Here is a 56,899-nt window from a genome sequence, read left to right as displayed (position 1 = left end):
ATGCACAGCCTTCAGCGGAACATTCAGACTATCGGCGAGGATGCCGTAGATCTGATTCCAGGTCACCGTCTCGTCCGAGGTAATGCCCACCGCTTCTCCGATCGCGTGCAGGTTGCCCATCAGACCGACAAAGCCTTGGGCAAAATCGCGGCTGTGCGTCATCGTCCACAGCGAGGTTCCGTCGCCGTGAATCAGCACGGGCTTGTGCTCCAGCATCCGCTTGGCGACCTGCCAGCTCCCCCGGTTGCCGTGCACGCCCATCGGAATGAAGCGTTCGTCGTAGGTGTGGCTCGGCCGGACAATGGTAACCGGGAAGCCTTCTTCGCGGTAGAGACGCATGAGGTAGTCTTCGCAGGCGATTTTGTTGCGGGAGTATTCCCAGTAGGGGTTGCTGAGCGGCGTTCCCTCGTTCACCCGGTAATCGGACAGCGGCGTCTGATACGCCGAGGCCGAGCTGATGAAGATGAACTGCCGCGTCTTTCCTTTGAACAGCCGGTAATCTCGCTCCAGCTGCGCCGGTTCAAAGGCGATAAAGTCGGCTACGACATCGAAGCTGTGTACGGCAAGCAGCCGGGCGACCGTCTCTTCGTCGTTGATATCCGCCTGAATCGTCTGCACCCGCTCCGGCAGTTCTTCGTTCCGCGAACCCCGGTTGAGCAGATACAGCTCCCAGTCTTCGCTGCCGGCCAGCAGCCGCGTAATCGCTGTACTGATAATGCCTGTTCCCCCAATAAAAAGCGCTTTCATATGTAACGCCCCCCTGCTGAGATTGGAATGTCTTCATCATAACGAAGAACAGACCCGAAAAGCAAAAGCCTCCGGGTCCCGCCTCTCCTTGCGGCGCCTCAGGCGCGAAACAAGCTAGTCCATCTCCATAACCCCGATTTCCAGGAAGCTCTCGGCATCATAAAGCGTGTTGCAGTAAATATGAATCTGCTTGCCTATGACGTCCGCCAAGGAAGACCAGTTGTTGGCGATGGTGAATGACATCCGGTACTTGTAGTCCTGGCTCATCTCGGCCTGAACATACGTGGTCTGCTTCTGCAGCTTCAACCGGACCGCCTCAATCCGGATATAGTCGCTGGCCGAGGTGCGGACCTGAACGGCGTAATAGAGCGTGCCGTTGTCATACAGGATATGCTTGATAGTCCCGTTCTCGGCGACCTGAATCCGCAACGTATTGGGCTTCCCGTCCTGGCCGTAGGTAGGGCGTCCCTCGCTGTCATAGACGTCGATCCGGTCCTGGGCCGCCTTAAGGAGGAATCCGCTTGCTGGATCGAAGCTCCATAATTCCCCGCCGGTCAGCGGGCGGTTGATCGCAACCGGCTTCGCGGGATCGTCGAACCGGTACAGCAGCGTCCGCGCCTCCTGCTGATAGATAACGCCCCGGCCGCCGTCCGCCCAGTACAGCGGTCTCACCGATTCCGCGGAGCCGGACGTCTTGCCTGCGGGCGTCTTGTCCAGATAGTAGTCGCGGCCGACCGAGCCGTCGGGCAGCAGCTCCAGGCAGCGCAGGCCGGCAGCATCCCGGACCAGGTAGCGGTTGCCCTGTACCCACTCCGTCCGGACGCTGAGCTCCTCTGCCTTAGGAAGGAGCGCCACCTTCCGGTCCCGGACCGTCCAGTTCTTCCCTTGCGCAACCGACACATAGAGCTGGTCCTTTTGCCCGCTGCGCTCTTTGTAGTACACATACAAATTGCCGGCGGCGTCCTCCCCGATATAATCGGCAATATGGGTTCCGTCGGTATAGGCTTTTGGAGAGGAACTGCCCTCCTCGTTCCAGTAAGGGCGGATATAGCTGAGGTTGCGGATATAGATCACATTCCCCACGCGCATCACGCTCTTGCCGGTTGCTTCCGCTACGAAGCGAAGCGGAATCCAGGCACTGCCGTCCTTGAGAATCGGCGCCGCGAGCAGCGGCTTCTGTTCGCCGTTGATCAGCGCGGTGCCGCTGCCGATCTGGAGCGTCAAATTCAGATCGCCGCGAGAGCCGAGAATGGCAGAATCCTCCGGCCGGTACTCCACCTTAAAGCCCAGCGCCTCGAATAAGGCCCGGAACGGCACGAGCGTAACGCCCTTCACCACCATCGGGTCGCCCGGCAGCGATACCGGATGTTCATTGACCAGCACCGTTACTTGCTGCCCTGCGGCGGCTTCAGCCGGTCTCCCTGCCGCCATTCCTCCCCAAATCACCGCGATCAATACCCATACGGCCACTCCCCAACGCTTGCCGTGTTTCATTCCCTTCCCCCCCAGAACGGTTGACTTCTTCACGTCTTGCACAGACGCACTATGCCTGAGAGAGTACCATTAATGGCCTGGCAGGGACAAGGGGAAAATGCACAGCCGCCTTCCGCAGGAGGGAAGCGGAGGTTATTCCTCCGGCTCGCCGGCCGCTTCCCAGCGCGCGATCTCTTCCCGCACGCGCGGCGCCACTTCGGTGCCGAGCAGCTCAATGCCCCGCATAACGTCCGCGTGCGGCATGGTGCCAAGCGGCATGTGCAGGAAGAAGCGCGTGATGCCGACCTGCTTGCGCAGATGAATGATCTTGTCGGCGACCGTCTTCGGGTCGCCGACATAGAGCGCGCCCTCGGGACTGCGGGCGGCATCGTAGCTGGCCCGGGTATACGGCGGCCAGCCGCGCTCCCGGCCGATGACGTTCATGCTGGCCTGCGTGGACGGGAAGAAGCGTTCCGCCGCCTCCTCGGCCGATTCGCCGACAAACCCGTGCGAATGCGAGGCAACCGGCAGCTTCGAGACGTCGTGCCCGGCCTGGGCGGCAGCCCGCTTGTACAGCTTCACCAGCGGGGCGAACTGCAGCGGCCGCCCGCCGATGATCGCCAGCACGAGCGGAAGCCCGAGCAGACCCGCACGGATGACCGACTCGCGGTTCCCGCCGCTGCCGATCCATACGGGAAGCGGCTGCTGCACAGGACGCGGGTAGACGCCCAGATCGCGAATGGCGGGGCGATGCTTGCCCTCCCAGCTCACCCGCTCCGAATCCCGCAGCTTCAAGAGCAGCTCCAGCTTCTCCTCGAACAGTTCTTCGTAGTCGTCCAGGTCGTAGCCGAACAGCGGGAACGATTCAATGAACGAGCCGCGTCCGGCCATAATCTCCGCCCGGCCGCCGGAGAGCCCGTCCAGCGTCGCGAAATCCTGGAACACGCGCACCGGATCGTCCGACGAGAGCACCGTCACGGCGCTCGTCAGGCGAATGCGCTTCGTCTGGGCCGCGGCCGCCGCCAGCACCACGGCCGGCGAGGACGCCGCATAGTCCTCCCGGTGATGCTCGCCGACACCGTATACGTCCAGACCGACTTCGTCGGCCCGGACAATCTCCTCTACAATCTCCCGCAGCCGCTCGGCGTGGCTGATCGTCCGGCCGGTCGCCGGATCGGGCGTTGTCTCTACAAAAGTGCTGAGGCCAATCTCCATAAATGCTCCTCCTTCGCTGTTCTTCCTCTGCGCTAACGCTTTAACCTTATACCGCTATAATATAGTTGCGAACCGGCACCCGATGGAGTACGATGCGATATATCACCCGAAAGGAACCTAAAGCTGTGAAATGGAAAGCTAGAACGTTTGACTTTTCCCTTTTTGCCGCCGGCCTGCTTCTGGCGCTGGTTCCCGGGCGGCTCGTCGCGCCGGTGGATGTCTCGCTTCGGGCGCTTGTGGTCTTCTGGTTGTTCTCCATTATATACTACCGGTTCCGGATCACAACGGCCAGCGGGACGACGGCCATCGACTACGGCATCAACTATACCTGGGCGTTTGCCATCTATACCGGACCGGTTGGAGCATTCGCTTTTGAATTTCTATACGCCTTCTCCATCTACGCCTACAAGAAGCTTCGGGGCAAAGCCGACCCCGATGAAGGCCTCGATATGTTCTACAACATCGGCTCCTACACGGTGATCGGTTCGCTGTGCTACTACCTGTACACAGGCCTGTATTCGCTGTTCGATTACGCGCCTTACGGCGATTGGGTCCTGCTGGTTCTGCTCGTCGCCCTGTCCACCTTGTTCACCCATGTGAACCTGTTCATTACGTTCACGCTGTCGCGCGATCTGGATCTGCGGGACAAGGCCGCCAATCTGATCCGGAGTCCCAACTGGGCCGATCTCGCCAAGGTCTCCATCACCAATGCGATGCTGGCCGTTCTGCTGCGGGAGGAGCGTTGGGACATGATGATTCTCCTGTTCCTCCTGAACTATATTGTCAGCCTGTCGTTCTATTCCAAGTCGCAGAACATCCAGAACAAGTTCGAGCGCGACAAATTCGAGCAGATGGCGTACCGCGATTTTCTCACCGGCGTGCACAACCGAGCCTATATGGATCAGCGAATGAAGGAGCTCGACCGTTCCGGCGAGAGCATCGGCATTCTGGTCACCGATATCGACAAATTCAAGAAGATCAACGATACCTACAATCACGCCGTCGGCGACCGGGTGATCCGGCATCTGGCCGAATCGCTCCAGACCCGCCTGCGCACCGGCGATTACCTGTTCCGCAGCGGCGGGGAGGAATTCACCATCTTTCTGCGCGGCCGCAGCTACGACGAATGCCGGGAATGGACCCGGCGGCGGCTAGAGGAGATCGGCAGCAGCTCCGTGGAAGCGGAGTACGGTGACCAGACCACGACAATCCACTATACGGTCTCCTTCGGGCTGTATTACTTCACGGTGGGACGCAGCGTTATGATGGAGAGAGGGTATGTCTATGCCGACCAGCTCCTGCTGGAGTCCAAAAGACAAGGCCGCAACCGGCTGTCTGCGGCCTCCGACACTTCAGGGCCGGAGTCTTCGCCTCCGGCATGACTCTGCCCGGGAACAGCGGCTGGACCGCCGTCCGGGCTTTTTGCAAGCATTTTCATTTGAGCCGGGAATATGACATAATGAAGATGACGCCGCTTACAGGCGGCTATCCTTGCGCGAGGAGGCATTATCTCTTGAGAACGATTCAACTGGGAACAAGCACCCTGGAGGTGCCGGTAGTGGCGGTCGGCTGCATGCGGATCAATTCGCTGGACAAGACGCAGGCCGAGCGGTTCGTACAGACCGCGCTCGACGAGGGCGCGAACTTTTTTGACCATGCCGATATTTACGGAGCCGGGGAATGCGAGACGATCTTCGCCGAAGCGGTACATATGACGGACGCGGTCCGCGAGAAGCTGATTCTTCAATCCAAGTGCGGCATTCGCCAAGGCCAGTTCGATTTCTCAAAAGAGCATATTCTGAATTCGGTGGACGGCATTCTCCAGCGTCTGCACACCGATTATCTGGACATTCTGCTGCTGCACCGGCCGGATGCGCTGGTCGAGCCCGAGGAAGTGGCCGAAGCGTTCGACCGGCTGGAGTCGTCCGGCAAAGTGCGCCATTTCGGGGTGTCTAACCAGAAGCCGATGCAGATCGAGCTGCTGAAGAAGCATGTCAAGCAGCCGCTGGTTGCCAACCAGCTTCAGCTCAGCATCACCAACGCCACCATGATCTCGAACGGCATCAACGTCAACATGGAGAATGACGCCGCCGTCGACCGGGACGGAAGCATTCTCGACTACTGCCGTCTGCACGACATCACCATCCAGCCGTGGTCGCCGTTCCAGTACGGCTTCTTCGAGGGCGTGTTCCTCGGCAGCGGCAAGTTCCCGGAACTGAACGCGGCCATCGACCGGATTGCCGCCCGTTATAACGTCAGCGCGACGACCATCGCCATCGCCTGGCTGCTGCGCCATCCGGCCAAGATGCAGCCGGTCATCGGCACGATGAACCTGGAGCGTCTGATCGACTGCTGCCGCGCCGCCGACGTTCACCTGTCCCGCGAGGAATGGTACGAGATCTACCGCGCCGCGGGCAATGTACTGCCGTAAGCAAACGCACTGCCGTAAACAAACGCACTGCCGCAAGCAAGAGCGTCGGCCCTCTTCATGCCGGGAGAAGACGAAGACACGAAGGATAGCTCCTTCGTGTCTTTTCTTTGTCCAAATCCCCCGCTTGGCGAACAGCGGAGGGCCTGGACCGTCGTGCTGACCCGGTCTTGCGGGATCTTACCGGCTCTTCGGTCCGGACGTCCGGCCGTCAGGCCCGGCAGCGCGCTCCAGCAGCCAGACCAGACCGCCGGCGGCAAGGGTAACGGCAACCGCGAGCACAGCAGATCCGCCGGCATGCAGCAGGAGCACCGGAACCCAGAGGAGCGCAAGCGAGCGGTGCACACTGCGCGTCCATTTATTGCGCACCTTACGGATTATCACTCCGTAGGCAGCCAGAGCCGCGAGCAGCACCAAGGCGGCCAGACCGGAATAGATGTGGCTGTCTCCCGGCTTATTCAGCAGAAAGTAGGTCCCGTGTACGGCAATCAGCGCCAGCGCGGCCCAGCCCAGGAAGGGATGGAGCTTGCTTAGAAGCCTGGCCCCTTGGCGCACCGGAGCCGAAGGCGATTTCCGCTTGCGTCTGACCCAGAACCAGGAGAATGAGGCCGCGCCGAGGAACGGGACCGCCGTTCCCATTCTTTTAAACCACTCTTCGCCCCCTTCTCCCCCGCGCGGATGAGGCAAGCGTACGCCGCCGGCCGGTCCGGCGCCTTGGTGAAGAACTCCGACTGTCAGCAGGACGGCAGCAATCAACCCGGCGATCATCCCCGGTATCCATATTCTTCGGCTTGAACTCATTTCCATCCACCCCTTCTCCCCAGATTGGTCTCAGCTTAACACGGCTCTATTAAAATTTTATGAACTCTTCATAAAGGATTCCGTTAGAGGGTAATGGGAGATAGCAGCAATGCGGCATTACGGCTACCCCATCATGTCAGGAGGCCATACCTTATGAAATCAGCCCTACTCATCATCAATCCTTCGTCCGGGCGCGAAGAAGCGCTCGGCTATGCGCATCAGGCGGAACGGGTGCTGCGGGACGCCGGATACGAGACGGAAATCAAGCAGACCGGCGGGGCGGGCGATGCCACCCGTTACTGCCTGTCCGCCTGTGAAGCCGGAGCCGACCTCGTCGTGTCGATCGGCGGCGACGGGACCCTGCATGAGACGATCAACGGCCTGCGGGGCCGGAGCCGGCTGCCCCGGCTGGGAATCGTTCCGCTCGGAACGGTCAATGATTTTGCCCGGGCGCTTCATCTTCCGCTCGATCCGTCCGAGGCGATCCGCACGCTGGCCTCGCCGCACACCCGGCCGGTGGATGTCGGGGTAATGAACGGCCAGCTCTTCATCAACGTGGTCGCGGCGGGCACGCTCGCGGAATCGCTGTCGGCCGTTACGCCCGGCGACAAGTCCCGGATGGGCGCTTTTGCCTATGTCAAGGAAGGCGTGAAGGAACTGGCTTCCCCGACCAGCCATCCGCTGATCATCCGGACCGGAGGCAGGGAGTGGACGGCGGATTCGCCGCTCTTCCTTGCGGCCCTGACCAATTCGGTCGGAGGCTTTGAACGTCTGGCTCCCGATGCCGAAGTCGACGACGGTCTGCTGCACTGCTTCCTGGTGCGCGACCTGTCGCTGCTGCGCACCCTGACGGCAGGCCTGTCGCTTCTGTTCGGCAACCTGAAGAACCACCCGGATGTGACCTATTTTACCGCCAAGGAAGTCTCGGTCACTTCCTCCGCCCCCGTCCGGACGAATGTGGACGGCGAGGACGGCCCGCCGCTGCCGATCTCGCTCAGCCTTCTGCCCCGGCGGATCTCTGTGGTCGTTCCGGCCTCCGATTGAAGACCGCTCCGTTTCTCGTATATGATGGAGGTATCCATCTGGATACAGGGAGGCTTACAGAACGTGGCTGTACTCATCAATGAACAGATCCGGGCCGCCGAGGTGGATCTCACCGGCCTGGACGGAGAGGCGCTCGGCGTCGTGTCCCGGGAAGAAGCGCTGGCCCTCGCCAGAGCCGCCAAGGCCGACCTCGTCTGCACCTCGCTCCTGAGCAGTCCTCCGCCCTGCCGTCTCGCCGCCAAGGGCACCGGCAAAGCCCGGACGCCCAAGCCTACAGCGCCGGGCGCGGCGGCAGCCAAGGCGAAGGAGCTTCGCCTTACGCCCGGCATCGAGGAGCATGACTACAGGGCGAAGCTCCGCCAGGCGGACAAGCTGCTGCGCGGCGGAACACCATTGCAGCTCGTCGTCCGGACTGCCGGCGCCAAGGAGGCCGGCGCTGCCAAGGCGGTGCTGGAGCGGCTGCTGGCCGACCTCAAGGAGGCCGGCGTTCGCGAGAGCGGCATTCAGACCAGCGGCAAAGGCGCGCAGGTGAAGGTGAACCCGCGTTAGCGGGACGCCCGCCAGGCGCTGCGTTCGGGTCCGGACGCCGGACTCGGGACGCGGGGAGCGCGGCTCGGAACTCCGGGAGCGCCCCTGCTCTACCGCCTGCGGGATGCTCTCCGCCCTGCGGCGTCCTGCGGCGGGTCTGATCCGCCGCTTGGCCTATAGCACAACATCCCCGTTCCACGATGGAACGGGGATGTCCTTTTTTTACTTCATCTCATCCTTCAGCGTCCGGACCCAAGTCTCTCCGCCGCTCTTGCGGTCGGCTTCATGTGATTGCGTCGCTTCCTGAATGTCGCCGAACGCCCAGTAGGACGCCGGTACATCCGGGAACTGCGGGGCAAGACCGGCCAGCGGTCCGCGGTACAGCATCCGGTTAATCATCGTCACGGCTTCAGCGCGCGTGATCTTCAGATTCGGCTTGAATGTGGCATCGGGATAGCCCGACACGAACTTGCCGCCGTACAGACTCTCGATTGCATTCGCCGCCCAATGGCCGCTTAGATCGGCAAAATGCGGCGTGACGGCAGGCTTCACGTCAAGCTTCAGGAACTTCGCCATGACCGCCGCGATTTCACCGCGCGTCACCGGCTCCTCCGGCCGGAAGGTTCCGTCCGCATAGCCGCTGAAATAAGCGTTCCCGGCCGCGATGCGGATGTAGTTCGCCGCCCAGTGGCCGCTTGGCACATCCTTGAAGACCGGCGCTGCGCTCGGCTGCGCGTTCTCGGTCAGACGGGCGACAATTGCCGCGAGCTCCGCGCGCGTCAGGCTCTTCGCCGTCTTGAACTGTCCGTCCGGGTAGCCCAGAATGTAGCGCTGGTGCTTCAGTTCGCCGTAGCGGTTGGAGTACACCTTCAGCTTCGCCGAAGATGCCGCCTTTGCCGGCTGCGCCTGGCTGCCGCCCGTCAGGGCCGCCTTGACTTCGTAAGCCTGCTCGGCCCCGCCGAGCTGCGGCCATTGTACAGTCAGTTCACGGTGGCCGGTTTGTCCCGGCGCCAGCCGGTCCACCGGCCAGGTTACCGTGCTGCCGGCCACAATGCCGCCGTCCGCACGGACAACGACGACGCCTTCCGGCAGCGTAACTTCAAGCGTTCCACCGACCAGCGTACCGATACCGTTCTGAGCGTAATCGACGGATACGGTGGAGGTCCCGCCCTCTTCCACCAGATTGCGGTCAAGGCTGACCGACACGGACGGGGCCAGGATCGGGCCATCCGGCTCCGAAGCCGGGAGAGCCGTCCGTTCGGTTACCGGAGCCAGGGAAATGTCGTGGCGCACCAGTTCGGTCTCCACGGGAATGGTCTGGCTGGTATACGTCTCATAGCCCGGCTTGCTGACGACCAGATAGTAGTCGGTATGCGGATAGACCATATAGGCGTACAGCCCCTGCGCGTTGCTGGTCTGTTCCGGGCTCGCATTGTCATTCGGGGCAAAGCCCGGAATCGCCGGGAGCGTTACGGGCGAGCCGGCCTTGCTGCCGTTGCGCGCCGTCTGCGCATAATAGAGCGTTACGGTTGCGCCTTCCACCGGCTTGCCGGTTACGCGGTCTGTAATGGCGCCGTACGGGTCAACCAGTTCTTCCGAAATGTTCATTTCCCCGTCCGCCGTTACCTTGACTTCGCTCTTCTGAATCGTAATTTCCTGACCCGGCCCCACTTCATACCGAATCTCCATTACATAGGTTCCCAGAGCCAGACCGTCGGCGCTGAATACGCCGCTTGTCTCGGTCGAGAAGGCTTTGGGCGAACCGTTCTCCAGAATATATTGTCCGGTTGCCGCATCCTTGAGATAAACCTTCGTTTTGCGGATCAATTCTTCGGATACGGCGCGGGTTCCGCCTTCCGGTTCTTTCATCAGAATGATGCCGGTTGCGGTCTTGGCGGAATCGTAATTCTCCTGACCGGTGCCGCTCACCGAGCCGACTTCGGCTGTCTGCTTGTATGTGACCGGCGTCGGAACGCCGCCGACCATAACGTTCTGGGTTACTTCCACGGTATAGACCGCGCTGCCTTTGGGCACCGCAACCGAGTAGGAACCGTCCGCGCCCGTTACCGCCGTCTCGTCAAAATCAACGCCAGGCGTAATGACATTGTCGCCGTTCAGATCCAGCGTCACACGGACGGTCGCGCCGGCGACCTTCTCATTGGCGTTGCCGCGGGTAATGAAGCCGCTGACGACAGCCGGCTGGAAGGTAACCAGAATCTCGTCCTTCGCATGGAGGCCCTTCGTCAGATCGAGCGCTTCGGCTTCCACCTGCACCTTTTGTTCCTGATTGGAAGAGAGGTCCGCCGACCGGTAGGTCGTCGCCGCCCGTCCCAGCGCGTCGGTCCGCACACGGTCGGAGCCGACAAAGGTGCCGAGGCCCGAAGGCACGGAGAAGACCACTTCCGTGTCCGGCACCGGCATGCCGCTGCTGTCGGTCAGCACAGCGCTCAGTTCGGTCGTCGAGCGCCCGTCGCCGACGATGCGGTCCGGCGCCGCCTGGAGCGAGAGTGAATACGCCAATACCCGGAAGCCGTTGTCGGCCAGATTTGTCTCGGCCGGAAGCAGGGTACCGTCTGCTTTGTAGGCTTGGAAGGTTGCCGTATAGGTGCCTGCCGCCAGCGGCGCTGTCAGCAGATAGCTGGTGTTCTCCCACTGCTTGTAGCCGTCTTGCAGATAAGTGGACGGATTGCCCAGCACAAGAGTGACCGTGCCGCCTTCAATCTGTGCCTTCACCGTCTGGGCCTGCAGCGAACTGACGGCCGAGAGCTTCAGGCCATAGCCGGGAACGGCTGCTGCAAGCGTGCTGTCGCCTTCCGGCTTGTTGCCGGTCCACCCGTTCAGGGCTTTATTCATCTGAATCGTCACCTGCATCGGCGCGCTGGTCTGCCCGTCCGCATCGGTCACCGTGAAGCTGAAGCTGTCGGTGCCTGAGGTGAATGCCGGGTCCGGCGCATACAGGTAGGAGCTGCCGCTCTGGAGCGTCAGCACCCCGCGGGTCGGCGGGCTCGTAATCTGGTAGACCAGACCGGTGACCGTCTCGCGGTCGCTGCCCTGAAGCTCGATTATCGCCGTTCCGGCACCTTCGTTGAGGTCGACCTGCTGCGGCGAAGCGACCGGGACGCCGTTATAGGCGATCGTGACTTGACCTGCTTCCGCAGCATCCTGTCTGCCGTCATGTGCCTTCCAGGGGAAGGTCACAACGGAACCGGCTGGGAGCTCGGCATCCGGCGTGAACGTCAGACTGCCAAGATTGGAGAGCGAAACGGTATTGACGCCCGGCGTCAAATACACAGCCTCCGACACGCTGGTGTACCACAGCTTGCCGCTGCCGGCGAAGTCGGCAGGCAGTTCAATCGTTATATGATCCAGCGCATCGCCCTCGACGTCGCTGTAGGCGGGGGCGACGGTGAAATCAGCGGCGGTGAAAGCGACGCTGTCCCCGCTGAGTCCCGTCTTCTGAACCGTTCCCGATACCGGGGGCGAATTCAGGAAGAGCGTCACGTTCTGCGGCGCAGCGGCGTATTCCTTGCCGTCCGAGGCAGTCCATTGCCAGACGGCTGTTCCGGTGAAATCCGGGGCCGGCACAAAGACAAGCTGTCCGACCTGCGCCGCGGGAATGATCTGTCCGGCCGTAACCGGCGTTCCGTTCAGCTTAAGCGTTCCGGAAGCGGCGTCCGGCAGCGTGACCGCCTTGATGGCCGACAGCGGCTCGCTGTTGGAATCCGAATAGGAGGCGGTTGTAAAATCCGTCAGGGCAAAGCTCAGATTGGAGCCCTTGACGCCATCTTTGGTAACCGGCCCGATCACCGGAGCCGTATTTGCCGTCAGCGTCACCGCCGCGGCTGACGCGGCATACTGCGAAGCGTCCTTGCCGTTCCATTGGAAGCTGACCGTTCCACTGAATCCGCCGGCAGCGGCGGTCGGAACGAAGCGCAGATTGCCGATATCGGCAACCGGAATTTCCTGGTTGACGGCTACGTCCGTTCCGTTCAGCACCAGCTTGCCGGCCGAGGCCGCCGGCAGCGACTCGAACCGGATCCGAGTCAGGGCTGGGCCGTTGGAGGCGCCGCTCAATTTGGTGAAGACGGCTTTGAAATCGGCAGACGAGAAGCCCAACGGCTCATACTGGAAGGCTGCCTTGTTCACCGGTCCGGTCGCCGGATCATTCAGAGACGTGTAGGTGACCGCTTGGGAAGCCTGGGACCAGTCCGAAGACTGATAGCCGGTTCCGTTGCCGACCGCCTGCACCTTCACCGTGTAGTTGCCGGTAGCCAATTCGCGGTCGGCCAGTTCAATCGACAGGGAGCTGCCGTTGTCGATGTCGCCGCCGATCTGAAGGTTGTTCGAATCAAAAATCTGCACCTTATACTTCACCGCATTTGGTACAGCCGCCCAGCTTACGACCGTGCCGCTGACCGACGGGACCGGCGCAGGCAGCTTCGCCGTGATAACGGACGAATCGGTGGCAGGCACCGATGGATTGCCCGCCTGGTTCACTACACTTGCCGAAAGGCTGATGTTCCCTGCCGGCCAGGCGGACACATCCATATCCACGGCATAGCCGCCGGACTGAACGGTTGCGGTGTAGGCATGGGTCGTTCCCGCGCTGTCCGTCACCACAATATTGACGGTCTGTCCCGCTTCCGCACTTGTAGTGCCGCTGACCCGGACTTGGGTCAAGTCTTCGTCGCCTGCGGTCAGCTTGCCGTCTGCGCCGTCGCTGATTGAAGCGGTAATGGTAGGCGAAGAAGCGTTGTTGTATTCCTGCGGGTTGCTGAACACCCCGCCAGCAGCGCCAAAGTTGACCGAGAACAAACGGTCGCTAAGCGCCCCTTCATTCCCCATCGTCACGTATACCGTGCTGACCGGCGCCGTGTACGACGCAATGGCTGATGCGGAGTTATCAAAGCTCCGGTCTGGCAGACCGGAGGAGATCCCCAAGAACCGGGTTTTATTGCCTACCGTACTGATGGTCAGTCCGCAGGACCGGTCTTTTGTATACTTGGTGAACCCGGCCAGTTCAACAAATTCCTTGCGTGTGCTGCTGCTTCCGTCGATATCAATAACCGTTGTATAGAAATTATACAAGGATACCGGATTCGACGATCCGCCGAGCACAAAGTCGATTTTGTAATCGACCGATCCCGTACTGCCCGTCGTTGTAAGCATCGGGTTCAGACGCTTGTTGATGCTGGCGTTGCCGTCGGTCTGATCGACATCCCCGACCGTCATCGTATTGGTCACGCCCGTAAGGGTGAGCAGCGCGTCTACGGTCACTCCGTCTTTGGTCAGCACATTGCTGTACCGGTAGACGGCGTTCTGTTGATTGGCCGTTCCGCTTACCAAAGTCGGTACGCCGAAATTCATCTGGTTGTATTCGACATTCACGAGCGTCGCCGGAGCGGCGCTGGCCCTTTCCGCAGGAATGACTCCCGCCCAGATGGATATAAGCAGCAGCACGCAGAGCGCCGCGTGTTGACTTTTGGCAAGCCAGCCTGAAGTTCTGGTCATTCGACTTATCCTCTCCCTTGTTGAGTAATAGATTTCGGCTGAAAGTTACGGGACAGGAAGGCCCTTTCCCGCCTTGTCGCCAAATTAATTTATCGGATTAACCCTACAAATTAATTAGATTTAAATTCTTATTAAATCCGGCAAAAAAGCCGGAAAACCCGGCGAACTGCCCGGGGTCTCCCGCATCTTTCGCATAAAAGGCTCCGCCTGGGATCAAGCTATCCTTTAGCGCCCATCCCGGGCGCAATTTGAGTGCAAGGAGCGATCTCCCATGGCCAAGCCGGACAACCGCGCCGACAATGTGGCGCATCTGCAGAAGAATATCCAGAATACGCAGCAGAATCTGCATGAAGCCGAATCATACTTGAACGAATTCGCCTCCGAAATCGGCGGTGAGGAGAAGAGCCGGATCGAGGCCAAGAACGAACGCCGCCGCGAGAGTATTGAAGGCTTCCGCGAGGAAGTCAAGGACGAGGCCCGGCACAGCGAAGAATAGGCCCGTTCAAGCGCAAACGGCGTCCCGCCCGCCTGAGTCACACAGGTGAGCCGGACGCCGTTATTCATTCAGCAGGAGGTTCCATGGAGGGCAGAGCCATCGACGGCCGCTCGGCAGCCTTCAGCACGACCGGCCGGTCGCCATGCCGCAGCTCCAGCTCTTCGCCTTCCAGCAGCGTGTAGACCGTCTCCTCCCGGCCGATACGCACCTCCAGCAGACAAGCGCGGAAGGAGACGCGGAACCGGCAGCTCTGCCACTGTGAAGGCAGACGCGGCCGGAAAGAGAGCTGGCCGCCCGGCAGGCGCAGGCCGCCGAAGCCGTGGACGATGGACATCCAGGAACCGGCCATGGCTGCGGTATGCAGACCGTCCTTGGCATTGCGGTTAATGTCGTCGAGGTCCATTCGCACCGTCCGGTCGAAATACCCGTACGCGCTCTCCAGCTCCCCGACCTCGGCCGCTACGATGCTGTGAATGCAGGGCGACAGGGAAGAGTCATGCGTCGTCAGCGGTTCATAATAGGCGTAATTGCGCACCTTCTCCTCCCGGGTGAACTGCTCGCCCAGGAGGAACAGCGCCAGCACAACGTCGGCCTGCTTCAATACCTGATGACGGTAGATGACCAGCGGATGATAGTGCAGCAGCAGCGGGTACTTGTCCGCCGGCGTGTTCTCGAAATCCCAGCGCTTCTTGGTCAGGAACGTATCGTCCTGGGCGATGATCCCGAGCTTCTCCTCCCGGGGGATGAACATCCGCGCGGCGCCTTCCCGCCAGAGCCGGGGCTCCTCTTCCGTGAGCCCGATGGCTTCGGCCAGCCGCTCATACTCCTTCGGGTAGGACTCCCGCAGCAGATCGGCCGTATCGGCCGCATACTCCAGCTGGCTGCGGACCATCAGGTTCGTATAGGCGTTGTTGTTGACGATCGCCGTATATTCATCCGGTCCGGTAACGGCATCAATGCAGAAGGCTCCGCCGCGCGCCGGGTTGAAATGGCCAAGATCGGCCCAGAACCGCGACGTCTCGAACAGCATCTCCGCTCCCTGGTTCACAAGGAACGCGGTGTCCCCGGTCGCCAGCACGTACTGGCGGATGGCATAAGCGATATCGGCGTTGATGTGGGCCTGCGCCGTTCCGGCCGGGAAGTAGGAGGAATTCTCCTCTCCGGCAATGGTCCGCCACGGATAGAGCGCCCCTTTCTGCGCCATAATGCCCGCGCGTTCGCGCGCTTTGTCCAGTGTATGATAGCGGAACTCCAGCAGCTTGCGGGCAATCTCCGGCATGATGAAGGTGAAGAACGGCATCATGTACATCTCGGTGTCCCAGAAGTAATGGCCCTCGTACCCTTCCCCGGTCAGCCCCTTGGCTCCGATATTGGTTACGCCGTCCCGGCCGACGGATTGCAGCAGTTGAAAAGCATTGAACCGGATGCCCTGCTGAAGCGCCGGGTCGCCCTCGATTTCGATATCCGCCCGTTTCCAGAAGTCGTCCAGATACGCCTTCTGCGCCGCAAGCAGCGGCTCGAAGCCCTCGCGGACCGCCGTCCGGTGAAGCTCTTCCGCTCTTGGCAGCAGCTCCTCCTCCGGGTAATCCCTGGAGGTATGGTAGCCGATGTACTTGGTCAGCACCGCTGTCTCGCCGCTTCGGAGCGGGACGCGGAATTCCTCGGTCAGCCGCTGTTCCGCCGCTGTCCGGCTTCGCTCGAAGCCCGGCGGCGCGGACAGCTCATGGCTCATCGTCGTCAGCAGCACGAACCGCGTATGCCGGGTGCGCTGGCGCACCCAGGAGAACGCGCCGCCGTGCTCCATTCCTTCCGGCAGCAGGCTCGGCAGCCCGCCCCCGGCCCCGAGCCGGGGATCGCCCTCCGTATTCAGCGGGCGGGCGATGGTCCCGTCGACGGCAGAGGCGAAGGTCAGCGTGCCGTCGAAATTAAGCGCCTTGGCCTCATAACGGATGGCGGCCAGGTGCTTGTTGCCGAATGCGGCCAGCCGGGTAAGGGTCAATCGGACCCGGCGGCCCTCCGGCGACTCCCAGTCCACCTCCCGGCGGAGGATGCCCCGCCGCATATCGAGCGTGCGCTTGTAGGCGAGCACGGTTCCGGTGTTCAGATGAAAGGTCTCGCCTTCGACGGAGAGGCCGATGATTTTGGCGTCCGCCACGTTCAGCATGGCCTGGTTCACCACCGCGAAGCCGTAGGCGCCCTCGGGATAGACAATCGGCTCGGCATCGTAGAAGCCGTTCAGATAGTTGCCGCTGACCGACGTTCCCCGCTCCCCGTGATAGCCTTCCTCCAGATTGCCGCGCATCCCGATATAGCCGTTGCCGATGGCGAACAGGCTCTCGCTGCGCTGATTCTCTTCGTCCTCGTATCTCTCTTCTTCGAGAGTCCAGTCCCGGTACGGATACAGCGGTTCGGGATGGATGTAGGGTTTCATTTTCATAATCGTCCGGACTCCTTTCCGTCGTCAGCCTTTGACCGATCCGCCCATGAGGCCTCTGACAAAGTATTTCTGCAGCAGGAAGAAGATGGCGAGCGGCATCAGCATCGAGATAAAGGCCGCAGAGGTCAGAAGGTGCCAGTCGTTGCCGCGGGAGCCGACGAGGTCGGCAATCTTCATCGACATGACCTGCACATCCGGCTGGTTGCCGATAAAGATCAGCGAGACAAGATAGTCATTCCACACCCAGAGGAACTGGAAGATCCCGATCGACGCCAGCGCCGGCACCGACAGCGGGAGAATCAGCCGGCTGAAGATGGTGAAATGGCTGGCGCCGTCAATGAAGGCCGACTCGAACAGGTCCTTCGGCAGCTGGCTGATAAAGTTGTACATAAAGTAGGTGACCAGCGGCAGGCCGAACGCCGTATGGGCCAGCCAGATGCCGAGATAGCTGCCGTTCAGGCCGAGCGCTGTGTAGTCTTTTAGAACCGGGATCAGCGCCACCTGCAGCGGAATGACAAGCATGGCGATAATCGTGACGAACATCGTCCGGCGGCCCGGGAAGCGCAGCCAGGCGAATGCATACGCGGCGAAGGAAGCGATCAATACCGGAATAATCGTAGCCGGCACCGCGATGGTCAGCGTATTCCAGAACGCCTGGGACAAGCCGGTGCCTTTCTCGGTCGTCACGCTGCCGTCGGCGTTCTTCAGCTTGTACTCCTTGCCGGACAACACCGCTTTGTAGTTATCCGTTGTCAATTCCGGCTTCGTCACCCAGCCTTCGGTCATCACGCTGACGGTGCGGGCCCGGCGGTTCTCCCACATGAGCCGCTTGCCGTCCTGCATCACCCCCGCTTTGAGCTGGGCGTCGGTATACGTCTTGCCGTTGACTTCGATCGGTCCCCGCAGATCCACGTCTTTGGACAGCTTGATGACATCTCCGGACGCCTTGTATTCCTGGTGAGGGAACACCTTCCACCATCCGGTCTCCAGAATATCCGCCGCCGGACGGAACGAGGAGATCAGCAGGCCGAGCGTCGGAATGAGCCAGATGAAGCAGATGACGCCGAGCACGAGATTGACGACCGTCTTGCTGCCTTTTCTCTTCTTGGTGCCGACCATATCAGAACCCCCCCTGCTTGCGGAACTGGCGCAGATTGATAAGGATAACGGGCAGGACCGCAATCAGCAGCACAATGGCAAGCGTCGAGCCGTAGCCGAAGTTGCGGTACATGAAGAACTGCCGGTAGAACTGGGTCGCGACGACCTCTGTATCGTATTGACCGCCCGTCATGACCATGACGACGTCAAAAATTTTCAGTGTGAAGACAATAATGGTGGTTGTTACCGTCAGAATGGTGCTGGAGATAAACGGAATGATGATCCGGAAGAAAATCCGGACTTCGCCGGAGCCGTCCACGCGCGCCGCTTCCAGAATGTCGTCCGGCACTCCCTTGATCGCAGCGGAGAAGATGACCATCGCAAATCCCGTCTGCATCCAGATCAGAATCAGAATCAGGAAGAAATTGTTCCAGGGCTGCAGCATGCTGGTCCAGGCCTGCGGCTGTCCGCCGAAGAAAGTCACGATAGCGTTCAGCAGACCGATCTGCTCGTCGCCCGGCTGATAGTAATACACGAATTTCCAGATGACGCCCGCTGCCACAAAAGAGATCGCCATCGGCATGAAGATGATCGACTTGGCCACCCGCTCATAGCTGCTCCGGTCGGCCAGGATGGCAATCAGAAGGCCGAAGGCGACGCAGGCCAGCGTGCCGACGAACACCCAGAGCAGGTTGTTGCGCAGGGCCGTGCCGAGCAGCCGGTCGCTGAAGATCGCGGCGTAGTTGCTGAGCCCGACGAACTTGTCGGACGAGGCATTGAAGAAGCTGAGGTAGAGCGTGCGCAGCGCCGGAAGCACCAGCAGCCAGCCCAGCAGCAGCACCGCGGGTCCCACGAAGATGAACGGGAGGATACGTCGGCGGACCGCGTCGGAGAATTGCTCGGCCGCATAGTTCAGGGTGTAATAGATCAGGTAGATGCCTACAATGCCCCACAGCACAGCCAGCAGCGCCGTTACAATCGGGTTCAGGGTGGAATCCCGGAAAAACTTGAAGATCAGTCCGTTGACCGCAATGTTGGCCAGCAGTATGCCCACGGATATCAGCACGGCCCGCGGGCGGACTCCCCGCTTGGCTTGTGTCTCCATACGCGCTCCTCCTATCGGTTGCTTGAATGACGGTCCCTATACAAAAGGGGCGGGGCCTTCCCGCCTCCGCCCCCCTCGTTATTCCCTTGGCTCCGGCCCTAGCAGGCGCCGGTTCTATTTGTCCCAGCCATTCTGGACCTGCTGCAGCGCCTGGTCCAGCGTCGCCGTGCCGCTGACATAGTCGGTCATGCCCTTCCAGAAGCTGCCGGCGCCTACCTTGCCCGGCATCAGGTCGGAGCCGTCGAACCGCAGCGTCGTGGCATCCTGCACCAGCTGGGCCATGCGGCGGTCGGATTCCGACTGGTACCAGTCGAGCGAAGCGTCATTCATCGGCGCAATGACGCCGCCGGACTCGACCCAGCTCTTGATCGACTCGCCCGTTGTGAAGAATTCCATGACAGCCCGCACTTCCGGACGGTCGCTGAACATCGCATAGATGTCGCCCGCTACGAGTACCGGCTTGCCGTACTGTTCGTCGATCGGCGGCAGGTAGAACCAGTCATAGTCTTCATCGACCTTGGCCGTCTCGGGGAAGAAGCTCGTAATGAAGTTGCCCATCAGGTTGAACCAGGCTTTCGGAGGATTCTCGAACATCGGCTTCGGCGCGTCGCCAAAGGCCGTCGTGACGATGGACTTCGTCCCGCCGTACACATAGTCGGGGTTCATCCAGATCTTGGACATGATCTCCGCCGCATTCTTCACCTCGGGAGAAGTGAACGGCAGTTCGCCTTTGACCCACTTGTCGTAATTCTCCGGCGTCGTAGTACGCAGCATAATGTTCTCAATCCAGTCCGTTGCCGGCCAGCCGGTAGCCGCGCCGCTCTCAATGCCGATCGCCCAGGCCGGGTCGCCGTCCTTGGCAATCTGCTCTGTAAGCGCCATCAATTCATCCCATGTCTGCGGTACGGTGTAGCCCGCTTCCTCGAACTGCTTCTTCGGGTACCAGACCAGGCTCTTCACGTTGCTGCGGTTCCAGATGCCGGCCATAATCTTGCCGCTCTTGCCGTCCATCGTCGCCATATCCAGCCAGCTCTTGTTGTAGTTGGTCTTCAGCTTCTCGGGGTCCAACACCTGGTTCAAGTCGATCACCTTGCCGGTCTTGGCGATGGCGGCCAGCAGGCCCGGCTGCGGAAAGTCGGCGATATCCGGCGCGTTGCCTCCGTCCACGCGGACGTTGATCGTGGCCTCGAACTCCTTGGAGCCTTCGTACTGGATATCAATGCCCGTCTTCTTCTCGAAGTCCTCGATGCTCTTCTCGAATTTCTTCTGGTCGGCATCCACGAACGGGCCGAACATGGTGATTTTCTTGCCTTTATATTCGCCGTTCAGCGCTTTCTGGAGCGGGCTGTCGGCCGAAGCGGCCGCGCTGGCCGCCGGAGCCGCACTGGCCGCAGGCGTTCCCGCATCGGAGGCCGGAGCCGTGCTCGGCGAAGCGTTGTTGTTATTATTGCCGCAGCCAGCTGCCAGCATAGATAAGGAAAGGCCAACCGCTGCCAGTGTCGAAAGTCTGCGTCCTGTCTTTTTTGTCATCTTCCCATACATCCCCTTTTGGTGGTTTGGTGAGAATGGCCTGCCAACGTCTCCGGAAGCCGGCGCGCCGCCGGTCTTCCCGCCCGGTCCTTATGGCCCGGGCACACCCGTGCGATGGACGGGATCACCTCCTTGTCAGAGTCTAAGTCAACCATTGACGAACCGTTGGATTGAAAAGCTTTTCACAAAGTCCGGAGAAAAGCCCTTGTTCAAGGGGCACCTCTCTCCCGGGACGATTCCCGGACAATCAGCCGGTGCGGCATCTTCTCGCGCAGCACTTCTACCTTCCCCGTCGTCAGCAGCTCGTGCAGCTTCTCCGCCGCCCGGTAGCCGAGCTCGTAGATCGGCTGGGCAATTGTCGTCAGCTTCGGGATGAACATGCCCGCCATCCGCAGATTGTCGAAGCCGATGACCGATACCTGACCCGGCACCAGAATGTTCCGGTCCTTAAGGTAGGAGATCGTGCCCATGGCGAACTCGTCGGCGACGCAGAATACCGCTGTCAGAGACGGATAGGCAGTGAACAGCTCATGCGCGGCCTGATAGGCCTCCTCGAACCGGTGATTCGCGTTCTTCACCCGTCCGGCGTTGTCTTCCAGCCCCGCTTCGGCAAGGGCCCGGACGAACCCGGCGTACCGCGGAGGGCCCGCGATGGAATCATGGTGGCTGAAGCCGATCATGCCGATCTCCCGGTGGCCGAGGTCAATCAGGAACTTCACGGCGTCGTAGGCGGCCGCTTCGTCGTCCACTTCAATGCTCGGCACCTCGTGCTCGTCGGAGTGGGTCGACAGCAGCACGAACGGGATGCGGCAACGGGTCAATCGCTCGTGGTACTCGGGATAAAGCCTGTCGCTTGCCAGCACAATGCCGTCCACCTGCTTCTCGTGAAAGGCGTCGATATAGGCAAGCATCCGTTCCTGGTCCCGGTCGGTGTTGGAGATCATCAGGCTGTACCCCAGCTTGTTGCAGGCATCCTGCATGCCCCGGATAATGCCGGCGTAATACAGGTTCTCGATGTCGGGAATCAGCAGCCCCAGCGTGAATGACTTCTTATAGATCAGCCCCCGGGCAAAAGCGTTCGGTTGATACTGAAGCTGCCGGATCGCCTCGAGTACCCGGTCCCGCTTGCTGGCGACGACGGTCTCCGGCGCGTTCATGACGCGCGACACAGTGCTGATGGATACTTCGGCCAGTCGGGCCACGTCTCGAATGGTTGCTTTCATGCTAAAGCTCTTCTTTCTGCAAGTCGTGTTTCCGGCTGCGATTAGTGTTTTGGCAACTGCTTTGGTAACCTTTTCAACCCGAATTATAGCAGGATATCTTTCCGATGGCAACAGAAATTTAAGCGCTTACATTTTATCTTGGCAAGGGACCTCTCCGGCCCCGCCGAAGCGGTCTTCCTCCGCGGCGCCCCTACTCCGGGCCGCCGATGGCCCGGTACAGATCCTCCGGCCGGGCCCGATAGACCGGGTAGTCCCGGCCGTAGAACGGGACGGTGCCGGCGGCGGCGAAGCCAATCCGCTGAAGGCTTCGGTCGCCGTCGCCGGTAACCGCAATGGCCCCGATCTCCTGGACGTCGATGCCAGCGGCCCCCAGACGCCGGAGCTCGTCCGGGATGGCCCGGATAAGGCTTCGGGCATAGGCCCGCCGCTGCGGGGAACGAATGTCCACGATTAGGGAAATCAGGTAGAGCCACACCGGACCGGGGTTGCGGTAATCCAGCAGATGGGCCGTCAGCTCATCCTCCTCCAGCGTTCCCTGCAGCATCCGCTCATACGACGGCTGCGGAAGCGGGAACAGGCTAAAGATGCCCTGGATTCCTTCCGGCGTCTCCAGCACATTGTATACCTCGGGATTAAGGCTCATCACCTTCTCCACATAGCTCCGGTCCACATGCCATTCCTCGGGATAAATGGCATAGTTCAGCTCCAGCATCGCGTCGATGTCGCCGGCTTCCGGCTTTCTCAGGCGCCAGCCCGGCTGCTCCATTCCTGCACCTCCTTCTCCCGCTCCTCTTCCAGCTTGCGAAGAACCGAAGCGTAGAAACCGGACAGCTCCCGTTCGTACAGCGGATAGGAACGCTCTACAATGTCCCTTGCCTGCGAAGAGCGGCGCAGAAAGGATTCCATATACTCCCGCCAGGCCCGCCAGGTCTCCTTATCTGTCCGGTTCATGATGATATGCTTGTTGTAGAACTCATAAATGACATCAAAGTAATTCAGGTAATAATAAATCAGCGACTCTTTGCGCGCCTGGTCCTCTTCGCTGGAGGGCCGGCTGGCCGTCAGCGGGTGATCGTCGTAGATTGTCCACAGCCACGGATCGGCAATCATCATTTTATTGACTTCCAGCAGCATCTTCTGATGCTCCTGCTTGGCCGAGTTGCGGATGGTAATCCGATTGAACCGGTACGTGAACACGACCGTCACCATTGATAAGAAGAACGTCACAATCGAAATAATCAGCGAAATTTGACCCGACAATCTTTCTTCCCCCTGTCTTTACTGCATATCTGAATCCATTATATCCGGATATGGGTCCAAAAAGGTATTCTTTCGGACGTTATGCGCTATAATCAGAAGTAGAGGTCCGGCGGGTTCCGGACATCCCAACCGAAGGGCTATGCTTCCCGGAATCCTCCGAGCTAAGCAACCCCGCAGTCTTCGCTGCGGGGTTGCTTCGCGTGCCATCTCCCCGCGAAAGGATGATTGTTGAATGACCGATTATGCAAGCGGACAGCCGATTCTGACCCTCCCCGACCTGATCCGGGAGTTCCGGGCCTGCGGACTGGCCGAAGGCCAGACCGTCATCGCCCACGCTTCCCTGAGCCGTCTCGGCTTCGTAGTCGGCGGCGCCGAGACGCTGATCCGCGCTCTGCTGACGGTGCTCGGTCCCGAAGGCACGCTGATGATACCTTCGCAGACCTGGAAGAACCTCGACCCCGACACCGGCGTCCACGGAGATCTCCCCGCGGCGTGGCGGCCGATTATCCGCGAACACTGGCCCGCCTACGACCCGGCCCTTACGCCGGCCATCGGGATGGGGCAAGCGGCGGAAATGCTCCGCACCTGGCCGGGAGCGGCCCGCTCGGACCATCCGGCGCGCTCGTTCGCCGCAGTCGGCCCTAAAGCCCGGCATCTCACCGGCGGGCATGATCTCCGCAACATCTTCGGCAGCGGGTCGCCGCTGGATAAGCTGTATCAGCTCGGCGGGCATGTGCTGCTGATTGGCGTGGGCCATGACAAGAACACGTCGCTGCATCTGGCCGAGACCCGGGCGGCGTACCCTTCCAAGCGCCTCGTCGAGGAGAGCAGCGCCATAATGGAGAACGGGGTCCGGCGCTGGGTCACCTATCCGACGCTGGAGGTAAATGACAGCGATTTCACCGAGCTGGGCGAAGCGTACGAACGGGAGCAGGGGCCCCCGATCCACCGGATCGGAGGCGCAGAGGTGCGCTTCTTCGAGCAGCGTCCCTTCGTGGACTGGGCGGCCGCCTGGATGGAAGAGCACCGGCGCTGACGGCAGGCGGAGGCTCCTGCTGCGATTAACGGGTGATCTGCTTCCTCTTCTCCAGCCCCTTGCTCTTCTGATCCGGTTTCTGTCCCGGCGCCAAAAGTCCCTGCCGCAACCGCGGCAGGGACTTTTGGCAGCATTGGCGGCCCGGACAATCGGCCAGCGCCGGGCCGGAAGCGCCGGCCTTACTGCGGCGACCGGTCCGCCAGGCTCTCCCGGGCAAGCCGGATCATTTCGCGGACCATGGAACCGCCGATCCGGCCGCCGACCCGGCCCGCCGATTCGGTGGTCAAGCCCCCGTTGCCGCCGGGCTGCAGCGGAACGCCGAGGTCCCGGGCCACTTCGTACTTGACCTCGTCCGGACGGGCCGGATCGACCGGATAGCCTTCCCGTCTCATCGTCTCGGCTTTGAATGCCTGCATGCCCTGTTCCGCTCCGGACACGGCATATGTTCTTCTTCGCCTTGCCATTCTTCAGACCTCCCCGGGATGGAATGTTCCCCCTAGGTTGTTCCGAAGCCGGGCCGTTCATACGCCCTAGAGCGCTTCTTCTTCCTTCCAGACGGCGCTCTCCGTCTTCCCGGCCTTGACCCGGACCTCGCCCGGCTTCTTCATCAGCAGCGATAATCCCACGTTGACGGCGGCCAGAATGAGGCCAATCAGGAACACGCGGGAGGACCCCGCCGCTGTCGCCTCGGCAATGCCGCCGGGAGCGCCCGACAACTCGCCGCTTCGGGCGGAGAATACCGATACCATCACGGCGATGCCGATCGCCCCGGCTACCTGCTGGACAGTCTGTGTGAGCGCGATGCCGTCAGGATAGTAGGCTCGGGGCAGCGAATTCAGTGTGTTCGTCTGGACGTTGGCCAGCACGGCGCCGACGCCGATCATCATTACAATATGGGCAACTACAACCAGCCACAGCGCTGTATCCGCTCCGAACTGCGCGTAGATCGCATAGGCAGCGGCCACGAACAGCGTACCCGGCGTTACGACGGCCTTCGGTCCGTATTTATCGAAGAGCCGGCCGATCACAGGGGCCAGCACGCAGTTCAGCAGACTTCCCGGCAGCAGCACCAGGCCGGTCGTGAACGCGGCGACCAGCAGAGTCCCCTGCATGTAGAGCGGCAGGATCACCAGCATGGACAGCATGTTGAAGAAGGTAATGAAGCCCATCACTACCCCGACTACGAACATCGGATACTGAAAAGCCTTCAGGTTCAGCATCGGGGTCTTCATCTTCAACTGGCGGACCGTGAAGAGCAGAAGACCCAGGATGCCGAGAATTAGCGCAAGGACAACCCCGGCGCCGCCCCATCCCTTCTCTCCGGCGATGCTGACGCCGTAGACGAGGCCGCCGAAGCCGAGGGTGGACAGCACGATGGACAACGCGTCCACTCTGACCTCTCGGACTTCATGAAGATTCGGCACATATTTCAGGCCGAAGACCAGCGAGAACAGCAGGAACGGAACGGTGACCCAGAAGATCCAGTTCCAGGACAAGGTGTCGAGGATCAGACCGGCGATCGTCGGTCCCAGTGCCGGACCGGCCAGCATGACAAGCCCCATAATTCCCATAGCCGCGCCGCGTTTCGCCGGGGGGAAAATAGTGAAAATGACATTCTGCGTCAGCGGCAGATTGATTGCAAGCCCCGCCGCCTGGATGACCCGCCCTGCCAGCAGCACCGGAAAGACAGGCGCCAGCGCCGCCAGCACCGTGCCTCCCAGCATCAGCACGACGGCGGTGATGAACATCTGCCGGGTCGTCAGCTTTTGCATCAGAATGCCGGTCACCGGCACCAGAATACCCAGCGTCAGAAAATAGGCGGTAGCCAGCCACTGAATTACCGTAGCGTTGACCTCAAAGATATGGCCCAGGTCCCCCAGCGCAATATTGAGGGCCGTCTCACTGAACAGTCCCACAAAGCCCGCCACCAGCAGCGCGGCCATAACGGGACCGGATTGGATCCGTTGATTCATTTCTTGGTATGCTCCTTTGCTTCATTGCGTTCATTAGGGATTTCTTCGCGGCTTTCCGCTGCCCCGTTCCCTCCAGAGCAGCGCCGACAACGTGCCTGCCGCTCTCTTCAGCGGCTCTGCCGACCGCTGCGTCAGGCTGAGCAGCATTCCACCCTCAATGGCTGCGTTTATCAGCAGCGCCAGGGAAGCGGCTTCTTCCGCGTGATATCCGTCGCCCTCCAGCTTGCGGGCGTAAACGTCCTGCAAGCGGGCATACAGCAGCCCGCAGGCGTGCCTTACCGGATCGCTCAAGGATGCCATTTCGCTGACCATGCTGCTGAACGTGTAGCCCATCAGAGTCCCGCCCGCTTCGAAGTCGGCCGTCAGCTTCCCGATCATATCTTCCAACGCCTCCAGCGTCCCGGAATTTCTCGCGAAGATTGCTTCTGCATCCTGGGTAATGGCATCGTTCAAGGTCTGAAGGCAGGCGATCAGCAGTTCCTCTTTGCCCCCCGGAAAATGGTGATAAAGCGAGCCCTTCGAGATTTGGCACACCTTCAGAATTTCGTTCAGACCAACTCCAATATACCCCTTCTGTTGAAAAAGCCGGGTGGACACTTCAATAATCAGCGCTCTTGTAGCTGCGGCCATGATTCGTCTCCTCCTCCCAGACCAACCGGTCTGTTTAACTTACCAAAAAAATAATTTACAAGTCAAGGGGTTCTCCTTCAAAATGCGGATACGTCAAAACAGCCGGCTCCCTATGGAAGCCGGCTGTCCGGGTACCCTGCCCGCGCCGATCACCGCTCTATCGCGGCTGACGGACAAGTCCCTGTATGAAGCTGTAAAAATCGGGCGCCAGCCGGGTAATCTTGCCCGGCCGACCCTTGGCGACATGCACCACTTCGGGTTCGCCGTCATTGTCCGATTCCCGGTAATCCAGCATCACCACTCCGCTGTCTCCCGGGCACTCGGCGATAATGACGCCGAACTCCGGGTAGCCTTCCCGCTCCATCAGGGACCGGCTGCCCAGCGAGCCGCAGAGGGAGTGATCCTTCTCCCGGCCAATGCCCAGAATGGCCGAGATAACCACCGCCTGCTCTTCCGCGCCCTCGGGCACGAACAGCCGGTTTCTCGGAATGCCGCCGTTGTGCGTCTTCATGAGCGATACATAGGCGGCGGGCAGCTTGAAGACCAGCGCCTCTTCCACGGACGCGACCCGCTCGTCGGACGGCGGCTCCATGACATACCGCTCCGCATCGGGATGAAGATCATCCCAGAAGCCGGCGGCATTCGGGCCACCGTCCGGCTCGCCCCAAGCGGTTGGCTCTGCCGGGACAACGGCTTCCTCCAGGCTCGCTGCACTGTCAGAGGCTAGCACCGGCTCCGGCGCGCGTTCCGGCCCCTTCTTCTCCCGGATCCATTGCAGGAACTCCAGGGTATCTTCGTCCCCCGGTTCCAGGAAGTCGGCAATGGTGAACTCCCGCTGGGCCTCGTCGTAGCGCCCCAGATAATACAGCGCAAGTCCCGTGCGGTAATGCCACAGCGGGTCGTCCTTGCCCTCTTCCCGGACGGCATGGAACTGCTCCAGCGCTTCTTCATACCGTTCCAGATTGTTCAGCGCCCGTCCCAGATGGCTGACCATCTCGTAATCCCGCTCTTCCTCCGGGATCTCCAGCACCGCTTCTACAATGCTCTCGTAATCATCTTCCTCGTGATACGTCTCCAGACGTTCGCGCAGCTCCTCGTTCATCCCCATGCCTCCGCCACTTCAGTATGCGTGAATTATACCATTTCCCGGCAAGGAAGCTCCAGTCCGTCCGAATGCGCGCCTGCCGTCCGCCTATTCGGCGCTCAGCTTCGCAAAGATCGCCAGCAGCTGCCGCTTCTCCTCGTCGTTCAGCCTCTCGAAGAGCCTCCCGCGCAGACGGCGGCCTTCCAGATCCGCCCGGCGGAGCATCTCCAGTCCATCGGGCGTGATCTCCAGATAGACGATCCGCCGGTCGTCCTCATCCGCGGCCCGGACGATCAGGCGCTTGCGGCTGAGCTTGCCGGACAGATGCGTCAGCGTCGCCGGCGTCAGACCGAGCGCCTTGGCGATGTCCGACGGCCGGCTGCGGCCGCTGTCCCTGAGATGGGCCAGGACGAGAATATGCGAAATTCCGAGGTCCTGATCGAACATTTTGTTCCACTTAATAATCAGATGGTTCGTCACCTTGTCCATATTGTGGATGATTTCAAAAATGGTCTGCTCTTCCATAGGTCTCCCCCGGCATGCTATATACTGTACAGGCTCCTAATGCGCGCATTAGGAGCCTGTTACTCGCTTAACCGTCATGATACCTGTTATTGGGCCGAGAATCCACCGTCGATTACAAGCTCGGCGCCTGTAATGTAGGAGGCGTCGTCCGACGCCAGGAACAGAGCCGCCCGGGCTACATCCTCCGGCTGGCCGAGACGCTTCAGTGGCGTCGCCTGGATGAGATGGGTCAGCAGTTCCTTGGAAGAGCTCAGCGCCTCGGTCATCGGGGTCTCGATAATTCCGGGGAACAGCGTGTTGACCCGAATCCCCTGGTTGCCGAAGGTGGTAGCAGCCGCCTTCGAGATGGCCCGGACCGCTCCCTTGGAGCCGGAGTAGTGATTGAAGCCCTGGCCGATCTGGGCGGTGTAAGAGGAAATGTTAACAATCGCGCCCTGCTTGCGGGCCGCCATATAAGGCGCCACGTGCTTGATGCCGGCAAAAGGCCCGAAGCCGTTGATGGCGAGCATTTTCTGCCAATCTTCCAGCGTAATATCGGAATACGGCTTCTCCGAAGAGATGCCTGCATTGTTGATCAGAATATCAATTTGCCCGAATTTCTCGTTCACTTCTTTAGCCAATGCCGCCCAGTCGTCGTCGGACGTCACATTGAGCTTCATTCCATGCACATTTGGCTTCTGGCTGACCTTCTCAAGCGCAGCTTCGTTGATGTCTGCGGCTACGACAACGGCTCCCTCGCGGCTGAACAGATCAACCATCCGTTCTCCGATGCCCGAAGCTCCTCCGGTGATGATTGCGATCTTGCCGTCTAATTTGCCCATGTTTTGTCGCTCCTTAATTAATATTTAGGTATCTAAAATTTTTATATCTAAATATTAACAGACTTCTGCGCGGTCTGCAACTTGCAAAGGCTGCCAGCCGCCTCACTCATTATAGACCGTTCCGAAACCGATTATTCCCTCACCGTCCTTTCGCCCCGCCGCCACACCTGGCGGATCGACAGCGTATCGGCGATATTCACCGACGGGTCCCCGTCCACCAGCACCAGATCCGCCCGCGCTCCTTCGGCGATGCGTCCGCGGTCGTGAAGTCCGAACACCCGGGCGGTCTTTGAGGTGGCGGAGCGAAGCGCCTCGACCGGCGTGAAGCCGGCCTCGACCAGCAGCTGCATTTCATGGTGGACACTGACGCCGTGGGCCAGCCCGCCCAGTGTGGGAACCGGCACGGAGACGTCAGTTCCCACCAGAATATCGACGCCTGCCCGGTGAAGATCCATCACATTGTGGTAGTTGTCCGCCATGCTGCCCTGCGGGTAGGTGTTGAAGCAGGACTTCAGCGTCCCGAGCCATTCGGGGCTGAGCTTGGCGTTCACACGCGGATCGTCCGCCAGCGCGGAGGCGGAATGCCCGATAATTGAAGCATTAAGGACGAGACAAGGCGTGACGAACACGCCCGCCGATGCAATCCGGTTCACCAGCTCCGGCGTATCCTCCGGCCGGTCGATGAAGAGATGGGCGAGACCGTCGATCCCAATCTCGACGGCCTGACGGGAAGATTCGGCCGTGAGCACGTGGGCGGTCGCCATTTTGCCATGCCGGTGGGCTTCATCTACGGCAGCCTTTAGAATATCCCTCCCCAGCACCGGCAGTCCGGGCGAAGCCAGCACCGAGCCTTCTTCAATCATGATCTTGATATAGTCGGCTCCGTCTTCGACCTGGCGGGCAACAAACTCCACCGCTTCTTCCAGTGTAGAGACCGCTGGCGATTCTTCATGGTCATGCGCATGGGCAGCCAGCAGAGCATTCCGTTCCTCCTCGGGCATCTTCTCCAGTTCCTTCAGCACGAAATCCGGAATCTCTCCGTCCCCCGGCATCAGCTCATCGGGATGGCCGCCGGGCGGGGTCACGCCCATGCCCGCAGACCGAACGTCGGCAATATCCAGGATTCCTTCCAGCTGGGCCTTGCGTCCGCTTGCGGTGAAGCCGCCCATCATCTCAAGCTCGGTCGTCACGCCGAACTTCAGCGCATCCCGCAGACCTTCAACAGAAGTATGTACGTGGGCATCAATTAGACCCGGAAGCAGCATGCCTCCGGCCGCATCCACAATCTTCGCTTCTGCCGGAACCTCTCCTCCCACAGACACAATCCGGTCTCCTTCAATCAGAACGGCCCCCGCTTCCCGAACCTCTTCGCCGTCGAACAGGCGGGCATTGATAATCGCTGTAACCATACGCCAGTTACCTCCTTTGTCATGATATTAGAACTATAACAGTTAGAATTCTAACAGTCAATCGGAATCGGGCCCTTTTCGGATCGGGCTTTGACATTTCTAACACCTGCACGTAGATTTAATGATAAGATTCAATGCCTTTGGCAAAGGAGAAGAAGACATGACTGCATCCACTTCGCCGACCCCTTACTCCGACTTGATCCGCGACATCGGCATGAAGATCCGAAGCCTCGCGAATACGCGTCTGTCCGAGCTCGGGCTGAATTCCCAGCAGGGACAAATGATGGGCTACATATTCGAGCATCAGCACCGCGGCGTCATCCAGAAAGACCTGGCCGACCACTTTAACCGGACGGGAGCAAGCATCACCAGCATGCTTCAAGGACTGGAGCGCAAAGGCTACATCAAACGGATTATTCCCGAAGACAACGAGCGGCAGAAACGGATTTATCTGCTGCCCAAGGGCAGCGATCTCGTCGAAGAATTCAACGCCATCTTTCGGGATGTCGAGCACAAGATTACCGGCGGCCTCACGGGAGAAGAGCGCGAGGAATTCCTGAATCTGCTGGTTAAGGTGAAGTCGGCCCTCTGACCCTAACAAGCCCGAAGCATCCGCCGCGCGGATCTTCGGGCTTATTTACTCTGCATGATTCAGCTTGCGCCCGGTGAGTTCCCTGCCGGCTTGAACGAAGGCAGCGCCCGGTAAATCCGGATTTCAACTCCGGGTTCCGACTCCCGGCCTTCCCCTGCCAGCAGATCTTCATTCAATCCAGCAAGCGCGGCGCTGTTCGTAATGATCTTGGGGCAGGTGCGGAATAAGGCACCGGAATCCCCGCCGCCGAACTCCCCGTTATTCTCGACATAGATTTCGCAGGGCTGGCCCGTATAATCGGTTCCGCGAAGCATATACCTGGCCGACAAGCGGGGCCGGCCGCTTCCTTTCTCCATAATCTGGGTGTCGATTCCTCCGTCGAGGATCACACCCTCGAAGTAAGGCCCTGATGCGCTTCCGCTGAATGCTATCATCGTGACGGAGCTTCCGTCGGGGCTGTGCAGCTCCGTCGTCTGGCCGATCTTCACCTGAACGGTGAACACTTCCTCCCACTCCATCCGGGTTCCTCCTTCCGTGTCCGTCCCTTTACTCCTGCTCATGCTGAAAGGGCGTTCTCTCCATGACCGGAGCATGCAGGAACGCCGCCAGGAACCTCTCGGTGACGTCCAGCACTTGCGGGCTCCAGACTCCCGGACCATGCTCGGCGCCCGCCACCTTGTAGAACCATACCTGCTGCCCGTGTTCCTTGAGCGCCTTGTACAACTCGATACTCTGGCTGACGTGGACGACAGAGTCGCGGTCGCCGTGGACAATAAGACAGGGCGGAAGCGGCCGGTCCAGGTTCTGATGAAGCGGACTGGCCTGCCGGGCCAGTTCCTGCCGCTCCTGAACCGGACCTCCAAGCAGCAGCCCTTCCGGAGCATCCGCGGCATTATGATCGAGAATATCGTTGTACTGCCCCAAGGTCAGGATGTCGGTTACTCCGTAGTAATCCACCACGGCGCATACGTCATCGGATTGATCCGGATACAGGCCGTTGGCATGCTCGCCCGGCGTAAAGCCGGTCATGAGCGACAGATGGCCTCCCGACGAATCGCCCCATACCGCCACCCGCCGGGGATCAATCCCGTACTTCTCCGCATGGCTCCGCATGAACCGGATGGCGCATTTTATATCCTCGAGCGCAGCCGGATAACGGGCCACATCCGTATCGCGAATCTCTACACTCGCCATGACGTACCCCTTGGCTGCAATCCGGGAGAGATTCGGCAATGCGGCGTACACATTCTGCGGCCGCCAGGCTGATCCCTGCACAAAGACGACCAGCGGGAAGGTATAGCCGTTTCTTACAGGCGCGATAATCTGCACGCTCCGCTTAAGTCCTTCATAATCGGCATAGACCACATCGGGCTCGTAGGTACAGGGGTAGTCACTCCCCTTCTCCGCAAACTCCGCATACAGAATTTGTGCTCCTTCCGGCATTTCACGGGCCGCCCGGTACGCCGCCTGCTGATCCATGCTTCAACAACTCCTCGTCTCGATTTGGAATCCGCTTTCATTATACGACCGGGCGTTCTCCAAAAAAAGAAACAATCGAAAGGAATATCCCCCCTCGATTGTTTCATCTGACTTCATCTCTCCTTCCGACAGACTCGAGAAATGAACTCACGGTGCTGTATTCCGTCTTCCAATTTGCCGTCTACCGGTCCTTTCCGATCACTTCCCGCCTTGCCTTCTGCCATTTGTCGTTCAGCTTGGCGTATTCGGCCTCGATATCGGAGGACAGCGCAATCTCCCGGATCAGGCTGCTGTCGTCCAGTTGAATTTCGGCGGCCGAAGAGATCCGGGAGAAGAGCTCGTCGGTCTTGACCGCACTCAGCATCTTGGGATGATAGGATAAGAACTCCTTGATCTGGGGAATAGAAGACTCTCTTGTCTTAAGCGTCGGAATATATCCCAGTTGATCCGCCATATCCGATTCCTCGATGAGAAATTTGATCCATGCCTTGGCGGCAGCCTTATTGGGGCTGTTCTTGTTGACGCCAAGAGAGTAGTCGGGGTTTAAATAGGCGTTGGGCGTTCCCGTCTCCGAGACCGGCAGCGGCATAAATCCGATATCTTCCGACTTAACCCCGGTATCCGTCTTCTCCAGAACCTGTGCAATGGCCCAGTTGCCCAGGTAATACATGGCTTCGTTTCCTTTGGCGATTTCGGATTTGGATTGTTCCCAGGTATCCCCGAACAGATCGCTCTCCGCGTAGCCTTTCTGCACTATGGTGCGGATCACCCCATAGGCTTTGCCGATTTCCGCATCTTCGCGGAACGGCCGATCGGTTCCGGTCATGTACTGGAGCCGGGACTCATCTCCTGTAAGGATGGGCGACATGGAACCGCCCCAGTTCGTTAAGGTCCATCCTGACGAGAAGCTTAAGTGCACCGGCGTAATTCCGGCTTGCTTCAGCTTCTCGCAGGCAGCATAGAATTGTTCCCGGTTGGTCGGAACGGATGTGATACCGGCGGTTTTAAATGCTTTTTTGTTGTAGATGATGCCCACGGCGGACACGCCGATGGTAATTCCATAGGTTTTTCCCTCATAGGCGTTGTTATTGTTGAAGTAGAGATTCTCCCCCAGCCCCAAGTCGTCCAGCGGTTCAAAATAGTCCCCCAGGTTGCTCTTGTCCATGTCCAGCGGCAGAATCAGAACATCGCCGTAATGATTGCTAAGAATCTTCACCCGTATGTCTGTGGCGTAGTCGTTGAGCGACGTGACGTGAACATCGGTAACCGCCGGATACTTCTTCTTGAACTGATCAACATAGCGATTATAAAATCCGTTCTCGACCAAGTCCGGCCGATTGGAGATAAACGTAATCTCTCCTCCGATCCCGGAGGAGGCAGCCGACGGAGAAGCAACTTTCTCCCGCTGCGCCGCCTCTTTCCCTGTCTCCGAGCGCTGACAGCCCGCAAGAATCAGGGAGAGCGCCAGAATAGCCGCGAGCCATGACGAATAAGGTTTCCTTGCCATATCCATTCCTCCTGTATGGGATTACATCCTGAATAATGCCAACGATTTTTGCAACGATTCCGCTAGCTTGTCCATCTCTTCCGATAAACCGACCAGCCGCTTGCTCATCTCCAGCTGTTCGGCGCTGATGGAGGCAACTTGCTGGGAAGAAGCCGATGTCTCCTCGGATACTGCACTGACATTAGAGATTGACTCGTTCAATCCCTGCTGAGCCCGGCTCAGCTCTTCGACCGTGCGGGTGACCTCTGCGGATCTATCCATAAATTCATCCATCTGGTCCTTGACGCGAACCAGAATGCGGTTGGTATCTTGAACCGTGGCCGTCTGGGCTTGATAGAGCGGGTAAGCTTCCGTCAGGATTTTGACCGTATCCTGCATCTCCTCCTGCACTCTCCGGGTGATCCCTCCCACAATTTCAATAGACTGCTTGGACTGCTCCGCCAATTTGCGGATTTCATCGGCTACCACTGCAAATCCCCGGCCCGCTTCGCCGGCACGCGCTGCCTCAATCGTGGCGTTCAAGGAGAGAATATTGGTCTGCTGGGTCATAGCGGTCATCGTATTCAGAATTCCGGCAATGGAAGAAGTACTTTCCTTCAGCGCCCCAACCTTGTCCATCATCTCCCGGGTAACCCTCTCGGTGGACCGGGTCTTCTCTATAAGATCACTCATATATCGGGTTCCCTGCTCGCTGATCGCATTCACCTCGCCGGCCGCATCATTCATCTCCCGGTTGGAGAGAACCACCTTCTCCATTTGCAGGCTTATGGCAGCGGACAAGCTATGACTCTTCTCGGCCTCAATGGCAAGCGAAGCCGCTCCTTGAGCAATCTGTTCCGTGGCCGCCGTAATTTCCAGAGCCGCTCCCGAAGATTGCTTGGAGGAATCCGTTAAATGCTCGGCTGTGGCCGATACCTGGTGCGCCGATTCATCCGTCTGCCGGACCAGCGCAGCCATGCTCTCCATCATCGCGTTGAACCCCTCGCCCAGTTGGCCGATCTCGTCCTTTGTGCGAATCGGCGCACGCACGGCCAGATTGCCGCGGGCGCCCTCGGCCATCAGCCTCTTCAGCCGGATGAGCGGGTTGGCAAAGATTCGAATCATTACATAACCCAGTCCCACGGAGAGAATGGTAGAGACTATCAAGATAACGACAACGAACGCCAGAATTCGCTCGGCGCTGGAGAGCAGGTCACTGACCCGCACTTCGCCTGTCAGGACCCAACCCGTAACGGCCGATTGATCGTAAATTTCCAGATAGCGTGTGCCGTCTGAGTGGGTGGCGGTGAATATCCCCTGGCCCTCAAGCTTCCCTGTTGCGCCATCCAATTGCAAGAACGGCGACTTCCCGCCAATGCGGCCCATTTCCTTGTCATACACAATCGCCTGCGTCGCCGGGTCCAGCATGGAGACGCCGCCTTTGCCCTCCTGACTGGAAGTCGTTAAGGTCATGCCGGCCAGCTGCGAAGACAGCGCTTCGATCTTGATCTCAATCAGGATCACGGCTACCGGACCGTCATAGTTGCGGAGAACGCGCGCAAGTCCGATACTGTTTTTCCCGCCCACAAAGCCCTTTCTGGACGGAAGCCATACCTCTTCCCCTTGAGTCCGAGTCACGGCGCCGAACCAATCCGGTTTCTCAAGAGAGGCCAGGTTCAAGGAATAGGTGGAGGCGGCTGCCGAGCCGTCCGGATGAAAGAGCGTAATTCCGTTCAGGTTGTCTACAGAAGACATCGTCTTCTTCATATAGCCCACCAGATCACTCTGCTTGTTCATATAGTTCAGCGAGTTGCTCGGCATCCCCATGTACTCCGTCAGCCGCTTCATGAAATCGACATCGGAAATATACTGCAGGGAATACTCTCTGTACTTGTCAAAGACCAGGTCCAAATTTTGGCGCGCCTGAACCAGAGTCTGCTCGGAGGAATGCGATACCTCGTCCAGAATCGAGTCTTTGGCAATCCGGTAGGATTGAATCCCTACGACGCTGACCATGACAACAACGGTTGTAAAAAAGAATAAAAACAGCTTGGCCCCCAAGCTGTTTCTGGGATCAATCACTCCCTTTAGGCGTGAACTGCGCCCTCCCGGCGCAGACGTCTCTTGCCGCCTGTGATCCATTTATCAACACCTCCGTAAATTTCACTGACACCCAGGGTTAATTTCGGAGATAACTCTTATCTTTTAAATATAAAAATTTCGTTGTAATTCCTTGCACTTTCTGCCGTTTGGTTTCACAAATTTGATCCATTTATGTCATATCCATTCTCTGTCCAATGATGTATACTATTTATTTTGAACCCTCTTTATCTTCCGTTCGGGTAATGGAAGATAAAAATGACTGATAAAGGGTACTTTATGGGTATTCTTACTAGGGGATCTTTTTGCAGCAGACTATCGGTTACCATCAAGGGAGGACACAGCATGGCGGGTTTAGACAAGCAGAAAATTGCGGAGAGTGTGCCGCAGAAAGGATTTTTCGGACATCCTAAAGGGTTGTTCACTCTGTTCTTCACGGAATTTTGGGAGCGCTTCTCCTACTACGGAATGAAGGCTATCCTTGTTTATTATATGTACTACGAAGTCAGCCGGGGCGGCCTTGGCATGGAGGAGAGCACGGCTCTCGCCATTATGTCCATCTACGGTTCTCTGGTCTATATGTCCGGAATTATCGGCGGCTGGCTGGCGGACCGGATCTTCGGCGCCTCCAAGGCGGTCTTCTACGGCGGTATCCTGATTATGCTGGGCCACATCGCGCTGGCGATTCCGGGCAGCGTTCCGCTGTTCTTCATCTCCATGGTGCTGATTGTGCTTGGTACCGGCCTGCTGAAGCCGAACGTATCCAGCGTTGTCGGAGAGCTCTACACGGAACAGGACTCCCGCCGCGATGCCGGGTTCAGCATTTTCTACATGGGCATTAACCTGGGGGCGTTCCTGGCTCCGCTCGTGGTGGGTACCGTCGGCGATTACAACTTCCATCTCGGCTTCGGCATCGCCGCCGTCGGCATGCTGCTGGGTCTGGTTATCTTTGCTTATACCAAGAAGAACAATCTTGGACTTGCGGGCACGAACGTCGCCAGTCCGCTGTCCCCGTCGGAACGCAAGAAGGTGTTCCGCAATATCGGAATCGGCGCAGCCCTTCTGGCTGTCGCGCTGGCCGTCACCATTCCGCTCGGCCTGCTGACCTTCGACTCGCTGATCGTGATTGTCGGCATTCTGGGTATTCTGATTCCGACGATGTACTTCATCGTCATGTACCGCAGTCCGCGCACCACCAGTGTGGAGCGCTCCAGACTGATTGCCTATATTCCGCTGTTCATCGCCGCCATTATGTTCTGGGCGATCCAGGAGCAGGGCTCCACCATCCTGGCGAACTACGCGGATAAGCGGACGCAGCTGGACTTCGCCGGCATTCATATCAAGCCCGCCTGGTTCCAGTCGCTGAACCCGCTGTTCATCATCACCCTGGCCCCGGTCTTCGCCTGGTTCTGGGTGAAGCTCGGCAAGCGGCAGCCTTCCATTCCGAAGAAGTTCTCTTTGGGCCTGCTGTTCGCCGGATTGTCGTTCCTGGTCATTCTGCTGCCGGCTTACTTCGGCGGCGAAGATTCTCTGGTGAACCCGCTGTGGCTGGTACTCAGCTATTTCATCGTCGTCCTCGGAGAATTGTGCCTGTCTCCGGTAGGTCTGTCGGCGACAACCAAACTGGCGCCTTCCGCCTTCTCGGCCCAGACGATGAGCCTGTGGTTCCTGTCCAGCGCGGCAGCTCAGGCTATCAACGCGCAGATCGTGAAATTCTACTCGCCGGCTACCGAAATGGTCTACTTCGGCGTTATCGGCGGAGCGGCCATCGTGCTCGGCATTCTGCTCTTTGCGCTGTCGCCGAAGATTCAGGGCTATATGAAGGGAATTCAATAAGCCTGGCCGCCTCTGAAGCCGCCCCCCGGAAGAAGCGAGATTCGTCTCCGCTTCTTCCGGGGGGCGGCTTTTTTATTCTTCTGCGGATAGGCCCGGACGCCTTGATTCAAGCGCAGCCAAGAGGACCGGTAAAGGTGATATGATAAGGATAACGCCATACCCGAAAGAAGGGATTCTATTGATTATCCAGTCCTATTCCGCCGAGGATTTCCAGGCCTGTGTCCGCTTGTTCATTCAGGTGTTCCGTCAGCCGCCCTGGAAGGATCGTTGGAACGAAGCTGACGCGGCCTGTTATCTAAGCGATTACATCCATACCCCCGGCTTCCGGGGAATCGTCGCGAAGGAGGGAGACCGCGTTCACGGGCTGATCTTCGGATTCCGCAAGAGATGGTGGAGCGGCGACGAGTTCTACATCCACGAAATGTGCGTGGACAGCGGTCTTCAACGGACCGGAACCGGAACGGAGATGCTGCGCCATCTGGAGAACACCCTGAAGGACGAGTCGGTAAGCCGAATTACCCTGTTGACCGATAGGGGAATTGCCGCCGAGGACTTTTACAGAGCGAACGGATTTGAGGAAATCGAACGGTTAATCTTTATGAACAAAGAGCTTGGAGAGGGGAATATCCGTTGAAGCGTCCAAGAAGGCCAAGAAGAATGGTCATTCTGCTGGTGCTCGTTTTGCTGATCGGCTCCGCCGCCGCCGGTTCGCTAATGGTCTATGCCAAGCCGGTACGGGCTATATTGGTAGATTATTCGAGCATGAACGAAATCGGCAACCGCATCTATCTGGAAGCCGGTCTCCAGATGGAGGATACCCTGGCGTCGAACCTCCTGACCCAGGCCGAAGCAGCCGAGGATCAGGTGGCGGAGGTGTTCGGCAGCCGGGTCTCTGCGCCCTACTTAATCTTCGCCATAACGCCCAAGACATGGAACCGATATGCGAGAACCCGACCGGACAAACCTATTATTACCCCTGGAGAAATTACATTGTCATCGGTCCTGAGGGACTCAACGAGAATGTCATTTCGCATGAATTCTCGCATGCCGAGTTGAGGGAACGGCTTCACAACAAGAAGAAGGTCCCGGCCTGGTTCGATGAAGGATCAGCCACCATGATTGACGGCAGATACCCGGACAGCGAAGAGGTGTGGAACGAACAGACGAACGATGGCCGGCAGCCATTCAATATGGACACGCTGGATTCGCATCGGGACTTCGATTATGGAACCCCGGAAGCCTACCTTCATTATAACTTGGCATGCCACGAAGTGACGCGTTGGTACTCCTTGGTCGGAAGCGAGGGGCTGACCCGGCTCATCGACGAGCTCAATAACGGCAAGAAATTCGGGCCGCTGTACAGGGAGATCGAAGGCATAAGGGCTGGTTCCGGCGCGCAGCCCCGTTCATTCCCGGCATCCAAGGCCCCGGCCAAGTGACTCCGGTCACTAACAACGCGGCAGAGAGGTGTATACTGGGTCGGGTACAGCGATTACGCACGGGAGGAATTCTACAGCATGGGACGATATGAACAGCAGCGAAATTTCCTGAAGTCCAACTTTCTGGAGTTCAAGCACGTGAAGACGGACAAAATCAAGGGTCTGCCGCAGCCCCCGGCCGTCAAACCGTATTCTTCTTCATCCGTTATCGTCGATCTGCCGGAATTTAGCGGGGACATTGCGGGGCAGGCCACGGTCTATGACTGCATCAAATCCAGAAGAAGCACCCGCTTCTACGCGCAGGAGAGCCTGCGTCTGGAGGAATTATCCTATCTGCTCTGGGCCTCGCAGGGAATTACCGGAGCGACCAAAGGCGGACTTATGCTGCGGACGGTGCCGTGCAGCGGTGCTACGCACACGTTCGAGACCTATCTTTTTATCACGCGGGTCGAGGGCATTCCCCAGGGGGTCTACCGGTATTTGCCGGTGGAGCATAAGCTTCTCTTCCTGTTCGAGCTGGATGAGATTGATCAGAAGATTGATGCCATCACCCTGGAGCAGCCCTTTGTTCCGAACTTTGCCAAAAAGGCAGCTGTCCTGTTCGCCTGGAGCACGACGCCCTACCGTTCCGAATGGAAATATGACATCTCCGCCCACAAAAAAATCTTGATCGACATCGGACATGTCTCCCAGAACCTTTATCTCGCGAGCGAGTCCATCGGCGCAGGAGCCTGCGCAATCGGGATCTACGACCAGAACCTGATCGACGACGTATTGGGGCTGGACGGCGAGGAAGAATTCGTGCTGTTCTTGAGTGCGGTCGGGAAGAAGAGGGAATAAGTCTAGCCGTTTATTCCCCTCCTTATAGCGTATAAAAAGGGCCCGGTGGGCCCCTTTTCCTCCTCTTGCCTCACAGGCGCTTAGCAGCAGACACGAAGACAGCAAAGCCCCGAGGTACCATTGACTTGTTCTCATAATCGTTCATCCTTTACTGTCATCCATATTTTCCCTCATCCCCATTCTAGCCGAGCACACCAAAAAAGACATGCAGTAACCTCACATGTCTTCCTGGTCTTCATAAACGATAATTAAGCGTTAACCGGAGCGAACTTGGCGAAAAAGGCTTCATTGTCGCCGAACAGCTTGAAGTTCTCCTTAATCTGCTCGTCGGGCCAATTCCACCATTGAACTTCATTCAGAATTCGAATCTGCTCCTCGGAGAAACGGTAGCGTTGAACCTTGGCGGGAACACCTACGGCCACGGCATAATCGGGGATATCCTTGGTTACAACGGCATTAGCTCCAATAATGGCTCCGTTGCCGATGGTTACGCCCGGCATAATCACTACATCCGTACCAATCCATACGTCATGGCCGATATGAACCTTGCCGTTCTTGGATATCTCATGCAGCTTGAGGGTCTCTCCGGGATTCATGATTCCCGGAACATTCTCGGGCGGGATACACACATCTTTATTGACATAAAGAAAAGTATGGGTGGTAATAAACTCCGTAGGATGGTTAGGGACAATCTTGGCTCCGGGATTAATCGAACAGAATGCGCCGACTTCAGCCAACAGACCGTTATCGTCGATCAGATGCTGATAACCGTAAGAGTACTTGCCTACCTTTACTCCCGTTATTACCTGATCCTGTATAGTTCTCGGTTCAGCCGTTCGATTCGGCAATAATACGACCATATAGTGAATATCCTTCTTTAAGCCGTAAGACGCCAATTGGTTCGAGATGGCGGGATAGTGCGAACTGCCACTAAGATAAAGTCGGTTGGCTCGGTCTGCTTCAGAACTTCAGGATCAAGCACCGGAAGCTCCGCTACCCTCTTTCCCCACATCGAGGAGTTGTTATCGACGAAATAAACCTCGCCCTCCCACTGAAACTGCTTCAGTACAGACAGAGACATCTTCCCGATTCGTTTCGTTCCGAAAATATAAATTCGTTTCTTGGTTCTCAAAAGATCAAGAGCATCCAGGATGCTGTCCAAAATATCCTCGTACAACTCAATTCCTCCTTACAAATTATGTATTACCTCTTAGTTATCGGATGAAGGATATGGATTGTGAAGAAAGAACAGCCGATTTTAAGACATTGCCCCTGTAACACTTTACATATTTTTCCATAGGTAATGTTGATAAGCTTAATGGATTACTGATTCCCTGGGAAAAGGGTGAAGGGATATGATCATCACGTTTCGCGAATACCAGGAGGAAGACTTTACGAAGGTCCGCGATATGCTGTCTGCGTGTTTTGGATGAACGGGACCTACGACAGTTGGGGAGATACCGTTGGAATCTGGGAAGAAGAGACGGGCAGAGTAGGGGCGAAGCCTTCTTTCAACTCCGCCACCCGCTACCCTCGGCAGTAATAGAAGAAATGTTTCTCTTTGCGGAAAAGCATTTGTCTGTACAAGAAGCGGATCGTCGGCTCTTGTTCGCCCTTTCTCTGCATCTTCTCGGTTCAGACCGCGCCAAGCCTCCGGTCCGGTCTTATACCCGTGGCGGTCAAGGCAGAAGAATCAGCTTGCCGCGGGCCTGGCTTCCTTCGCTGATGGCGAGCGCCTCCCGCCATTCTTCAAGCGGGAACGTCCGGGCAATCGGTATAGTGAATTTGCCTTCTGCGGCGTACCCGGCGAATTCTCCCAGGACCTCATAGTGCGTCGAACGGTCCTCTGCCGAGGTACGGACCCCAAGTTCCGCAGCGGCGGCGAAGTCGCTGATGGTTTTGACCCGAAGCGGATCGCCGCCGGCGATCCGAATTAGATCCGGCAGCGAACCGCTGGGCGGGGCTGTGTCGAGGACCCTGTCTACAGGCTGTCCCGTCCATGCCCACACCCGCTCGGCCATTCCTTCTCCGTACGGGATTACCGCGGCGCCCATCCTTCTTAATGGTTCGCCGTAGGTTGCACCGGCAGCGGCAATAACCCGAACGCCCCGAAGCAGGGCAATCTGGACGGCGGCGAACCCAACCATGGTGCCGGCTCCGTGCACGAGCAGAGTATTGCCCTCCTTAACCTCCAAGTATTCCAGGCTGCGGAAGGCGGTCTCGACCACCATAGGCAGCGCCGCCGCCTGAATGAAGTCCAGTCCTTCCGGGATGCGGGCCCAGTGATCCAGAATCGCCCGGTCCGACGCGCCCGCGATAGGGGCTCCGGCATAATCCGCACTGCCCAGCACGGCATCCCCTACGGCAACATCGGTGATGCCCTCGCCCACCGCTTCTACAATTCCGGACACATCCAGACCGACTCCGCAGGGCAGCTCGCCGGCAAATAATCCCCGGCACAGCGCCCAATCGGCCGGATTTAACCCGCAAGCCTTCACGCGGACCCGTATACGTTCCGGTGCCGGATCCGGAACCTCCGCCTGTTCCAGATGCAAGACCTCCGCCGGTTCGCCGTAACGGTTAAAGCGGAGCGACCGGGTCATTTCAAGGTTCTTCAAATCTCCCATGATTCCATTTCCTCCCTTTGGTATAGTTAACTGGGGTGCTGCTACCCGATCATAAACGATGAAGTTAACTTGAAGGAAAGAGGCGAAAGGAGAGAAGGGGATGAAAATTAACGAACTTTCCGAAAAGACAGGTTTAACGCCCCCTACCATACGCTTTTATGAAAAAGAGGGTTTGTTGGACGACCGCCATGTTCAGCGGTTGGAGAACAATTACCGTGATTATTCCGATGACGCCGTCCGCCATCTGAACTTGTTAAAAAGGTTCCAGAGCGTGGGCTTCTCGCTTGACGAACTGAAAGAGATCAATCAGGAGACGGCCGGGAATCAATTCACCCTGGCCAAGTCTATCGAGGTCCTTCGCAACAAATTGTTGGAGATCGAGCGCAAAAGAGAGGAATTCGATCAAATCTACCGAACGCTGGAGGAAATGCTGGGGCACAAAGCGGCCATGATGAAGGATATCGAGGGAGGAACAGTACGCCGCACCAGCCTATAAAAGCGCCTGTCGCCCGGCTCCGCACCGCGAACGAATATTTGAAGGGTTCATGAAACGGAGTCTCATAGCTGCCGATCAACCATTGGAACAACCCTCTATATTCGTCAAGCGATGGAACGTCCATGTGCAGATACGTGAACAATTCGGGATGCTGCATAAGCTCGAAGGACTCCATGAGATCTTCCTCCGTATACGGGCGGATGATCAGCCGTTCGGACTCCAGACGCATCCGGGATAATTCAGGGTACATCAAAGTTCCTCCTCATTCTTTCTCTACAGTCTGATAATTAAGCCAGGTTCTGTCACCATTACGGGATACACTATAAATAAACCGGCAGGAAGATTAAGGAGGAGAACATCCGATGTCCAGAGAACAGCGTCAAGCACTCGATAAAAGCCTGCGGCAACCCCGGCCCGCCAAGCCCCGGAGCCTTGAAGAAATGCGTGCGGACTTCGCCGCAATGATGGCAGCCATGTCCGTACCCGGGGACGTCCGGACCGCCCCGACAACGCTTGGGCAGCGCCCCGCTGTGAGAGTGGAGCCTGAACAGGAAGCCCGTCCCGGTCTTATTCTTTATTTTCATGGGGGCTCATATATTATGGGCTCCCCCTATACGGCCATGTCTCTTACCGCGAGTCTGGTCAGCAGAACTAGGGTACCGTCTCTCTCGCTCGATTACCGCCTGGCTCCGGAGCATCCGTTCCCTGCCGCTCTGGACGATGCTCTTGAAGCCTATCGCGAGCTTCTGCACAACGGGATGGAGGCATCATCCATTGTATTCGCCGGCGATTCAGCCGGCGGCGGAATTGCCGTCTCAGCCTGCCTGATGGCACGGGCTGCCGGGCTGCCGCTGCCGGCTGCGGTGGTGATGTTCTCTCCAGGTCTGGACCGGACACATTCCGGGGACAGCATCGACAGCAAGGTGGGGCTCGACCCGTTCTTTACCCGTGAGAGCTTTGCTTGGACAGATCAGCTGTATCTCGCCGGGCAGGACCCGACTCACGAACTGGCGAGCCCCGCCAGATTTGCCGATCTCGCCGGATTCCCGCCTCTCCTGCTTCAGGTCGGCACGAATGAGCTGCTTCTGGATGACTCTACGCAGTTGGCTGATCGGGCACGAGCGGCGGGCGTGGATGTCATCCTTGACGTGACCGCCGGTGTTCCGCATGTGTTCCAGGCCTTCACGGGGATACTGGATGAAGCCGATCAAGCGCTGGACCGGGCCGCCCTCTTTATTGCACAGCATCTTTGATCTGCTTCCTCCCGCCTCTAACCCCGCTGATAAGGGGTATACGGCTTTATTGCTGTAGTTCAGCGGCTTGACTCTTTCATTTCCGTCCATGTCAATTCGGTCTCGCCCTCCTCTTTATAAGCAATAGCGGGAAAGTCTGTTCTGCTCTCACCTATGCGTTCAATAATCAGATGGTACGGCTTCAGTCTCTGATGCCAGTCGCCGTCTTGCCTTGTGGAGACAGAATCGGACAAATAATTATTGATGATCGTGTGTAATTCTTCCTTGGTTAAAGTCGAGTCATAGCCAATTCCAATCTGGAATACAAGACGGCTTGGGTCGGATGCATAACCGACCAGCGTAACGCCTTGCTCCTCTTTCAATTGGCTGGAATGAAGGGCAAGGCTCTTATTGATAACCGAGAAGTCACCATTCTTACCGGAGTCCTGGCAGCCCGTCAGTGTGACAAGGATCAGCGCACTCACTGCCACCAGGATTTGCTTTCTGTCCTTCATTCCGTATTCCCTGCCTTCTGCGTATACCGCCTTATTATGTAATTTATTGGGTTTCGCTTGTGCTAATTGTATCAGCAGTTCTCGTCGATGATCAAGAAACATAAATCATGCCCTCCATATATCCGTTAGGATACATAGAGGGCATGCAATCACGGGTTAGCTGCTCCGATCACATCTACATTATAAAGCGAATAGCCCCAGTTCGTTGCTCTTTGAATTCCATAAACCCTTACAAACTGCGCATTTGTAGGACTGAAGGTGATATCATCAATCCCGCCGTCACCTGTTGCGGTCGAATAGACATCCGTCCAATGGACAGCATCGCGGGATACTTGAATTTTATACGCTTTTGCATACGCTGCTTCCCAGTTCAGCTTCACCTCGCTCACCAGATAGTTTCCGACAAGGTCGATGAATATCCATTGCGGGTCCGAGTATTGAGAGGACCAACGGGTGGCCGCATCGTTATCGAATGCGTGGGCCGCCGTAAAGCCTTCTTCCGCAGAGCTTGCAAATGCCGGCTTGTTGACGGCAACACTGTGCGGTTCTTCGGAAGCGAGCGCTGGCCGCCCGAATATTGTGCAGGATACCAGAACAGTTAAGGCCGCAGCTAACGTTACGATTCTCTTTTTCATAAACATGGTTGGATTCCTCCTCTATCCTATTTTCTCCTGATCCGATTTTCTCTTTTGGGCCGCATTCTTGGAGTATCTATGTAAAGGGTGTGAAGAATTCAAGCTTCTCCCCTTGTTTGATCGCCCAATTATTTTAATTTAATGTTATATGTTTCCATAATTTTCTGTCAAACCGTCTAATTTCTTTATTTGGTTATATCCAATCATTTCGGCTTTCTTTCCCTCTTTTTATCCAATTATTGCATGTTTACTTCCAAATAACTTCAGTTTATTCCATTTTTCTGGACCTGTTATGAAAATTATTAGTTTATTTTTGTTATAAATCAATAAAAGTTATTATTCATTTGCAAATCAAAAAGGCACCTCAACGGGTGCCCTGCTTGTGTGTTATATCTTGACGTATCATTAAATCGTTTCTGGGCTGTTCCTCCAGGATAGGGGACGCCGCAGGCTGCTGCACAGGTTCCTTATCATGCTGGAGAAAGGAATGGGATGTAACATGGTTCATAAAATCCCGGATGAACATCAGCTGTTCCTCTGTGTATTTCGCCAGCAGCCGAGCCGCGCCGGCCTGAACGCGTTCGTCGAACTGCTCGTGCAGCTTGTAGATGAGATCACCCTTTACGGTCAGCTCAAAATATAGTTCCTTCTTATTGTCCGGAAGGGTCACGAACTTAATCAAACCCAGCGCTTGAAGCCGCTTCGTCAGTTTAGAAACGGTCCCCTTGGGAATGTCGAACCGGCTCGACAGCGCACTTCCGTTCGCCCGGCCGAGCTTGCCAATCCCATCCAATACATGAACCATCATAAAGGTCATCTCGCTCAATAGGGCATGCACCTGTTGATCGGTGACCTGCGCCAGCAGCCAAGCCTTTTCCTCATCGTCTTCCTGGTGGATTTTCTTCGCAAATTGCCCAAATGCTTCGAACACTTCTTGAAGCAAACGTTCATCATGAGGCTGGCTCATGCTTCCTTCTTCCTTTCAATCGTAGGATTGTCCTTAGTATAACAAATCCCTTCCCAGCGCGTAATTATTGTTTCCGAGAAACAATATTGACAGTACCGTCCGCCGGTGCTATATTGTTTCCAGGAAACAAAAAAACAAAAACGGGAGTGACCGCCGTGAATAAATGTTCTGCTTCCGAGACGAATGAAGTTCTGGCAACCATCATGAACCATCGCTCGATCCGTAAATTCAAGAATATCCCCCTGACCACGATGCAAATCGAAGCGATTGTCCGGGCCGCCCAAATGGCCTCTTCCTCCAGATTCATGCAGGCCTACTCGATCATTGGACTTACCGATCCTGCCTTAAAGCACGAACTTAGCGAAATTACGAAGACACCGTATATGGAGGAGAACGGGCACCTGTTCATCTTCTGCGCAGACCTTCAGCGGCTCACTCTTATGGCAGCCGAGCAAGAGAAGAAGGGGATGCGGATCATGCTCGGGAGCTCCGCTCTCTATCCAATCGCAGTTACCGACACAGCGCTGGCGGCACAAAACGCCGTCTTGGCTGCCGAATCGCTCGGACTTGGCGCGGTCATTATGGGATCGGTCACCCAGGATATTCGGTGGCTTGACCGGATGCTGTCTCTTCCGGACTATGTCGTTCCGCTCTTCGGCGTTGCTGTCGGCGTACCGGATCAGCAGCCTGAGATTAAGCCCCGTCTTCCGCTGGAAGCCGTTTACTTCGAGAACTGCTACCCGTCTGAAAGGGATTTACAGGCCCACATCCAAGCGTACGACGATGACATGCGGCACTATTACCAAAACCGCAGCGGGAACAATCGCAACGCCTGCTGGTCGCGAAGCCACATCGAACTGCTTAAGTTACCGATACCGCTCGACGACATGACCGAGTACTTGCACGGCAAGGGTCTGAATCTTACCTAAGAGAAAAACGACTTTACGACGCTGCGATAACTTCAAGCGGCAAATAGAGTTAAATCTGTTCTTTCCATGGATTATAAAAAAACTCCATGTTACCTTATTTCCTGTAACATGGAGGAGGATGCAAAGATGACTATAACGCTAAGAAGATACAAGTTGCTGTCCGATTTCGCAAAGGTCTCTCAGTTCATGCGATTGAACTTCAAGAAGTATCAGCTCGGAGGGAATGTCCCGCAGCCTTTCTGGGAATACGCGCATACCCATCCTTATTTCAACCATTCTCTGACACACCGATTTGGCATCTGGGAGGAGGGAGATGAAATTGTAGGAGTTGCATGCTATGAAATGGACATCGGCGAATGTTACTTTTCCACCAAAGAAGGATACGAATTTTTAAAACAAGAAATGCTTGAATATGCCGAGGTGGAGCTTTCCAAGAAATCGGAGGATCATTCCAGCCTCGATGTGAGGGTATACGATTACGAGGAATCATTAATTCAGTCCCTTGTCCAGAAAGGATACCGCAGAACCTACCGTGAGCCGATCCGGATTTATAATTACAGTTCAGGCTTCTCCAAGCGCAAATTACCCGAGGGATTTACCCTCATCACTTTAGAAGACGAGAATGATCTGCGCAAAATAAACGACGTCATCTGGCGAGGATTTGATCATGGAGACGAACCGGACGATGACCTGGATTCCAGACTGCTCATGCAGAGCGGTCCGCATTTCAGAAAGGACCTTACCGCAATTATAAAAGCTCCCAATGGAGAGTACGCCTGTTTTGCCGGAATGTGGTTGGATGGTGTGAACGATTTTGCCTATCTTGAACCTCTAGCTACAGATCCGCGATATCGCGGATTAGGGCTGGCCACGGTAGCCGTAACCGAGATGATGAAGCGTACGGTGCCGCTGGGAGCTACCTATTGTTTCGGAGGCGCGCCCGGCTTCTACCCTAAAATCGGCTTTGAGACGGCCTGCAACCGGGATTTGTGGTCGAAAGTGTGGTAGCCGCTAGAGGCTGCTCTCCTTGATGAGATCGTCGCAGAAAGCCGCTACGTCTCTGCCCGTCACTTCAAGTACGCCTTTGCCCATGCCCGCGCCTTCTTCAAAAAGATCAAGGATTCCTGCGAGCAAATCATTTCCCTCGGTCACCTCGGCAGGGCCTGCTTTGAAGAGATACTTTTGTATCTCTGCATAGACCGTCTGATATTCCCGGGGGAGCGCCTTAACACGCGCTACATGCGCTCTCCATTTCTTTTTGCCTTCGAAGATATTCCGCAGGGTCATTTTTTAGCCCCCTGTCCATTTAGCTTTTTGGCAATCCTGTGGTTAAGCTGCTGGCGCCATTTGTCTCGATAAGACTTTGCCCCTTCATCGCCGGCCAGTACGGAACAGAAGCCTCTGATATCGTTGCCTAATGCCTCTTGCACAGTCTGTCCTTCCATCGCCATTTCTTCAAGCAGGCCAAGCGCACCGTCAAGAATGGGCATAAGGTTACGGCCGCTGAAATCAGCGTACGTCCAGAGATTGGCCTGAATCTCCTCCCATGCCGCCAAATAGTCCGCCGGGAGCTTGGCGGCTCGCCATTCCAAAGCTTTCATTTCTTTGACCATGTCGCTTCCCGTGACCTTCTCCCATCTATTCATTGCTTCTCCTCCTTTAACTCGCTCATTTTGGAGGATAGGAACCCCCATCTTTCCCAGAATTTCCGCAGCTCCTCACGTCCGGCATCATTCAGCGCGAAGAACTTTCGCGGCGGTCCCATATCAGAGGGCTTCTTGGTGATCTCCACCAGCCGATTTCTCTCAAGCCGGACCAGGATCGTATATACCGTTCCGTCCACAACTTCGGTGAAACCAAGGGCGTTCAGCCGCCGGGTGATTTCGTAGCCATAGGTTTCCTCGCGGTTTATCATTTCAAGAACACAGCCCTCAAGCACGCCTTTTAGCATTTCCGTCAGGTTCTCCAGCAAAATCACTCCTTGCGTGGTGTACGACATATACTAAGTAATACTTAGTACTGCTATAAAGTAACACATAGTAGTGGGCGAGTCAATCCTTATGCGAAGTGCACCTGTCCGATCACACTGACTTCAATCTGGCGGCGCAATTCATCGAGCGGAATCTCAAGCGGCGCATTCCCGGCGATGCCGGCATTAAAAAGACCGCCCTCCTCCCTGAACAACAGGTTGGATGGGCGATCTTCGACTTTCCTCTTTCCTAATCGGACTCATCGTCCGGCTGGCCGTTTAGAATGACCGGCATGATGCTCTCCCGAAGGAGATCATTCCGCCCTCTTCTTCGAGGACTTGAAGAGCCGCTGCTAATATTTTGTCATAGGTATTCATACGCCCATTATAGCAGTACTATATTCGAGTGTTCAGTACCTTGCCAGGTTCACCGCTGCCTTAACCGTGCGCCTCTCTCCAGGCGTCGTCCAGACGTCCCTTCTGAAGCAAATGATGGCGATAATGCATCTCGGTCAGCCTGAACCATTCCAGCGCGTTCAAGCCGCCGAATCGCGGATGGAGAACCGTATAGGGCGCCGCCTCCTTGCCCGAATCAAGCTCCGCCGTGATCCTAGATTCGATCTCCTCCATTCGGCGCAGCGTTTCCCGCAGCCCCTCCGCAAGCTGCCCCTTGCTCTCCGGCTGCGGCGGCGTATACTGCGGAGACGGGGGAACATGGACGCGGTCCGGCGGGAAGCTCCCCGCCTTGAACACTTCCTCTCCCGCCTTCGTCTTGCCCGCCTGCGACACTTCCGTGCTCTCGCCGGGTTCCAGGCACAGGGCGGCGTTCCGTAGCTGCATGAACTGTGCGGAACGGATTAAATGCATGTACATCTGACCCAGCGACCACTCGTCCTCCGACGGCTTCCAGAGCAGCCGCTCCAGGCTTGAACTCTCCAAATCGCGAATATACCCGCGGACCGTCTCTTCGAATTGTCGCAGCGTTTCCTTCGTATCCATTACCGAATCCAGCTCCTTTATCCTTCAACTGAACCCAGCTTACAAGAACGCCACTGACAGCTGTCTGTCAGTAGTGTTCGAGCATGTTTTGGATTTCTTCACGCACCCGTTCGCGCAGCGATTCCGGCTCCAGCACACGCACCGCCGCTCCCCATCCAAGCGTCCATTGAAGGAGGTCTTCCACCCGCCGGACACGGAACGTTGCCAGTCCCCTCTCCTCCCCCGGCTCGAACGACTCCATATAGAAATTGTCCGATTCCTGAATCCGGTCCGCAATGGAGGGATCGACCGACAGGCGCACGGTCACATTCCGGTCATCGGCAGCCCGGTGATTCCGGAATTGAAAGCCGGGAGCAACCTGGAAGGAATCTTCCAGAACGGCAAGTTCGTTCATGCGGGACAGCCGAAAGTGCCGGATGGCGTGCCTCAGCCCGCAGAACGCTACGAGCATCCATACGCCTTGGGACAAAACAAGCCCGTACGGATCAACCGTCCGCTCGTTATGGCGATCTCCGTCTGAATCCGGCAAATTCTTGGAATAGCGGAAACGAACCTTGCGTTTCTGCAAAATCGCATGCCGCAGCTGCTCGAACGTCTCTTTTTCCCGGCCTCGCATCTTCGACCCTTGTTCATTCAGCAGCCGGATCGAAGACCGGAGCCGCGCGGTCTCTTCACGTACATTCTGCGGAAGAATCGCTTCGATCTTCTCCTGCGAGGCGCGGGCTTTCGCGCCGTATTCCGCATCCAGCCTCATCTCGACGAAGTCCGCTCCGATGAGCAGCGCCACCACTTCTTCCGCCGTGAAGCTGACAGGAGGGAGAAAATAACCCTCCATTAAGGAATAGCCCACCCCCGGCGCACCGGCCACCGGAACGCCGGCTTCGCTCAGCGCCTGAACGTCCCGGTAAATTGTACGGATACTGGTCTCGAACTTGGCGGCCAAATCCTCGGCCCGCAGCACGCCCTTGCGCTGAAGCTCGATGACGATGGCCAGCATCCGTTCGGTTTTGTTCACCTTATCCGCTTCCTTTCCGGCCGGATTCTCTCAACCTTCCCGATAATCAACAGTTCAACAGCGCCAGAGCCTCTTCATTATCCGGCTCCAGCTCCAATAGCTTTTGCAAGTACTCCTTGCCCTCCTCGATGAAGTCCAACTCGAAGCAGCAGATGGCCAGGCAGTAATATACCGTGGAGACGACCTCATCCTGCTGTTCCTCTACGGAAATCTCCAAATAGAATTTGGAGGCTTCATACCTATCCATCTCGAACAGAACAAGCCCGGCATCGAGCGCCAGATCATACCGCTGCTCCATGATATAGTACGACGACCACATCCGCTGAATGCCATGAAGCAGATCCTGCTTCTCTTCATCATTGGACTCCGGAAGCAGGGCGGAAATGCGCTTTGTACTCTGAATGAAGAATTCCGCATCATAGCCGCCCAGACGCCAAAAGCTCAGGATCTGCTGCATCCCCATGCTGTCCAGATGGAGGTCCACCCACCATTTCATATTAAAAAAGTCATCCGGGCCAAAGCGCTCCATCCAGCGGCGGTAAGCTAACCGCAGATTGGGATAATCCAGCGGTTGATTCAGGTGGAGGATCGCGCCCACATTGATATTTTTATAATGATGAGGAGGGAATAACGCCATTGCCCCTTTTTGTTCATAGACATATTGAATCGCGTGGTAGTTAGCCGTTAAGGAGAAGCTTCCATGGAGCACCAGCTCCGGCGGTTCCGCGAACTTCCAATTATCCAGCAAGTGGTCGCCTTTGTCTGCGGTGATCAACACAAACCCTGATAGGGATAACCGATTCAGCCGCTCCAGGCAAGCGATGCCGGCCGCAGGGAACAGGAAATGGGAGTCTTCCAGCTGCTCCTGATAGAGAGCAATCACATCGCGGTAAGGATACGTCTCCTGCTCGTACTGGGCCGCCCGCCGGTGCTCATAACGCAGCTTGATCTGCTTCAGCCATTCTGCGGGCTGCAGGGAAGCCTTCGATTCCGATTGTTCCACGTACACATCCGCTTCATAGACTTTGCCATCGCCGATGTAGAGCAGTTCCTGCGGAATGCCATCGAAGAAGTAGTTCGCCACCACGATTAACGGCTGCTGCAACTTACCCTCATCAATCGTAATTCCGGATACCACTAGATGCAGTACGGAATCCTGCACGGCATCAAATCGCGCGAAGTCCAGTACGCCCTCGGCAATGAACCGCTGAAGCGCCGGGTGCTCTCTCCACGCCTGAACGTTGTTCATCGCCAGATCCGTCATGATATAGCAGAACGGAGGCAGGGAAATGCCGGCATAATCGATGAGCTGAGTCAGCTCGATCAACACATGGAACGCCAGCCGTCCCGCGCCTGCTCCAAGCTCGACGATATACACGGGCTCCGAGCGATCTCCCGCAGCCGCCCGGTCTTGAAGAAGCCCAAAGATCATCTCGGCATAAGCCGTAGCGATCATGGGATTACTCGTTATATATTGGGGAACCTGGTCATTGTTCCATGCTTTTGTCCCCTTCTCTTCATAATACTCCCGCTGGGCTTGCCAGATTGGCGCTTCACTGTAACGATAACGAGTACCTTTCATTTAGGCCTGCCGGAAAAACACTTTGTCTTCGTTATACTTCGCTTTGCCTTCGTTAATGAGATACGTCTCATAGATTTCTCTATGGACCGGATCTTCTACGATGCACACTTCAATCTTGGTGACTTCATCTCTGTGCATTCGGATCGGAGAGACGGAATCCTCAAAATGCTTTTTGATTCTCGGTCTTAGCTTTCTGGCTTTGCCGACGAACAGCAATTCGTCGTTCTCGTTGTAGAACATGAAGATCCCGCCGAGCTCTCGGGTAATCAGGTGAAACTCGGTGAAGCCGTAAATGTTGCTTTCCTGGGGATCGATTTTCTTCGTAATAGTGACATTCGGTTCCGGAATAGTAATCTGGATCATGATCGTATACATCCTTTGTCTGTATTTGATAGGCCTTACAAGATATCATTATACCCCACTTCTTGCGAATGACGTACAAGGGTACTATGGCTTCCCTGCCACCGCTTTGTTAGAATGTTTCAAGAACAACCATTTCAAGGATATAAGGAGCGGTCTCTTTGCTTAAGTCTATCCGAATACGCAGCCTGGTCCTTTATATTTCCTTGGTCATTCTCATTTCGGTACTGATCTATGTTCCGGTCACCCTGGGGCTTGCCGATAATTCCGACTTTAACCGGACGATGAGAGCTTTTGGACTGACTTCCAGCAGCGGGATCAAGTATTGGAGTGCTGATTATCTATTCAAAATGGCGGATCCTGCCAGTGTATGGCAGTATTTCATCCATATTTTCCTGCCGGTTACCGGTAACCCTGCCGAATATTACTCCACGCAGTTCATCTTTACGAAGATCGCGTTATTCCTGAACGCCTTGAGCGCCCGGCTCCTTCATCAGGCGCCGGATGTGTTCCATCTTGTTTTTCAGACGGTCCAGTATATTGGGATCTACGCCCTGGCCTTCTTCTTGTTCATGAAGGAAAAGTGGAGACCCCGCGCCTATGCCGACCTTGCCGTTAAGGCTGTATTTGCGCTGATCTTCCTGGACTGCGGTTATTTGGTCTATTTCAATTCCTTGTACGGAGAACCGACGACGCTTATCTTTCTGCTTCTTTCCTTCGTCCTGCTTCTGTACTTGGAGAAGAACAAGACGGCCTATTGGATCTATGGCGGCCTGATCCTGTCTCTCCTGATGTTCTCGGGGTCCAAATCCGCCAACTTCCCTTCCGCCCTGCTGCTGTGCGTCCCTCTTGTCTACGCTATCATCCGGAAGGAAGGACGGAAGAAGAAGATTATTCTCTGCACCCTGATCGCGGCGATGCTCGGCGCCTCTTACAGCTATGTAAGGCTCATCCCGGATTGGATGAAGAACAGTACGACCTTCCAATCGGTGTTCTACGGTGTATTATACGATAACCCATCGCCCGGGAGTGCCGCCCGGGAACTGGGCTTGCCCCGGGAACTCGCCGGCTTCGAGTCCATGACCGCATACAACTGGGCATCCTTAAGTTCCGGTCAGGCGAAGGATACCGACTTTCAGACGTTGTTTTTTGACCGCATCAGCCAGACGGGAATCATGAAATATTACCTCGCGCACCCGGCCTTCTTCGCTGAAAAGCTGGATATGAGCGCCGAGGCCGCTCTGCCGCTTCGCCCTACCTATTTAGCCAATGTCCATCTGCCTTCCCAACAGGCGGATTTGATCTTCGATAATCGAATGAATGTTTGGGAGAGCATCCGAAAGCAGTTTTCCGGGTGTGCATCGGTATTCTTCGGTCTGATCCTGGTGCTGTCCGTTATCAACGTGGGTGCTCTGCTGAGGACAAAAGCAGGGACCTACCGCATCCTGCTGCGGCTTGCGCTGCTCGGGGGCGCTGCGGGGCAATTTCTTGTACCCATTCTGAATAACGGGAACGCCGATCTGCAGAAGCATATGTTCTTGTTCAATGTCCACTTCGATCTTCTGATTATCGTTCTGCTGCTGGACAACCTGGATCTGGGGAACCGCATCTTCAAATGGATCGGCGGCGTCACCGCGGCGCTCCTCCTTGCGATCTCCTTCTATTCAAGCAAGCCGGAGACGTTAACCTTGGGCCATCAGAACGGTCATCCGATTCAATGGTACGTGCTGGAGAAGAAGAACGGCTGGACCAAGGTCATCGCCAAGGATGCTTTATTCCGCAGCGCATATGGGACGACTTCTAATGATTATACGCAATCCGGCATACAAGACAGTCTGAACGCGAAGATGGACATCTGGTTCACGCAACAAGAACGGACCCGTATCCGGCATTCCGAATATGAAGCGATTGCAAGTGAGGCCACCAGGCAGCAGGCGGATGCCGGAGACCGGCCCCATTACTGGTTCTCGCCGATCAAATATGCCGCTCAGGACAGCGGCCGGGCATTCCGGCATCGGTATTCCGCTTATCTGACGCTTCCTTCGGTAGACGATGCCGAGCGGCTGTTCCGCCTGTCGAAGAGCGCTTCCGTCTTGCCCGTCGATTACTGGCTCTCCACGCCTTACTACAGCAGTACCGATCAAACGCGGATGGTGTCCTCCGATTATCAGGTCTATTCCCGCAAAGTCGATGCGAAGCTTGGGGTGCGGCCGGTTATGTGGGTCCGGCAGTAAACGCGGAGAGAAGTCCCTTCATTTTATCCGCAGTAGATCCATCCAAAGGAAGGTTAACGGTAACCTGAAGGTCCACGGCGTCTGTCGCCCGGAAGGACAGATGCCCGAACCGAAGGGAACCGGCAATCGGATGATGCAGCAGCTTCTCACCTTCCGGCACATTTATCACTTGATGCAGCGGCCACCATTCCCGGAACTCCTTGCTGTTCTGGTGCAGGTCCTCAATAAGCTCCTCCCACCCGGGGTCCCCGACGGCATGGGCATAATTCGCCCGGAACTGGGCCAATCGATGTCTGGCATTCGTCTCCCAACTGTCACCGAGCATCCGCCTTGCATAATCCGCAGTGAACAGACGCCATAACGAATTTCTCTCTCTTGCCGGCATGGCTTCGTAATCTCCGAAGACAAGAACCGCAGCCCGGTTCCACGCGACGACATCCCACCTTGAATTCACGACATAGGCCGGGCATTCTCCCTGTCTGTCCACAAAATCCTGCATCAGCCGGCTTACCTCATTCTGCGGGGCATGAGCATTCGGCGGTACGTGGCCTGCAGCCAGCAAGAAGAGATGTCTGCGCTCAATGTCGCTTAATTGCAGCGCCCGGGACAGGCTGTCAAGCACCTGGGTGGATACCTGGATGTCTCTCCCTTGCTCGAGCCAGGTGTACCAATCCACACTGATGCCGGCGAGTATGGCCACCTCTGCCCGGCGAAGCCCCGGGGTCCGCCGTCTTCCACCGGCAGGCAGGCCTGCCTGCTCCGGGGACAGACGGGCCCGCCGGGTACGGAGAAATTCCGCCAGTTCCCCGGTCTTCTCACGTTCCTCCTGCATGTGATCCCTCCTTCCTGTCATTCTCCGTCATCTGGGAGTAACACTCCTAGGTTCATTCCCTCTCTCGTTATCCAATCTCCTCGATTATATACTGAACAAAGCTCATGATCACAGGAGGAGAGACGCTATGAATCAGGAAAAAGCACCTTTATTCGATTGGAACAAGATGGTCAAGACCCCATTTAGTGGACATTGAAAAAAACACCTAGGTTGCAAGCTGGCGTCGGTACTCTACTGGCGTCAGTTTGTTTAATTTACGCTGTGGTCGTCTTCGGTTGTAAAACCGTATGTATTTCTCGATTCTTCTTTGTGCCTCAGCCATTTTTCGGATATCATAAGGATAGAGTCCTTCCGTTTTGAG

55 protein-coding genes and 1 pseudogene (1 of these 56 cut by a window edge) are annotated in these 56,899 nt (G+C 57.3%); 17 read left to right on the top strand and 39 right to left on the bottom strand.

The window, feature by feature from the left end:
• From RBI05_RS10025 to RBI05_RS10015, 3 genes are all read right to left on the bottom strand, one after another.
• Window positions 1-747, bottom strand: partial view of an SDR family oxidoreductase gene (locus RBI05_RS10025; protein WP_150457540.1) — the 5' portion only. The gene continues 282 nt to the left of window position 1, outside the view; the window shows 747 of its 1,029 coding nt (coding positions 1-747); the start codon lies at window positions 745-747; its stop codon lies off the left edge, out of view.
• A gap of 114 nt (window positions 748-861) precedes the next feature.
• On the bottom strand, window positions 862-2,241 hold the full coding sequence (locus tag RBI05_RS10020; RefSeq protein ID WP_310550986.1) for a copper amine oxidase N-terminal domain-containing protein: 1,380 nt from the start codon (window positions 2,239-2,241) through the stop codon (window positions 862-864).
• Window positions 2,242-2,373: 132 nt separating this feature from the next.
• The gene (locus RBI05_RS10015; RefSeq protein WP_310550985.1) at window positions 2,374-3,435 is read right to left on the bottom strand and encodes an LLM class flavin-dependent oxidoreductase; all 1,062 of its coding nucleotides are present in this window, start codon (window positions 3,433-3,435) and stop codon (window positions 2,374-2,376) included.
• Window positions 3,436-3,560: 125 nt separating this feature from the next.
• Between RBI05_RS10015 and RBI05_RS10010 the strand changes: the two genes are divergently transcribed.
• Both RBI05_RS10010 and RBI05_RS10005 read left to right on the top strand, forming a co-directional pair.
• Window positions 3,561-4,817: a GGDEF domain-containing protein gene (locus RBI05_RS10010; protein ID WP_223879809.1), complete on the top strand. Its 1,257-nt coding sequence runs from the start codon at window positions 3,561-3,563 to the stop codon at window positions 4,815-4,817.
• 131 nt (window positions 4,818-4,948) lie between these two features.
• The gene (locus RBI05_RS10005; RefSeq protein ID WP_310550984.1) at window positions 4,949-5,866 is read left to right on the top strand and encodes an aldo/keto reductase; all 918 of its coding nucleotides are present in this window, start codon (window positions 4,949-4,951) and stop codon (window positions 5,864-5,866) included.
• Between the two features lie 177 nt (window positions 5,867-6,043).
• Here the strand turns inward: RBI05_RS10005 and RBI05_RS10000 are convergent, their stop codons facing one another.
• A complete protein-coding gene (locus tag RBI05_RS10000) occupies window positions 6,044-6,670 on the bottom strand; it encodes a hypothetical protein (protein WP_310550983.1) in 627 nt (208 codons plus the stop codon).
• Between the two features lie 147 nt (window positions 6,671-6,817).
• Between RBI05_RS10000 and RBI05_RS09995 the strand changes: the two genes are divergently transcribed.
• Together RBI05_RS09995 and infC are read left to right on the top strand one after the other, a co-directional pair.
• The gene (locus RBI05_RS09995; RefSeq protein ID WP_310550982.1) at window positions 6,818-7,708 is read left to right on the top strand and encodes a diacylglycerol/lipid kinase family protein; all 891 of its coding nucleotides are present in this window, start codon (window positions 6,818-6,820) and stop codon (window positions 7,706-7,708) included.
• A gap of 63 nt (window positions 7,709-7,771) precedes the next feature.
• Window positions 7,772-8,257: a translation initiation factor IF-3 gene (infC, locus tag RBI05_RS09990; RefSeq protein ID WP_310550981.1), complete on the top strand. Its 486-nt coding sequence runs from the start codon at window positions 7,772-7,774 to the stop codon at window positions 8,255-8,257.
• A 201-nt stretch (window positions 8,258-8,458) separates the two neighbouring features.
• On the opposite strand, the gene RBI05_RS09985 is transcribed toward infC, so the two are convergent.
• A complete protein-coding gene (locus tag RBI05_RS09985; protein WP_310550980.1) occupies window positions 8,459-13,747 on the bottom strand; it encodes an S-layer homology domain-containing protein in 5,289 nt (1,762 codons plus the stop codon).
• A gap of 271 nt (window positions 13,748-14,018) precedes the next feature.
• Here RBI05_RS09985 and tlp point away from each other — a divergent pair, with 271 nt between their 5' ends.
• Window positions 14,019-14,243, top strand: a complete 225-nt coding sequence (gene tlp, locus RBI05_RS09980; RefSeq protein ID WP_310550979.1) for a small acid-soluble spore protein Tlp — start codon at window positions 14,019-14,021, stop codon at window positions 14,241-14,243.
• A 64-nt stretch (window positions 14,244-14,307) separates the two neighbouring features.
• Here the strand turns inward: tlp and RBI05_RS09975 are convergent, their stop codons facing one another.
• From RBI05_RS09975 to RBI05_RS09945, 7 genes are all read right to left on the bottom strand, one after another.
• Complete coding sequence (locus tag RBI05_RS09975; protein WP_310550978.1) at window positions 14,308-16,680, bottom strand: glycoside hydrolase family 65 protein; 2,373 nt, start codon at window positions 16,678-16,680, stop codon at window positions 14,308-14,310.
• 24 nt (window positions 16,681-16,704) lie between these two features.
• Complete coding sequence (locus tag RBI05_RS09970) at window positions 16,705-17,799, bottom strand: carbohydrate ABC transporter permease (RefSeq protein ID WP_150457548.1); 1,095 nt, start codon at window positions 17,797-17,799, stop codon at window positions 16,705-16,707.
• A 1-nt stretch (window position 17,800) separates the two neighbouring features.
• Window positions 17,801-18,883: a carbohydrate ABC transporter permease gene (locus RBI05_RS09965; RefSeq protein WP_150457549.1), complete on the bottom strand. Its 1,083-nt coding sequence runs from the start codon at window positions 18,881-18,883 to the stop codon at window positions 17,801-17,803.
• A gap of 114 nt (window positions 18,884-18,997) precedes the next feature.
• Entirely contained in the window at window positions 18,998-20,413 is a 1,416-nt protein-coding gene (locus tag RBI05_RS09960) for an ABC transporter substrate-binding protein (RefSeq protein WP_310550977.1), read from the bottom strand.
• A 209-nt stretch (window positions 20,414-20,622) separates the two neighbouring features.
• Window positions 20,623-21,636: a LacI family DNA-binding transcriptional regulator gene (locus RBI05_RS09955; protein ID WP_310550976.1), complete on the bottom strand. Its 1,014-nt coding sequence runs from the start codon at window positions 21,634-21,636 to the stop codon at window positions 20,623-20,625.
• A gap of 190 nt (window positions 21,637-21,826) precedes the next feature.
• Window positions 21,827-22,402, bottom strand: a complete 576-nt coding sequence (locus RBI05_RS09950; RefSeq protein ID WP_150457552.1) for a hypothetical protein — start codon at window positions 22,400-22,402, stop codon at window positions 21,827-21,829.
• Entirely contained in the window at window positions 22,378-22,896 is a 519-nt protein-coding gene (locus tag RBI05_RS09945) for a hypothetical protein (RefSeq protein ID WP_150457553.1), read from the bottom strand. The genes RBI05_RS09950 and RBI05_RS09945 overlap by 25 nt, the downstream gene beginning before the upstream one ends.
• A 232-nt stretch (window positions 22,897-23,128) precedes the next feature.
• Between RBI05_RS09945 and RBI05_RS09940 the strand changes: the two genes are divergently transcribed.
• The gene (locus tag RBI05_RS09940; protein ID WP_310550975.1) at window positions 23,129-23,932 is read left to right on the top strand and encodes an aminoglycoside N(3)-acetyltransferase; all 804 of its coding nucleotides are present in this window, start codon (window positions 23,129-23,131) and stop codon (window positions 23,930-23,932) included.
• A 179-nt stretch (window positions 23,933-24,111) separates the two neighbouring features.
• On the opposite strand, the gene RBI05_RS09935 is transcribed toward RBI05_RS09940, so the two are convergent.
• The 7 genes from RBI05_RS09935 to RBI05_RS09905 all read right to left on the bottom strand — a co-directional run bounded on the left by RBI05_RS09935 (window position 24,112) and on the right by RBI05_RS09905 (window position 30,374).
• The gene (locus RBI05_RS09935) at window positions 24,112-24,396 is read right to left on the bottom strand and encodes an alpha/beta-type small acid-soluble spore protein (RefSeq protein ID WP_150457555.1); all 285 of its coding nucleotides are present in this window, start codon (window positions 24,394-24,396) and stop codon (window positions 24,112-24,114) included.
• Window positions 24,397-24,462: 66 nt separating this feature from the next.
• Window positions 24,463-25,905, bottom strand: a complete 1,443-nt coding sequence (locus tag RBI05_RS09930; RefSeq protein WP_310550974.1) for a DHA2 family efflux MFS transporter permease subunit — start codon at window positions 25,903-25,905, stop codon at window positions 24,463-24,465.
• A 33-nt stretch (window positions 25,906-25,938) separates the two neighbouring features.
• Window positions 25,939-26,535, bottom strand: coding sequence for a TetR/AcrR family transcriptional regulator (locus tag RBI05_RS09925; protein WP_310550973.1), 597 nt, complete (start codon window positions 26,533-26,535; stop codon window positions 25,939-25,941).
• A gap of 157 nt (window positions 26,536-26,692) precedes the next feature.
• Entirely contained in the window at window positions 26,693-27,637 is a 945-nt protein-coding gene (locus tag RBI05_RS09920; RefSeq protein ID WP_310550972.1) for an SMI1/KNR4 family protein, read from the bottom strand.
• Window positions 27,638-27,727: 90 nt separating this feature from the next.
• Entirely contained in the window at window positions 27,728-28,144 is a 417-nt protein-coding gene (locus RBI05_RS09915; RefSeq protein ID WP_310550971.1) for a MarR family winged helix-turn-helix transcriptional regulator, read from the bottom strand.
• A gap of 86 nt (window positions 28,145-28,230) precedes the next feature.
• Window positions 28,231-28,965, bottom strand: coding sequence for an SDR family NAD(P)-dependent oxidoreductase (locus RBI05_RS09910; protein ID WP_150457560.1), 735 nt, complete (start codon window positions 28,963-28,965; stop codon window positions 28,231-28,233).
• A 131-nt stretch (window positions 28,966-29,096) separates the two neighbouring features.
• Window positions 29,097-30,374, bottom strand: a complete 1,278-nt coding sequence (locus RBI05_RS09905; RefSeq protein ID WP_310550970.1) for an amidohydrolase family protein — start codon at window positions 30,372-30,374, stop codon at window positions 29,097-29,099.
• Window positions 30,375-30,534: 160 nt separating this feature from the next.
• Here RBI05_RS09905 and RBI05_RS09900 point away from each other — a divergent pair, with 160 nt between their 5' ends.
• A complete protein-coding gene (locus tag RBI05_RS09900) occupies window positions 30,535-30,966 on the top strand; it encodes a MarR family winged helix-turn-helix transcriptional regulator (protein ID WP_150457562.1) in 432 nt (143 codons plus the stop codon).
• A gap of 59 nt (window positions 30,967-31,025) precedes the next feature.
• Here RBI05_RS09900 and RBI05_RS09895 read toward each other — a convergent pair whose 3' ends face one another.
• The 4 genes from RBI05_RS09895 to RBI05_RS09880 form a co-directional block, all read right to left on the bottom strand.
• Window positions 31,026-31,484: a DUF3237 family protein gene (locus tag RBI05_RS09895; RefSeq protein ID WP_150457563.1), complete on the bottom strand. Its 459-nt coding sequence runs from the start codon at window positions 31,482-31,484 to the stop codon at window positions 31,026-31,028.
• Window positions 31,485-31,512: 28 nt separating this feature from the next.
• A complete protein-coding gene (locus RBI05_RS09890; RefSeq protein WP_310550969.1) occupies window positions 31,513-32,445 on the bottom strand; it encodes an alpha/beta hydrolase in 933 nt (310 codons plus the stop codon).
• Between the two features lie 181 nt (window positions 32,446-32,626).
• The gene (locus tag RBI05_RS09885) at window positions 32,627-33,952 is read right to left on the bottom strand and encodes an ABC transporter substrate-binding protein (RefSeq protein ID WP_310550968.1); all 1,326 of its coding nucleotides are present in this window, start codon (window positions 33,950-33,952) and stop codon (window positions 32,627-32,629) included.
• Window positions 33,953-33,973: 21 nt separating this feature from the next.
• The gene (locus RBI05_RS09880) at window positions 33,974-36,073 is read right to left on the bottom strand and encodes a methyl-accepting chemotaxis protein (RefSeq protein ID WP_310550967.1); all 2,100 of its coding nucleotides are present in this window, start codon (window positions 36,071-36,073) and stop codon (window positions 33,974-33,976) included.
• 303 nt (window positions 36,074-36,376) lie between these two features.
• Between RBI05_RS09880 and RBI05_RS09875 the strand changes: the two genes are divergently transcribed.
• From RBI05_RS09875 to RBI05_RS09855, 5 genes are all read left to right on the top strand, one after another.
• Window positions 36,377-37,867, top strand: coding sequence for a peptide MFS transporter (locus RBI05_RS09875; RefSeq protein ID WP_150457567.1), 1,491 nt, complete (start codon window positions 36,377-36,379; stop codon window positions 37,865-37,867).
• Between the two features lie 178 nt (window positions 37,868-38,045).
• The gene (locus RBI05_RS09870; RefSeq protein ID WP_310550966.1) at window positions 38,046-38,501 is read left to right on the top strand and encodes a GNAT family N-acetyltransferase; all 456 of its coding nucleotides are present in this window, start codon (window positions 38,046-38,048) and stop codon (window positions 38,499-38,501) included.
• Window positions 38,502-38,524: 23 nt separating this feature from the next.
• Window positions 38,525-38,923, top strand: a complete 399-nt coding sequence (locus RBI05_RS09865; protein ID WP_310550965.1) for a hypothetical protein — start codon at window positions 38,525-38,527, stop codon at window positions 38,921-38,923.
• 59 nt (window positions 38,924-38,982) lie between these two features.
• On the top strand, window positions 38,983-39,306 hold the full coding sequence (locus RBI05_RS09860) for a hypothetical protein (protein WP_310550964.1): 324 nt from the start codon (window positions 38,983-38,985) through the stop codon (window positions 39,304-39,306).
• A gap of 78 nt (window positions 39,307-39,384) precedes the next feature.
• Window positions 39,385-40,146: a SagB/ThcOx family dehydrogenase gene (locus RBI05_RS09855; RefSeq protein WP_150457570.1), complete on the top strand. Its 762-nt coding sequence runs from the start codon at window positions 39,385-39,387 to the stop codon at window positions 40,144-40,146.
• 248 nt (window positions 40,147-40,394) lie between these two features.
• On the opposite strand, the gene RBI05_RS09850 is transcribed toward RBI05_RS09855, so the two are convergent.
• From RBI05_RS09850 to RBI05_RS09840, 3 genes are all read right to left on the bottom strand, one after another.
• On the bottom strand, window positions 40,395-41,006 hold the full coding sequence (locus tag RBI05_RS09850; RefSeq protein ID WP_310550963.1) for a CatB-related O-acetyltransferase: 612 nt from the start codon (window positions 41,004-41,006) through the stop codon (window positions 40,395-40,397).
• Between the two features lie 17 nt (window positions 41,007-41,023).
• On the bottom strand, window positions 41,024-41,323 hold the full coding sequence (locus RBI05_RS09845; RefSeq protein ID WP_310550962.1) for an LbetaH domain-containing protein: 300 nt from the start codon (window positions 41,321-41,323) through the stop codon (window positions 41,024-41,026).
• A 502-nt stretch (window positions 41,324-41,825) separates the two neighbouring features.
• On the bottom strand, window positions 41,826-42,773 hold the full coding sequence (locus RBI05_RS09840) for an NADP-dependent oxidoreductase (RefSeq protein ID WP_310550961.1): 948 nt from the start codon (window positions 42,771-42,773) through the stop codon (window positions 41,826-41,828).
• Between the two features lie 100 nt (window positions 42,774-42,873).
• Here RBI05_RS09840 and RBI05_RS09835 point away from each other — a divergent pair, with 100 nt between their 5' ends.
• Window positions 42,874-43,269 carry a MerR family transcriptional regulator gene (locus RBI05_RS09835; RefSeq protein WP_310550960.1) on the top strand — a complete coding sequence of 132 codons (396 nt, stop codon included), beginning with the start codon at window positions 42,874-42,876 and terminating at the stop codon, window positions 43,267-43,269.
• A 34-nt stretch (window positions 43,270-43,303) separates the two neighbouring features.
• On the opposite strand, the pseudogene RBI05_RS09830 reads toward RBI05_RS09835, so the two are convergent.
• Window positions 43,304-43,426 (bottom strand): annotated as a pseudogene (locus RBI05_RS09830) (GNAT family N-acetyltransferase); the annotation flags it as partial.
• 205 nt (window positions 43,427-43,631) lie between these two features.
• Between RBI05_RS09830 and RBI05_RS09825 the strand changes: the two are divergent.
• On the top strand, window positions 43,632-44,522 hold the full coding sequence (locus RBI05_RS09825) for an alpha/beta hydrolase (protein WP_310550959.1): 891 nt from the start codon (window positions 43,632-43,634) through the stop codon (window positions 44,520-44,522).
• A gap of 59 nt (window positions 44,523-44,581) precedes the next feature.
• On the opposite strand, the gene RBI05_RS09820 is transcribed toward RBI05_RS09825, so the two are convergent.
• From RBI05_RS09820 to RBI05_RS09810, 3 genes are all read right to left on the bottom strand, one after another.
• Window positions 44,582-45,118, bottom strand: a complete 537-nt coding sequence (locus tag RBI05_RS09820) for a hypothetical protein (RefSeq protein ID WP_310550958.1) — start codon at window positions 45,116-45,118, stop codon at window positions 44,582-44,584.
• A 47-nt stretch (window positions 45,119-45,165) separates the two neighbouring features.
• A complete protein-coding gene (locus RBI05_RS09815; protein ID WP_310550957.1) occupies window positions 45,166-45,657 on the bottom strand; it encodes a discoidin domain-containing protein in 492 nt (163 codons plus the stop codon).
• A 358-nt stretch (window positions 45,658-46,015) separates the two neighbouring features.
• Window positions 46,016-46,618, bottom strand: coding sequence for a MarR family transcriptional regulator (locus RBI05_RS09810; protein WP_310550956.1), 603 nt, complete (start codon window positions 46,616-46,618; stop codon window positions 46,016-46,018).
• A 155-nt stretch (window positions 46,619-46,773) separates the two neighbouring features.
• On the opposite strand from RBI05_RS09810, the gene RBI05_RS09805 reads away from it, so the two are divergent.
• On the top strand, window positions 46,774-47,547 hold the full coding sequence (locus RBI05_RS09805) for an NADPH-dependent oxidoreductase (protein ID WP_310550955.1): 774 nt from the start codon (window positions 46,774-46,776) through the stop codon (window positions 47,545-47,547).
• A 126-nt stretch (window positions 47,548-47,673) separates the two neighbouring features.
• Entirely contained in the window at window positions 47,674-48,555 is an 882-nt protein-coding gene (locus RBI05_RS09800) for a GNAT family N-acetyltransferase (protein ID WP_310550954.1), read from the top strand.
• A gap of 3 nt (window positions 48,556-48,558) precedes the next feature.
• On the opposite strand, the gene RBI05_RS09795 is transcribed toward RBI05_RS09800, so the two are convergent.
• The 7 genes from RBI05_RS09795 to RBI05_RS09765 all read right to left on the bottom strand — a co-directional run bounded on the left by RBI05_RS09795 (window position 48,559) and on the right by RBI05_RS09765 (window position 53,475).
• Window positions 48,559-48,834 carry a DUF1048 domain-containing protein gene (locus RBI05_RS09795; RefSeq protein ID WP_310550953.1) on the bottom strand — a complete coding sequence of 92 codons (276 nt, stop codon included), beginning with the start codon at window positions 48,832-48,834 and terminating at the stop codon, window positions 48,559-48,561.
• Window positions 48,831-49,193 carry a DUF1048 domain-containing protein gene (locus RBI05_RS09790; protein ID WP_310550952.1) on the bottom strand — a complete coding sequence of 121 codons (363 nt, stop codon included), beginning with the start codon at window positions 49,191-49,193 and terminating at the stop codon, window positions 48,831-48,833. The genes RBI05_RS09795 and RBI05_RS09790 overlap by 4 nt, the downstream gene beginning before the upstream one ends.
• Window positions 49,190-49,498, bottom strand: a complete 309-nt coding sequence (locus RBI05_RS09785; RefSeq protein WP_310551080.1) for a PadR family transcriptional regulator — start codon at window positions 49,496-49,498, stop codon at window positions 49,190-49,192. The genes RBI05_RS09790 and RBI05_RS09785 overlap by 4 nt, the downstream gene beginning before the upstream one ends.
• Window positions 49,499-49,954: 456 nt before the next feature.
• Complete coding sequence (locus tag RBI05_RS09780) at window positions 49,955-50,515, bottom strand: DinB family protein (RefSeq protein ID WP_310550951.1); 561 nt, start codon at window positions 50,513-50,515, stop codon at window positions 49,955-49,957.
• 67 nt (window positions 50,516-50,582) lie between these two features.
• Complete coding sequence (locus RBI05_RS09775) at window positions 50,583-51,530, bottom strand: helix-turn-helix transcriptional regulator (RefSeq protein ID WP_310550950.1); 948 nt, start codon at window positions 51,528-51,530, stop codon at window positions 50,583-50,585.
• 46 nt (window positions 51,531-51,576) lie between these two features.
• Complete coding sequence (locus tag RBI05_RS09770; protein WP_310550949.1) at window positions 51,577-53,112, bottom strand: tetratricopeptide repeat protein; 1,536 nt, start codon at window positions 53,110-53,112, stop codon at window positions 51,577-51,579.
• Window positions 53,113-53,475 (bottom strand): nucleotide excision repair endonuclease, encoded by a 363-nt coding sequence (locus tag RBI05_RS09765; RefSeq protein ID WP_150457584.1) that lies wholly within the window; start codon window positions 53,473-53,475, stop codon window positions 53,113-53,115.
• 158 nt (window positions 53,476-53,633) lie between these two features.
• On the opposite strand from RBI05_RS09765, the gene wsfD reads away from it, so the two are divergent.
• Complete coding sequence (gene wsfD / locus RBI05_RS09760; protein WP_310550948.1) at window positions 53,634-55,706, top strand: glycan biosynthesis hexose transferase WsfD; 2,073 nt, start codon at window positions 53,634-53,636, stop codon at window positions 55,704-55,706.
• On the opposite strand, the gene RBI05_RS09755 is transcribed toward wsfD, so the two are convergent.
• Both RBI05_RS09755 and RBI05_RS09750 read right to left on the bottom strand, forming a co-directional pair.
• On the bottom strand, window positions 55,687-56,538 hold the full coding sequence (locus tag RBI05_RS09755; RefSeq protein WP_310550947.1) for a helix-turn-helix transcriptional regulator: 852 nt from the start codon (window positions 56,536-56,538) through the stop codon (window positions 55,687-55,689). The two genes, wsfD and RBI05_RS09755, sit on opposite strands and share 20 nt — an antisense overlap.
• 205 nt (window positions 56,539-56,743) lie before the next feature.
• The coding region (locus tag RBI05_RS09750) for an IS3 family transposase (protein WP_310550946.1) at window positions 56,744-56,899 on the bottom strand (156 nt) is incomplete at its 5' end.

This window comes from Paenibacillus glufosinatiresistens (assembly GCF_031470375.1).
Classification (GTDB): Bacteria; Bacillota; Bacilli; order Paenibacillales; family Paenibacillaceae; genus Paenibacillus_AQ; species Paenibacillus_AQ glufosinatiresistens.
This window is presented reverse-complemented; position numbering and strand designations above follow the sequence as displayed.

Coding starts and splice junctions, on each gene's coding strand:
- RBI05_RS10020 (WP_310550986.1), bottom strand. CDS start 2,241: ATGAAACACGGCAAGCGTTGGGGAGTGGCCGTATGGGTATTGATCGCG.
- RBI05_RS10015 (WP_310550985.1), bottom strand. CDS start 3,435: ATGGAGATTGGCCTCAGCACTTTTGTAGAGACAACGCCCGATCCGGCG.
- RBI05_RS10000 (WP_310550983.1), bottom strand. CDS start 6,670: ATGGAAATGAGTTCAAGCCGAAGAATATGGATACCGGGGATGATCGCC.
- RBI05_RS09995 (WP_310550982.1), top strand. CDS start 6,818: ATGAAATCAGCCCTACTCATCATCAATCCTTCGTCCGGGCGCGAAGAA.
- RBI05_RS09985 (WP_310550980.1), bottom strand. CDS start 13,747: ATGACCAGAACTTCAGGCTGGCTTGCCAAAAGTCAACACGCGGCGCTC.
- tlp (WP_310550979.1), top strand. CDS start 14,019: ATGGCCAAGCCGGACAACCGCGCCGACAATGTGGCGCATCTGCAGAAG.
- RBI05_RS09975 (WP_310550978.1), bottom strand. CDS start 16,680: ATGAAAATGAAACCCTACATCCATCCCGAACCGCTGTATCCGTACCGG.
- RBI05_RS09970 (WP_150457548.1), bottom strand. CDS start 17,799: ATGGTCGGCACCAAGAAGAGAAAAGGCAGCAAGACGGTCGTCAATCTC.
- RBI05_RS09965 (WP_150457549.1), bottom strand. CDS start 18,883: ATGGAGACACAAGCCAAGCGGGGAGTCCGCCCGCGGGCCGTGCTGATA.
- RBI05_RS09960 (WP_310550977.1), bottom strand. CDS start 20,413: ATGACAAAAAAGACAGGACGCAGACTTTCGACACTGGCAGCGGTTGGC.
- RBI05_RS09955 (WP_310550976.1), bottom strand. CDS start 21,636: ATGAAAGCAACCATTCGAGACGTGGCCCGACTGGCCGAAGTATCCATC.
- RBI05_RS09950 (WP_150457552.1), bottom strand. CDS start 22,402: ATGGAGCAGCCGGGCTGGCGCCTGAGAAAGCCGGAAGCCGGCGACATC.
- RBI05_RS09940 (WP_310550975.1), top strand. CDS start 23,129: ATGACCGATTATGCAAGCGGACAGCCGATTCTGACCCTCCCCGACCTG.
- RBI05_RS09935 (WP_150457555.1), bottom strand. CDS start 24,396: ATGGCAAGGCGAAGAAGAACATATGCCGTGTCCGGAGCGGAACAGGGC.
- RBI05_RS09930 (WP_310550974.1), bottom strand. CDS start 25,905: ATGAATCAACGGATCCAATCCGGTCCCGTTATGGCCGCGCTGCTGGTG.
- RBI05_RS09925 (WP_310550973.1), bottom strand. CDS start 26,535: ATGGCCGCAGCTACAAGAGCGCTGATTATTGAAGTGTCCACCCGGCTT.
- RBI05_RS09920 (WP_310550972.1), bottom strand. CDS start 27,637: ATGAACGAGGAGCTGCGCGAACGTCTGGAGACGTATCACGAGGAAGAT.
- RBI05_RS09915 (WP_310550971.1), bottom strand. CDS start 28,144: ATGGAAGAGCAGACCATTTTTGAAATCATCCACAATATGGACAAGGTG.
- RBI05_RS09910 (WP_150457560.1), bottom strand. CDS start 28,965: ATGGGCAAATTAGACGGCAAGATCGCAATCATCACCGGAGGAGCTTCG.
- RBI05_RS09905 (WP_310550970.1), bottom strand. CDS start 30,374: ATGGTTACAGCGATTATCAATGCCCGCCTGTTCGACGGCGAAGAGGTT.
- RBI05_RS09900 (WP_150457562.1), top strand. CDS start 30,535: ATGACTGCATCCACTTCGCCGACCCCTTACTCCGACTTGATCCGCGAC.
- RBI05_RS09895 (WP_150457563.1), bottom strand. CDS start 31,484: ATGGAGTGGGAGGAAGTGTTCACCGTTCAGGTGAAGATCGGCCAGACG.
- RBI05_RS09890 (WP_310550969.1), bottom strand. CDS start 32,445: ATGGATCAGCAGGCGGCGTACCGGGCGGCCCGTGAAATGCCGGAAGGA.
- RBI05_RS09885 (WP_310550968.1), bottom strand. CDS start 33,952: ATGGCAAGGAAACCTTATTCGTCATGGCTCGCGGCTATTCTGGCGCTC.
- RBI05_RS09880 (WP_310550967.1), bottom strand. CDS start 36,073: ATGGATCACAGGCGGCAAGAGACGTCTGCGCCGGGAGGGCGCAGTTCA.
- RBI05_RS09875 (WP_150457567.1), top strand. CDS start 36,377: ATGGCGGGTTTAGACAAGCAGAAAATTGCGGAGAGTGTGCCGCAGAAA.
- RBI05_RS09865 (WP_310550965.1), top strand. CDS start 38,525: ATGGTCATTCTGCTGGTGCTCGTTTTGCTGATCGGCTCCGCCGCCGCC.
- RBI05_RS09860 (WP_310550964.1), top strand. CDS start 38,983: ATGATTGACGGCAGATACCCGGACAGCGAAGAGGTGTGGAACGAACAG.
- RBI05_RS09855 (WP_150457570.1), top strand. CDS start 39,385: ATGGGACGATATGAACAGCAGCGAAATTTCCTGAAGTCCAACTTTCTG.
- RBI05_RS09850 (WP_310550963.1), bottom strand. CDS start 41,006: ATGGTCGTATTATTGCCGAATCGAACGGCTGAACCGAGAACTATACAG.
- RBI05_RS09840 (WP_310550961.1), bottom strand. CDS start 42,773: ATGGGAGATTTGAAGAACCTTGAAATGACCCGGTCGCTCCGCTTTAAC.
- RBI05_RS09835 (WP_310550960.1), top strand. CDS start 42,874: ATGAAAATTAACGAACTTTCCGAAAAGACAGGTTTAACGCCCCCTACC.
- RBI05_RS09825 (WP_310550959.1), top strand. CDS start 43,632: ATGTCCAGAGAACAGCGTCAAGCACTCGATAAAAGCCTGCGGCAACCC.
- RBI05_RS09820 (WP_310550958.1), bottom strand. CDS start 45,118: ATGTTTCTTGATCATCGACGAGAACTGCTGATACAATTAGCACAAGCG.
- RBI05_RS09815 (WP_310550957.1), bottom strand. CDS start 45,657: ATGTTTATGAAAAAGAGAATCGTAACGTTAGCTGCGGCCTTAACTGTT.
- RBI05_RS09810 (WP_310550956.1), bottom strand. CDS start 46,618: ATGAGCCAGCCTCATGATGAACGTTTGCTTCAAGAAGTGTTCGAAGCA.
- RBI05_RS09800 (WP_310550954.1), top strand. CDS start 47,674: ATGACTATAACGCTAAGAAGATACAAGTTGCTGTCCGATTTCGCAAAG.
- RBI05_RS09795 (WP_310550953.1), bottom strand. CDS start 48,834: ATGACCCTGCGGAATATCTTCGAAGGCAAAAAGAAATGGAGAGCGCAT.
- RBI05_RS09790 (WP_310550952.1), bottom strand. CDS start 49,193: ATGAATAGATGGGAGAAGGTCACGGGAAGCGACATGGTCAAAGAAATG.
- RBI05_RS09785 (WP_310551080.1), bottom strand. CDS start 49,498: ATGCTAAAAGGCGTGCTTGAGGGCTGTGTTCTTGAAATGATAAACCGC.
- RBI05_RS09780 (WP_310550951.1), bottom strand. CDS start 50,515: ATGGATACGAAGGAAACGCTGCGACAATTCGAAGAGACGGTCCGCGGG.
- RBI05_RS09770 (WP_310550949.1), bottom strand. CDS start 53,112: ATGAAAGGTACTCGTTATCGTTACAGTGAAGCGCCAATCTGGCAAGCC.
- RBI05_RS09765 (WP_150457584.1), bottom strand. CDS start 53,475: ATGATCCAGATTACTATTCCGGAACCGAATGTCACTATTACGAAGAAA.
- RBI05_RS09755 (WP_310550947.1), bottom strand. CDS start 56,538: ATGCAGGAGGAACGTGAGAAGACCGGGGAACTGGCGGAATTTCTCCGT.